Genomic DNA, 57,671 nt, shown 5'->3' on the forward strand with positions numbered 1-57,671 from the left:
GGCAAAGTTTCAAGGTTGAAGGCATTAACCAATACACTACGTACAGCTCTTTCAGGAGATCCATCCTGACTTTCTATTGGATTTGTAAAGTCGTAATAAGCCTGTGCTGCATCCTCTGTGAAATTATCATATCTCCTTTCAAGATCTCTAAAGTCAGCATCAAACCTCCCCACTCGATCACTACTCAGATCGCTTCCCTGTCTTACTTCTTGAAAGCCTGTTTCAGATTCTGCCACGGCAGGTGTTGTGGGTGTTTCACCCCTCATAATCTGCTCCTGCATATGTTGTATTGCTGAAGCACGATCACGCATTAATCGCTGATACAGTGGAGTTATATTAATTACCTGCCATACATAATCCGAACCGTTGAAGGCAGCAGAAACCTGTCCTAATAAATCAGGGTATACATCTTCGTAATGTAACCTCATTGAATAAGCACCAGTACCTCCACGAACCATAACTTCTGGTCCGGACATTGATGCCCGATAAGCTGAACGATTAGCGGTTCTATCTGAATCTGTTCCTCCTAAAAATGTAGAATCATTAATTGCTGCATTTCCACCAGTTAACTCCTCCTCTTCACGAACAGCTCTATCTGTTAACTGACGTCTGGCTTGTTCAGTAGCTTCTCCAACTCTACCTTGAAGATCTTCAAGCGATTCACCCTCACGCAGCTGAACAGGTACAACTTCACCGCCATCCTCACGATTTCTTCCTCCTACCCAAACGTTAACAAATTGCTCACCGTCTTCACGAACCCATGGCACCAACCTGTCAGGTCTCTGAGAATCAGCTGTAGTATCTCTAGTTAATGATGATTGATCAGAAGAATCTGTTGAAGTTTGGCCAGAAGAATTTACTTCCACTCCTAACACTCCACCAAGTTCACGTACCTGATCAGTTGCCCACTCCTGTAAAGTAGGGCTATCTCCATCACCACTATCTTCTGATGTCGGAATTTGCCCAAATACAACTATTGCCGGCAAATAATTTCGGCTATTTAATTCAACATTTGTTGTTTCGGCATAATCTTCCGGAAACGCAACAAATCCTCTTTCATTGATCAAGGTTTGACGTTCTTCAGAAAATCCTGATGAATCAATAGTTCGCCTTTCACTTAGATATTCTCCATCTCTTCTTCCATATTGTTGAAGATCGCCAGATTGTAATCTCCAAATACTATCGGATATTGTAGGTTCCCCCTCTCTGGCACTGTATTGTGCGATTCTTCTACCTGAAAGGTTGAATACATGCAAGCCATATTGAGAAAACACCATCACTGTTCTTACGGCAGAAACATGATTGCTAACAACAATTCCATCTCTTGCCAAACCAGTTATAGTTGTAGCATCTGAACGAATAGGTTCAAAACCACCTGTATCAGCAGGATCACGTATTAATGATCGCTGTATGGAATTATTATTACCACCAGATTGTTGTACAACATGGGTTAACTCATGTGCTAATAAATGCTTACCCTGACTAGTTCCAGGGTTATATTGCCCTTGATTGAAATAAATATTATTCTTATAGGTAAATGCTCTGGCTCCTAATTCCTTGTTCATTTGAACCGCAGAAGAATCTGTATGAATCTTGACACCACTAAAATCAGATCCCATCTTACTTCCTAAGTTCTTCTGAATATCGGAGGTCATTGCACTTCCTCCGGTAGAATTTTGAAGTTTTTGAGTTAGGCCAGGTGAAGCAAAGTTACCAGGTGATTTATATGCTTTTAATTGAATCTGATTTTCTTCTTCCTCACATTTGCTGCATTTAGTTTGAATTTGATTTTTTACCTTATGCTCAGGCATCCTCATGACCTGATCAGCTACTGCATCAGCTTCCTTTTCAAACTCATCGTTCGGTTCACCGATTTTAAGCTTAGTCTGTATTAAATCATCGTCATCATCATCAGCGTTACCAGCCATTTTCATAATCTGTGGCTCTGGTTGCATTTGAATTTGCTCTTCCTCTTCACATTCTTCACATTTCATTTGAAGATCTGGCTCTGGTATGGGGGCATTCATTTTTGGTAATACCTCCTGAGAAGGTTGAATTAAGTTTTGAGATGGTTTGACAGAACCATTTGAAATAGAATTACTTTTCCGGTCATGACCAGAATCCATATCGACTTGATTACTCAAGTTTTTGTTTTGATTATTTTCAGATGTAAATGCCCTCATATAGACTTTCTATGTTAAAAAATGAAGAATACACCCGGAGATTTACTTGGATGAGTATTGGACCATTGATCTGTCTGAATTAAATAATGCTTACCTCTGCTATCATTTTCTAAGCAACAGAGTTCCTCATCTGTACCTACAAAAGCAACTGATTTTCCCGGGTCCCAGTTATAACAATCATAAGCCTGAACTTCCCATTTGGTGAATTCAAAAGCATACCGTTCTATTCCCAATATACTATCTGGAGTCACTTTCATTTCAACAGCGGAGCACAACAAATATCCACCTACGGCTAAACCTAAATCTGTATATGGAAATCCGAATGCATTCCCGGCAGAGGAAAATTGCATATCAAAAGACACTGAAGAGGTAGGCTTAGCTGACATGGCATTTATTCTTTTTTTAGCACCTTCTATAAATTTATCTCTGTGAATACCGAGAGTAACCTGAACACTTAGATTTTTATCAAATAATGAAGATGGCATTACCACTTTAGACCCACTGCCATTTAAAAAGTGTTCAAGGTTATCGGAAGCGTGAGGATATGAGGATCTTTGATCTTTAACATAATCACGGTACTTCTTTTCCAAATTATCCATATCCTTCTTAGTTGGGAAATTTTGCTTGCACTCAGGAGTTACTGTGTTACAAAGCCCTGATGCTTTCTTACATTCATCCGTAACAGGAGAAACATCACATTTGCCCATGCTCTTTCCCTTCTTGATTTTATTTTTGTCTTTTGGTTTGGGTTTAGGCTTTGGCTTCGGTTTTGGTTTTGGTTTAGGTTTGGGCTTCGGTTTTGGGACTGCTTTAAATAGCTCATCAAGCTTTCCTAAAGTAATTCTTCCAGGTTTACCATCAGCTTGTCCATTTGCATCTAATAAGCCATATTTAATCTGAAACTTTTGAACAGTGATGTAGGTTTCATCACCAAAAATACCGTCTGGTTCATCCTTACCTTGATTAGTTGAATTGGGCATTATTAACTTCGCACAATTTTCTTTACTATTAGGACTGAGTGCTGTTTCTAATGGACATAAATCATCAATCAAAGCTTGCTGTAATAATTTTACTGCTTCATTCTTTTCACCATACCTAAGAATCGGGTTATTATCGTATGCCTTTTGAAGTCTTTCATTATTCTTAAATCGGGGAGACTGCAGGTCTTTACTTTTTTCAACTTCGGAAAGAGGCTTCTTTCTAATTACCTCTCTACTTTGATCTTGTTGTACAACATGGGTAAGCTCATGTGCCAATAGATGCTTTCCATCTTTACTATCAGGGTTATATTTGTTTTGATTGAAATAAATGTCTTTTCCATGAGTAAATGCTTGGGCTCCAATTTCCTGATTCATCTGAATAGCATTTTGATCAGTATGAATTTTAACACCGGTAAAATCTGCCCCTATTTTATCACTCATCTCATTAGTTAAATTCTCTGACATGGATTGCCCGGAATTCTTACTACAATTGATTTGGCTACTTAAATCTGTTGAAGTAAAATTCCCTTCTCCCTCAGATTTCATTTGGGTTATGCTATTAGAGGAAGGTTTCATCTGTACATTCTCTTCTTCCTCACACTTAGCACATTTCATTTGAATATCTATATTAGAATTTTCGGGTTTCATTTGAAGCCCTTCGCCAGACGGCATTCTCATTACCCTATCAGCAACCGCATCAGCCTCCTTTTCATATTTATCACCAGCTTGACCAATTTTTAATTTTGGTCTTATTGATGTATTTCCCCTTATGAAAGATGATACGAATGACATATGAAGAATTTAATATTCAATTAGGTACTTAAAGTTATTGGATTGGTAAATAATCTATCACCTATACCTGGAATATCAACCCTGCATCTAATTTCTGCAGATGTTATTCCTCTTTCCTTTAATAAATCTCTTGTAGGAGTGTTAATGTAAACCTCCTCGTAGTTCCCATATTGAAAAGGGTTCCCTCCATCAGCTTTTAGCAAATATCTTCTATTTTGACTATCAGCAATTATCCATCTCATTCTGAAACCGCTATTGGAAGGAACTCCTGATACTCTAAATTTAGTTGATCGAGGGCCATCATTTAGATTAATTGTTCCTGTAGGGTCTTGTTGCAGTGCCAAATTCCCTCCTCTAAAAGAAGTGGCTAATGATGCAGTGTCTGTAGCGTGCAATAGAAAATATACAAAACAAGAATAACTGTCTGCATTATTCATTCTTCGAGAAGTAGACATCCCTGCAGTCCTTGCCCTTTCACTGCAATCAACTGACCCAAGATATCCTTCATCACTTGTGCCATTATATCTATGTGACCCTTCATGGATCAAATTGTCAGCTCTTAAGCGAAGTGATTTATCGGGTCCCCACCAATCCATACATAAATGAATATTGCTTAACACTAATCTCACATACGCTTTATTACCTCCACAAAAATGATCCATCATAAAAGTTCCTGGTTGCTCACATTCAATCGTAGCCCCCGCCAAACCACTTTTAATCTCTTGCAGCTTACTTTTTACAAAATCAGCTGTAGCCTGGGTATCACTTCTAAATGCCATAAACAAAGCATCTTTAGTATTATTTGAAAGTCTAGATGCAGATAGTCTGCTAATGGCAGTTTGTAAATAGCTATCGGCTTCATTGACTGCCGGAATTATTAGATTTGTTAATTGATCATTGGTACAATCTGAATAATCTGTTTTTTGAATACTATCATTCTGTTGTACGGTGTGAACCAATTCATGAGCAAGCAAGCGTTTTCCTTTGGTATTATCCGGGGAGTACTCTCCCTGATTAAAATAAATATCATTTCCATAAGTAAATGCCCGAGCACCTAATTCATTGTTCATTTGAACAGCATTTTGATCGGTATGGATCTTTACCCCACTAAAATCCGCTCCTATCTTACCTCCCATTTCATTCCTAACCTTTTCGGGTAATGAATTGCCTGAATTATTTGAGTTATTTATTCGGGAACTAAGACTGGAGGAAGCTACACCTTGCTTACTCTCAGATTTCATTTGTAGAAATTGGTTACTTATAGGCTTCATCTGAACTTCCTCTTCCTCCTCACACTTGGCACATTTCATTTGAATGTCAGGGTTAACTTTATCTGATTTCATCCGTAACCCTTCTCCAGAAGGCATTCTCATCACCCTATCTGCTATTGCATCAGCCTCCTTTTCGTATTTATCACCTGGCTCACCAATTTTCAGTTTTGGCTGAATATTATTTTTCCTTATGCTCGCGGGATGAAACATATCACATCAATTTATACCGTCCTCCTGTTTTTCCCATACTCTCTTTTTACACCGGCCACAATATCTTGAAGTTGAATTTCATTACTTTGTCTACTTATTGCTTTTAATGAGCATAGCTGAATTACATTGATAATCACCCCGCCAGATATTTCATATTTCTCAGCGATTTCTTCAAGGTCAATTTGTTCAGATAATCGAGCTGATTTTGAAAACCCATTTTTCCAAAGAAGATAACGCTCATCTTTACCAGGTAAAGGAAAATGAATCATTGACTGAAACCTCCTCATAAATGCTTCATCAATATTTGTCTTTAGATTTGAAGCTAATATCACAAGGCCGTTATAATCTTCTATTCTTTGTAGTAAATATGAAACTTGTTGATTGGCGTATCGATCATGTGCATCTTTTGTGCTCGTTCTATTTCCAAAGAGAGCATCAGCTTCATCAAAGAATAATATCCATTCTTTATTTTCGGCACGATCAAACACCTTTGCAAGATTCTTTTCGGTTTCACCTATATATTTGGAAACCATCTGAGAAAGATCGATACGATAGACATCCCGACCTGTTTTCTTTCCTAACAATGCTGCTGTCAGCGTTTTGCCAGTACCTGGAGGCCCATAAAATAAAGTCCTGTAGCCAGGCTTGACCATTTTACCCATATCCCATTGATTTAGTAAAACATGATGATGCTCAATCCAGCTTTCAATTTCTGCTAATTGTTCTTCAGCTTGAGGCGTTAGTACAACATCAGACCACTCCATTCTGGTTGAAAGTAGTTTAGCAGGAAACTCTGAACTAAAACCAGGTTTTCTATCCTCTCCCAGAGTAAATAAATCCAATATTTCCCGAGATATGATTAATGATCCACTTAAAGCGGGTTCTCCTTTAGCCGTTTCCTCTAACCACAAAATACTCTCTTTTGCTAGTAACTGTGAACCGTCAAATACTTTCTGTAATGCAAATCTTTTAGACAAATCATTTCCGGCCAGAATAAACATTGCCGTTTCACCAGTAGGAAGAAACCCTAAATGGGTATTTCCTTTTCTCCCTCCAAATTCAGTATATATTTGATTGGTGTTTTCATTCTTCACCAGAAATATATCGAGAAGCTCTGGCTTTATATGAGGAGTTAAAGACAATATCAGTAAAAACCTTTCTTCAAAACCAAGCTTATGCTTCTTAATAAATTTAGCATATTCTGATTTGCTGTTATTGAATAGGGGAGGATTTATTTCGTAAACACTTTTATATTTACATTCTTGTTTTGAGTTAAGTAATGATCTGGTTTTAAGAATCTCCTTAAACCAATCCAGCTCTTTTTGCAGATCATTTGCATTATATTTTAAGGCTTCATTTACCATTTTACATGTATTACATTTTCATTCCAAGGCAACCTAATCACTGAAATAGGCCAATTCAATCTATCAAGTAAAATATCAATAGCAATTCGCTCAATATGAACCATCCACCCATTAACATCTTTTTTAAGTAACCCCGGGCGGCGTAAGAAGCTTTTTTGCAAACCTGATGGAGATGTATTTTTAAGAACAGGCCAGTTTCGAATTACTGACTGAAGTAAATTGTTACATTCAATGGATTCTTCTTCTGTGGGTTCAAATTCTGTAGAAACAAATTCTGATGGATTCAATCCACATAAAAGTTTAAAGATTACCCATTGATGCTCCTCAGCCTCAATTTCTCCATTTACCAAAAAATGTAACAACTGTACTGCCCTTTCCTGAGATGACCGATCATTAAACTCTCCTTTTTTCATCAATTTCAACTCACTAAAAAACATTGGCAGGTAAGTCCAAAGTAGAACACTTCCTGCATTTGCTAATTCTATTGACTCATCTTCTTGAAGGTTAAACTTGATCGATAAGTAGTTTCCTTCATACTCCTCTGAGATTTTAACTCCCGAATTTCTTCCAACTAGTTGGTTTATGGCGATTTTATTAGAAACCCTAACGTTGTCATCTATAAATTCATTAAAAACCTTTACCAGAGAACTATTGGCGCCAGTTTTTTCAACTAGCATATTTTGGAACTTATGCACTTCAGAAAATGTATACCCAAGTTTCTTAATAACACTAATTACGACTCCTTCTATATCAATTAATACAGAAGAATTAGATGATCTAATGACACAATTGTTTATTACACCATTAAAAAACTCTCTCTTTAAATTGATCCTGTCATCAAGTTTTTGAAAATCTTTTATCAGACCTTGTAAATCATATTCATTATTTGGATCAAATATTTGTATAAGAAGCGTAGTTGGACACACATCTACTATTCTTCTATGACTTTGTTTGTTAACCAGTAAGGAATTCAAGCGTTTTGTAAACCTACTCAAAGATTGGTCATGCAGTTCCCGATAAAGCTGCTCTATTCCTTTACTCACATCAAAATCTAATGTAGAAGACCACCAAGGTAATACACCAAATTCAAGAAAGTAAATAATGGTATCGTAAAGAGAAGTAGAACTTCTTGAAATTGAAGACACACCTTCAGGAAACGTTTGATGATTTGAACTACTGGTTTTATTGACTAATGTCAAACTTTCAGAAGCTACTTTCAAAATTTCTTCTTTAAACTTCTTCACCAATCCTTGTGTTACCCCTCTTCTAAGACTTGATGAAGTAATCTTATCAATATCGATTTCTATTTTATTGATTCGAATAAGTTCATTTTCAGCACATAATTCATCACAAGCTTTTTCAAAAGCAGGTAAGACTGTATCCTTATAGTATGAAGAAAATTCTTTCTGCCAACGTAAACCCTCTTCCTTATCAGATACTTTTAAGTCAATTACTTGTCTGTGGATTATATGATTACTCTGAGTCATTATTTAATATTCAAATACCTTTTCACGCTTTCTCTGTAATCATTATTAACATAACCTTCAGAATTCTTAAGCCAGTTTTGAATGGTTTCTTTAACATTCAACTCTTCATTATCATTAATTAGAGACCCCGTTTCCTTTAAGACATCTTTACTGGTGTCAGTAAGGTTATCCGGTTGTATAAATGCTAACCTTTCGATATAGGCTTTGGTCATGTTTTGCAATGCCTCAGCATGTAATTCTTTCTCCTCTCCACTGCTATTTTCCCAGCCTTTTACCAGCTCATTTCTAATGCTGTTATACTCATTGTTAAGTTTCACAACACTGATATCTTTAGCATCTGAAATTTCCTCGATAATTTCATTGGCTTTAGTTATTGCAGTAACCTCAGTTCCTCCAAGCCTTTCTTTAATCTTTTTAGCTTCAAGTTTATAATCACCCATTCTGGAAGAATAGTAGTCTTCTATTTTCTTAGCTTCCGGAGATTTAGGGTCTATTTCAATAGCCTTGAACATGCGATCATACTTGATATTAATTTTTGAGGAAGCCTTTATTATGAAATTAGCTGACTGTGATTGTTTGTCAGACACATCAATGGATTGTTCTTCAGATAAATAACCATTATAAGAAGCTCTAACTATATATTTGCCTGATGAAACTCCGTCTATAGAGTAAGATCCATCTCTTTTTGTAGTGCCTGCATATTTTGGTTTCCCTTTCCTTAGTTTAAAGGTTTCACTACCGTAAATTTCAATATTCGCCCCTGGGAGAGATATTTCCTTATTTTCATCTGTCACCCCTTTAACAGTACCTTTGATAGATCCTTCCCCGGAATCAGACTCAAAAATGATATTAGCAACTTTATTAGGCTGATTAACATTAACAGAAGTTTCTCTTTTTAGATTTCCGAACTGTGTACTTATTTTAAAAGTACCATAAGGCACTTCAGTAAAAATAAAATCTCCAGTTGCTTTAGTTGTTGCTTTTCTTCCTAATTCATCAATACTTACAACTATTCCCGGAACCGGTCTATTACCATTAGGCGTTCTTTCTAGTACCGTTCCGGTAATAACACCTACGCTAAGCTGTGGTTGTAATTGAAAATCAATAGTATTTTCACCATTTACAATTGATACGCTCTTGCGGTCTACACCAAAACGAGGGTGAATTGCTTCCATCTCAAATGTTGCTGCGGGTGCATTTGGAATTTCATAGATGCCATCATCATTTGTGGTGGCAACTAAATCAGTACCTGATACAGAAACTTTAGCATCGAAAACGTTAAATAGATTTCCACTTGCATCAGCTGCTGTCACCCTTCCTGTTATCGAAGCCTGAGCATCTCTAACAATTGGAATGAAAATGGTAATTTTATCTTTTCCTACTTGTTCATTTCTTGTAACATCTGTTACCTGATACTCGAACTCATCAATTAGAATATAACTTTCAGTTAGTTTCTTTTCCTCCTCTATCAGTTTTGGCTCTACAGTATAATTTAATATCTGACTTAATTTAGTTGGATCGGGATAATATACTTTTTCAGTAAACTCCACATTACCCAATTTAGGGTTTGTTAAAAGAGAAACTTTATAGACAGAAGGATCATAAAGATTATTTAACACTCGTTTTTGCAAAACCCTGTAAGCGTTAAGTTTCTTATCTTCAAAACCAACGACACCACAAATAGGCGTAACCAACGGGTCTAAGGTTAGCGGCGTATGAGGTAAGTTACTACAATCATCACAACAGATAAATGGTAGTGTAAAATCAGCGACAACGGTGCCTTCCATTGCATTTATCACCTTGATCATTTGCTCCGCATCAGGCATTTTAATCTCTAAACCTTGTTCACTATTACCCAATAATGGTTGCTTAGCTAATGTTTCTAGTAATTGAATTGTCTTTTCATCTATTTTACCAAAATCTCTTTGAATTGCCTGATATACTAGAATAAAGGTATCTCCGGGAGCTACTCCTGCCTTATGTTCCATACCCGGGTGATCTTTCTGAAAGTTTGAAAACTCCAATGACTTAGCCAACAGATCTATTCTTTCCTGAAGCGTATCGTATAAGGTTCTGATTGTGATGTATGGATAAATAGCCAGAAATTTGATTACATCAAACAATAAGCACATGATCAACAGAATAATTATCACCCTGACCATCAAGACATTACTAGTAGCTCTTGTACTTAAAAACTTCATCAATTCAATGTATACTCTCATCGCACATTTATACTTTGACAGCCATTCCTCCATTGAAAAGTCCTTAAAATCTACTGGCATAGCCTGAATCAAGCCCAATAAGCAATTATTCAGATCAGAAAACAGTCCGCTGAGGGAAGTATCTTCTGCAGAACGAACAGATACTGAACGCTTAACCTTCGCTCTTTTAGATGCTCCTGCCAGTTTAATTTCAGCTTCAAAAACTTTTTTGCTCAGATTATTAAAATCCAGTTTCTCTTCAGAGATGTTAGCAAAATTCTGCATATCAAAAAGACTACCAGCAAATGAAGAAATATCAGACTTACTTTTTTCCGATGACTTTTTCTTATTTGACATTTCATCAAAAGTGGCACTATACTCCTTTCTATTGAGCACAACCTCTTCAACAGATTTGTTTGCCCTTACCAGGTTGTTTAAAACTAGTAGTAGCTTATTCCTCCAAATAGAATAATCAGGTTGTAAATCGGCAATCAGACAATCAGGAATACTTCCCTTTTCTTGTAATTCACCAAAATGAATTGCCTTAACATCAAACGAAAGGTTCCATTTTGACTTTGCTTCTAATATTTGTGATTTTACCTCCTCTACACTTTTAGCCAGAATGCCTTCTATCCTCAAAAAGTTAAATTGATCCAATTCAAATCCTAAAGGTGTACTTATCGGATGTTCAGGGTCTTTATCGAATTCATGATTATCATAAGATAACTGCTTTGGAAAATCAGACTCATAACACCTTCTATAAACTTCAAAATTCCATGTATTTTCAAGTGTACTTAGATTATCAAATTCACTTTCCTTTTTAGAATCATAGTATATTGGAATGGTTCGTTGTGAGAGTGTTCCTTTCTTTTCACATGAAGGAGTAATTTTTAAAGGCCATTCTACTGGTTTCACTAGTCTATCCAGATCAAAGCTTTCAATTATCAGTACCATCCTTTTATGCAAAAACCGCACTTTTTCAACAAGGTCCTTTTGTCCGCTTATAATTGGAGAGCCAACAAATTCATTTCTGTATTTTAAAGGAATACACACATCTTCTTCAGAGCCACAAGCTTCTCCTAACATTAAATGCTTCGGAAAACGATCCATATCCGGGCAGCATACTGATGATAACTCGAAGGATACATCTCTAAATTCATTATATGCCAATCCAAGATCTTTTACAAAATCGTACAGATACTGAACACCATAAATTGGTTCTTCCATTGCCAGAAAAGCAGAAACGTAATCTATGATTTTAGATATTTTGTCTGTTACCACTGATGAAGTAAATGGATTTTCCCCATAGACTTCAGATAACACCGGCTCATAAATATCATATGTTTGAGATAGCATTGGAAGAAATGAATCAGAAGCTAAGGCACCTAAATACCTAACTCCCATTTCATAATAATTATCAACTTCACTATCCATCAAAGGTCTTTTCCAGAGATAAGGCGGTAATAAATTCTTTTCCGGATAAGATGCATCTGATTTACCCCCTTCAATTAGTGGCCAAACCAAATTTTCAAGTTGATCTTTACTAATTAATAGTTTTCTGAGAGTGAAGATTCTGTCTATACCTAATTCATCACAGCTTTTACCCAGGCATGATTTCAAATCTTTATCAAAGCATTCAAGATACAGGACAACAACTTTATCACTCAGGAAGCTTTCATCAAGATCAGTAACTACCTCCTCTGGTTGAGTCAGTGCTGTTTCTGTTAACAACTCATATAGTTTCAGGTCTTCATGTTCAAACGGAGGGTAGCTAACGGTATCAGGTAAAACATACTCACGATACCTGGTCGTAGGGCAATTTCCTATACCTATTAAAAATCCTTCTGAAGTGACTCCAACCCCTTTTGAAATCGTAAGCGTGGATTTTGAATCTTCTGTTTTGCAGCTTAACTTCATACCACATACTATTCCCATTCCTATCAGGGCTACTCTGGTAAGTCTGTTTTGTTGATCCAGATATTTTATAATTTGATTTAGCTGACCACTTGTTAGTACCTGGCTATCCTCAAATACGGGGTAATTATTGATAATCGTACTCATCACATCATGTGTTAAATGTACCTAAAACTGAGTTGTTTAATATTATTACTCCTTCCAGAGTGTCATCCTCTTCACAGCTATGAAGTTTACCTGTAGGGTACACATTTCTAATTCTGGTAAGAATGTCTATAAATTCTGTTAATGCATTTGAAAGTTTGGCTTTATCTGGTTCGTCCTTGCCAATTTCAACAAGCCATCTTTTATATTTTTCTTCGAACTCACTCATATGCTCACAGCTAATCCAACAAATATTCAACATCACATGAGCCGGAGTTTCAAGTCGGATGGTCTTATTCATATATTTTCGGAAGTCAAGATTAATAAACCTTCCCGGCCAATAAGGCAGAACTACACTGGCGACGAAAGAATAAGGATCTTTCTGCTTACAAGATTCGCAATCCTGATCGAGATGAATTGGCAAAAGGCTATCTTGAACTAACTCTTCAATTCTATCAAAAGTAACTTCAATACTTCCTGCATTATCAATAACTGAACTCACCAAATAGCGCCTGTCATTGATAGAATCTTGAGAATCTTTTATTAGAATTTTATTTCCTTCCTGAAGGTTTAAAGCATCACTATCACTAATTATGATTTTATTGTCCGCAGAAACTACATTATCTATTGATGCCTTTTTGATATATACCAGATCCCCATTTAAATGAGGCGAATCCGGCAGGTCGAAGGCAATTGGTGTTTCATCAATTTTGGTTGAGATAACAGTATCTGTACCATCAAAAGCAATGCTACTTACTTTGTACTGACCATCATTAAAACTACCTCCAGTAATATTAATAATGCTTGTTACTGCCATCTCGCTAGTTATATCTCCTGCCACTTTAATTTGGCTATCTTCTACACTGGCACTTACAATAGGAACTATTTTTTGAAAATACAGATCTCCCTGTGGAATCAATCCTTCCTGAAGAGTCTCGCCCTCAGGAATAATAAAAAGCATTTCGTTAACTCTTGGTCTCAGAAGAACATGTTCAATAACATGCATACCTTCATGGTAAAAGAAAGTGCCTTCGATAAAATCAATCAATTCCTGGATAGCCTCTTCATCGGCCATGCCTTTTATGATAAAGGATGAAGCTGTTATACCTGTAATTTCAAATTGCTTGCTATAAGTAATTTCACCCGGATCTTCGGAGTCTGAGATAGGTTCTTTAATACCAATTAATGTTCCGGCACCTCCAGCCTCTAAAGATAATATGGTATAATCAGCATCGTTACTGGTAGAATTTGTAATACTTATTTTTTCGCCTACCTTAACTAAACCGGTAATATCATTACCTATTTCAATTATCCTGTTGTCGAGATCTAAAGATTCAATGGCAAAACTTTCAGTCCAGGAAAGCATTCCATCATATTCCAGAGGAGCTAAAGCTCCGTCAATTTCTATTTCAACTGTTGCTCCATCTGCAGTTGCTCCAATCACATCATAAGTACCGTCATGATGGGTTGAACCCGATACTTCAACTTGTCCGGAGGTTAAGTTAGCAGCCTCATCAGCAACGGCATCGTTAAAATCATTTGCTATACTTAATCCAATATTTTCTCCATACCTGTCATGAATTGAAAAATGGTATGATCCGGATGAGTCAAAAGTGTAATGCCCTCTACTCGATCCATTATTAATCACATCCCATAGAGCCTGATGCGCATATTCTTCTCCTTTTTCTAAAACTTCGGCTTCAGTGTCTCCAACTTCAGCAGGTCTGGTTATGCTTCCTTCCAATAATGCATTTTCTGAAGTAAAACCAAATGACTTGGAATAAAGAGTATAATTAATTGTAAATGTTGGAGGTTCAGGGTCTACCGGAGTCATATCTGCCACCACTTCGTATTCAAAATAATTTAGAATCGGGCAACTTAGATTTTTTCGGTTTGACTGTGGGTTTGTAAAATATTCTCGCTCTAAAACTTCAACCAGGGTATCAATATCATCCTCTGCTTCATCAGTGCCAGCTACATCATTTGTATATGTTTTAACTGATACTCCCAATTGCTCTTCTTTACATTTAAGATCAAAAACCAGATCCCCATCTTTCTCAAATATTTCAAAATTTTCAGAGTTAACACCACTAATCAAAAGCAATTCAAAAGCTTCTTTAACTTCATTTTCTGTGTCAAAAAGAGCCGTTTCAAGTAAAACATTGGCACTATCGTCTTCAATCTGACCTTTAAACTGTAACCCATCAGGAATTACTTTGAAATTATTGGTAAAAGCCAACTTATCTATCGGCCATGGTTCAATACCCGTTAGTAAAGAAACTCTGTTTTCAAGACCTGAAACATTATCAACATGCCAGTTTTTACACTCATCCATGTAGTTAAACCCCTTTCCTCTGCTTTTACTTAAATCAGGGTAATCATTTAAAAACTTAAGCTTGTCTTCAATTAATTCTTCCGGTGCTTTTGATCCTGAAATTTTATAAGATAAAAGAGCATAGTCTGTAAAAGTTTCTGCAAATCGAGCGAGTAAATGATCCAGAAATTTATTTCTTCTGGTCTCGTATAACTTTTGGTCTTCAACTATTTCCTGAAGTTTTACCACGTGCCCCGACTTATCAACATACAGTGGATCAGCATTAGGAATAATATCAAATAAGGGTTGAGAAAAATAGGTCTTATCAATAAGGTAATTGCCAAATTTATCTTTCTCACCATTCATTGAGAACAAATCCTTAACATGGGAAAGTTGCGATGTATAATTTGCCAATAACTGATCAAAAAAGAGCAGAAACCCTTTCAGCTGTTTTACTTCTGTTTTTTTAATAACCTTTCCGGTATCATCAAGTGCTTCAAGCCCGGGAATACCTTTTGAGCCTACTCCATAAGACTGAGGAAATTCTTCTTGCACACTTATATACGCTTCAAGATCTTTAAACTCCCCCTTTGGAATTGGAATATCCATCTTAGGATAATGTATTTTTTGAGGTCGACTGTTATCTTCTAGCGCTTCAATTATATTTCGAACCTCTATTCTATTTGCGTGATAGGGTAACTGATCTTTAAAGAAAGTTATTTTTGAATCATCCAGATTAAGTCTTGGCACATAGTTTTCTTCCATAGCTAGCTCTAAACACCACTTAACGCTTTTTGATGGAATATTATCTGTGTTATCTAATGCTCTATTAGCAATCTGAATACTATTGACAGCCAAAACTCCCTCCACATCCATAATTATTCTAATCAAATCAGAAACATGAATGCATTTAATTCTTTCAGCCCTGTTTAATTCATCATCATCTATAAATCCATGCTTTAATAGAGGGCCTTCAAATACCTTGTCCACTGTTAAGCAAAGAGTATCATCAATGGTCCCTCTGAAGATATATGCCCCTTCATTAAACTCATTAGTCAGAATATCTTCATAAACCTGAATATCGGTGAATTCCGGATTCTCTTTGTTTTTTCCAATACAGGAGACAGTATATTCTCCATCAAGCTCACCAGCATTCAAAAGTGTTATTATGTCATCCTGATTAATATCTTCTTCTAGTGCCTGATTAATTGTAAAAGTTTTTTTGAAACGTTTTATTTCGCCAACTTCATATTTGATTTGGTTTCTGCATTTATTAAGCATTTCTTCCAAAGTATAGAAGTTTACTTGTGGAGAGAGGAATTTCGAAATTTCATAATAAATATTGGCTTCGACAGTTTCTACATCTGCAGTTGGATCAATCTCAATATCGGTACAAAGTAAGATCTCCTCGACTTTAAGTGCATTGAACTTGTAGTAATCATCACACAGACTTCTGTTTGCATGTAGTGTATCAAAGACCTCACTTACTATTTCATGAATTTTATTTACCTTTTGAACATATAACTGCACCAATCCTTCAATAGGATCATACACAAATTCATTTACCTTATCGATGATTTGAGATAGCCCGTCAATTGCACTGATTGTGCCTCCAATTTCTTTATTCCCAGTTAGAATGACCTCATTCTTATTACTAATGGAGGTATTAAGAGTATAATTATCAGGAAGGTCAAAGATTTTTACTGTTACATTAATTATGTTGGCCTGAACACTGGTTAAGTCCTCCCAATTAACCTCAGCATTATCCCATCTTGGAAATTCTATTTTTATATTGAACCTGACTCCCTGAATATTCGGGTCTGGCAAATGTTCAAAAATGACAAGATCTTTATCAATGGTATTTGAATTCAAATCCCCATAAGTATCGCAAGAATCAAACTCTAACAGCACATCATAAAGCGCATTAACATAATAGCTATCCTGCTCAGGCACTAATGGAACCGGATCAAGCGATAATTTGCTTTTACTATTATTTACAAAAATTTCATGCTCAGCAACCGGTGATCTGCTAATCCATGCATTTTTTACGCCTGCATACTTACAGTCTCCATCAATTTCGTCCACCACTTCTACATCCATCATCAGCTTTCGGTAATCATTTTTAGTTACCGGACAATTTGGCAGGATCTTACCCGCTGTGTAGAAATTCTTTATATCAAAAGTATCTGTTAGCTTCTGAGCCAGAATATCCTTTATATCATAATTAACTCTGAACCCAATATCCGTAATAACATAACTAATAGCCTCTAGCATGGTAATCCCCGGATCATGGGAATTGTAATCCGTCCAGAGCTTACCTGCCAACTCCTGAATATGCTTGATACCTGTTTCACGCAATAGTTCATATTGCATACTTTTTAATTCAGGGGCTTTTTTTGATATGGTTTGAGATTTTTCTATCATTAGCTCAGATCTATAAAATCGGTTTCAGTTGGTTCTTCAATTGAGGTTATTTCCGGGTAGCAAGAGCAATCGTCTGCAGTTGCTATTTGAGCTGTACTTGCTACTTCATTATCAGGGCAGTCACAACAATCGACAGAAGTATCAATCTGTAATATTTCATGTTCATCTGCTGAACCTAAAATTGAAACAGCAGTAGTGGCTATAGCCTCATCAATATCTTTGGTTGGATCATTTTCCGGATCAAGAGGAACAATATGATACATCTTGAAGCAGGAGAGATAATCAACATATGAGCGCTCTTCAATAAAATTGATGATCACAGATTTATGTATTTTACCTCCAAAGGTTATATCTGCAGGACAATGAGACGACCACGGAGAAAGAAATTCTCTTAGTTCTTGTTCTAGTCTGTTTGTATAAAACCCGATCTCACTGCTGAAAAACTTTACTTTAAATGATACTTTAATTTCTTCATAGATTGGATTTTCAACATGAATCAATGCACTCATTGGGTTAAGAGCATCGATGTATTCATTAATGCTATCTAAGGTTGCCAGACTAGTCATTGGTCTTAATGGGTCAACAGCATTTTTATTTTGCACATTCGAAACTACTACCAGAGTTACATGCCCTGGAGCCATTTCTGAATAATTGACTAATGTTCCTTCAAACCTCGTATGATTAATACATTTAACTTTATATACTGAAGGAAACTGTTGCAAAATCATATGTTCATAATCCCATATGGTAATTGCCCTGTTTTTATGCCTTAACCGCTCACTGACCCGGGTATAGTAATCCCTGCTTTCTTCCATTACCTTTCCGCCAAATGATGCATATGGCTGTTCCAGCTTATCAATTGCACTATTAGATTTTAATAGTTTTTTAATCGAGTCTGCAGGTAGCGGAATTCTCAGGTGGTCAGGATCATTATTATTATCTTCAAATTTCACCATTACAGCCTGTGCACGTATATCAATCAGCTTACTTATTGCATCAGATTGTTCGGTAACCGAAGCTTTAAGCCAGAAGTACTCTGAGGGTAAGAGCGTATTATTTTTAGAAGCTTCTTCAGGTATCGCAAACTGAATAATTCCCGATGTTAACAATCCATTTGTACTATCAGAAAGAATCGTTTTTTTATCAAATGGAACCCAATCGTTATTAGATAAAATTGCCCAATCCACCTCTTGAATATCTCGTTGAGGATTGGCGCTTCCTTCAGATACTTGAAATAAAAGAGATAATGATTGTGGGGGAACTAAATCACTAATTCCAATATACAAATTGCCTTCATCATTAAATTGAGGCAATAAATTTACCGTAGATGACTTTTTAATAACTTCTTTCACTCCAAAAGGCTCATGATAGAAGAATTGCTCTGAGTTTTCTAAGCTTGCATTTTCATTATCAAAACTAAAACTAACATTTGATTCATATTCCAATGAAAGCTCTTGTAATGAAGGGGTATATGGAGTGTTGGGTAGTTGGGCCCAAGCGGCTGAACTTTCTTTAGCCAGTTCTATAGCCTGCTTTGCATACGCATTAGGGAACTTTGAATGACCAAAGTCTACACTTTTTAATGTAACTCTTATAAAACCCTTTTGAGTATTTATATCATACTCTTCAAAATCGTTTAACTTTTTATCTCTAGAAATTGCACTCAACTTAGATGCATCTATAGTATTAATTAAGCTATATGATCCGGCAGATGGAAGTCCATTGGCATCACCAACTGCATTTCCATTAGAGTATGTAAATAAATTAGTTTGGTTTCCACTTAGGAGGCTAACCCATGTCTTTTTATCCAATGCTTTAATATCAATTTTAAAGCTGGTATTTTTTCTTGAAGTTGAAGGGACTGGATCGGTAGAGGATGAAGGTATCGAATCATAATTAGTATAATAATTCCCAAATGTCCCTGATGGCAAATCGTTCCATTGAAATTTGACTTTAAGTAATGAAAGCTGCTTTTGAAATACCTCCCAGCTTCCAATATAAAATTTACTACCTACATAAGGTCTGTTACCAAAAGGAACAAAAGGTTTTGAAGGATCAAGAACTGAAAAATCATTTTGAAGAATCAAATCTTTTACTCCGGTGACATGAACATTAATATTTACACTCTGTGGTGTTAATCCTTTTAATAATTTGTAGACAAAAGGATCATGATTTTTTTCATTATTCAACAATACCTGAATAACAGGCCACTGAGTTTTATAGGGTTGAATTAAAGTTTCTTCATCATATGCAACTACGGCAGGCAAATTCTCCTTTAAGGTACGTTTAAGAATTATTTTATTGCCATCAGACTGCGTATCAAGCGCATTTTCAGCTACAGCTTCAAGCCATTCTTCTTCACCACTTAATTTAACTTTGAAATGATCATTTTGTAATGCTCCTGAAAGGCCAATATTTGAAGAAAAAGTCAGTTCAATAGTAATCACTCTTTCGCCTTCTGCCAAAAACAATATTGGTGATGCAAATGCAAAGCCTATTTCAGGTTGTAATCTATCGGCAGTAAAAACACCACCCGCTTCACTGAAAACAGGCTCACCAAATGTCTTCCAACTCAATTCCTCATTCTCAATTTTCGCACCTTCACCATCAGATGAGTTTGCGATGGAAGAAGCATATAATCTGTTATCGTTTTGAAGACCAGGAAGGTCATCATTCAGACGATCATGGATATTAGCAAAAACCGCCTTTAAATCAGTGACCTTAGCTTTATTTATTACTATATCATCGATAACTTCATAAATACGCTCAACACCAGTATCATCTTTACCTGCTTTTAGCTTAGTACCTGCCTTTATCAAATAATCTTTTACATTCTTAGCCAAGTGAAAAATCACTGCTGCTTTATCAGGTACTGCCGGATTTTCTTTTAACTGAAGGACATCACGATAATAAAAATCTAAATGACGTTTGGTTAAGGTATTTAAATCGTCCTGAGCAATTTTAAAGACATATAAAAAACCAAAAAATAAAGCTAAATGAACTTGTGTATCTTTTTGAATTTTAAGCTTATTAAGGTATTGGTCTAAATCAAATTGATCCCATTCTTCATCTGTAATCTGGAAAAATATATCCCAGGTATCTTTCATTACTGTTGCAGTAATGTTGTCATACTCATAGTATTGAATCTCTTCTCCTAACTCATAAACAAACCGGATCAAATCTTTCATACTTCGCTCATCCACATCTACGTAGGAAGGCAATAAAGTTTTAAGCAAGCGCTGTTGCTGACTCACTCCATCCCTAACTAGAGGATTTTTAGAAAGACAGCTCTGTTGGCTATCTCCAGTTTCAGTTTGTGTATTACCCGATGTACAAAAATCACTCATTGTTTAATATTTGTTCCTTCACTTTCATAGAAAGGAATTACCAGATTTGACCTTGTATTGGTTGATATAATTGTATACTCAATGCTTACTTCTAAAAAGCCGTTCAACTCTTCTTGAACAGGAGTAATCTTTTCGACAAAAACACGTGGTTCATTAATTAGAATAGCTTTTTTTAGCTCTTCTGCTACCAGAGTACCTGTTGAAACATCCAGTGGTTCAAAGATTAAATCCCTGACATTAGTTCCATAATTTGGTCTCATTACCCGTTCACCACGAATTGTTGAAAGCAGTATGATCAAACTCTCTTTTATATCTTTTTCAAATTCACTTAATTCAGCTCCCAGATATCCCTTTTTAAATGATACCGGAAATCTCCATCCACGACCTAAAAATTCTTTTCCTTGAGCCATATTAACTTTATTTTAACCTATTAAAACAGTGGGTTCTCCAACCGCTGACATTGCGCCACATCCACAAGTATCTGTTGTTCTTATTGCAGGTTTCCCACCTATTAAGACAGAGGTACTTCCTGAAGAAAATGGCGAAGGCGGATGAGGTCCTGCTGTAGGAGGAGGTATTACACAAACATGCATGTCACCTGCAACTACTGCTGGCATTCCTCCGATAAGTACTGTTGGCTCACCCGGGCCAATAATTGTCCCGCCGTGAGTAGTTGTATCTGTGACTTTTGCTGCTGCAGGCATAATTCCTAACTGCTTTTATTAATTAATTTGAACAAGAGAGCCTTCGATCTTTGCAATCCCACTTGTTTTAAACTCTGCTCCTGAACTTCCTTCGCAAACAACATTTGCAGAGGCAGTAGCATTAATATTTGTGCCTTCTAAATTGATATCTCCGCTTGCGGTAATATTCACATCACCGGCACTTTCTATAGTAATACCAGAAGAATCCATTAGGATGCTATTCCCATTTTCATCTGATACTGTTATTGATCCGGAATCATCATTTAACTCAACTTTATTCTCATTTGGAGTAATGATGGTTATCACTTTTGTATCATCGTTAAAAAGAATTTTCAACTCACTTTTAGTTATAAATCCCTTTTCGCTATTTTCTTCAGTTGCTGTGATTGGCGCAGGCTTTGCACTACTATGAAGCATACCAAGAATTATTGCATATCTCGGGTCATCATTAATAAACCCTACTACTACTTCATCATCAACTTCCGGTCTAAAAAAGGCTCCTCGATTCTCACCGGCATCCAAACTTGATACCCTTGCCCATATACCTTCATTTTCAGCATCAATGATCGGTAGTCGGACTTGCACTCTGTCTTCACCTTCCGGATCATCATGAATAGCAGTAACTACTCCAATATGTAAACCTTGAATAGAAGGCAGCATTGATGCTGAAGGCTTGGCCATTACATTATCATACTTTTCAATCAACCATTCCTGAGAAAGGCCAACTTCAATATCCGTATACCAAGAAGAGTCTAAGCCATAATGGTGTCCAACTGAAGAGACGAAGGCAACACCATTAAATCTATCTCCAAGTCCTCCTAACTGCACGACATCTCCTGGTTTAACTTGAGAATAACCTATGATCCGTAACCTGCCTCTTACCTTTGCTAATCGACTTCTTAAAAATCGGGCATCGGAGAGAGACTGAAGCTCCTCAGGACTTACTCTTCCACCATGCTGTTGGGGTAATGCTTCCAAACCAATGACATCTGATAAATCACTTACCGAAACATTCCCGGTACTATCCAGCATTGGGTCAGCACCTTCAAAAGAAACAATTTCTTGCTGAGCATAGTCCCACGAGTTACTTGTGATGCCCCCAAACTGATCTCTTGCATCCATGCAGGCATCAAACTCTTTTATATTCTGTCCATAGACCAGATCAAGGACCGGTTCAGATGAAAGATCCGGTGATTTGATAATTACAGCACCATCATCAACAAAAACCAATTTACCATTTGCCTCAGCGCGAGTAACCATGAAATCCCAATCTGTACAATAATACTGTACCATTTCAGGATGATTAACCGTCATTGATTCGACATCCGGGTCTACATCATATTCACCTAAAATTTCTTCAATTATATCACTATCGGTAACTTCTTGAAAGTATCGGTTCTTTCTTCCGATAGTCATTTTTATGGCAATATCTTTTAGTTCAATTATTAGTTGAGAGGGTTCATCTTCTCTGGTCTTGATTCCATGTTTTATTAGAATCCCTTTAAAAACTGTCTCGATGTTATCGCGATAACCAATTTTTATTTCGATTTCATTCCCGGGAAGAAATTCATCCTGATTGCTTGATGGAAAATCTTCAGCAGGAATATTTCCATCCTGCAAAGTCAATCTGGCACTGGAAATCTTATTAACTGATTTAGTAACACTGATAGACTCTACTGCAAAATTATCAGGTAATTCCGTTCCATTTGAAAAGATGGAATAAGAAACTACATCAAGAACGGTTTCGTGTATATTTCTTGAAATCATTTCTCTGTTTTATCTAATGGTGGCAAAATCAATTCAGTCCCTGCCGGAATACTCCTGAAATTTGTCAGATTGTTAACCCTCGCTATTTCCAGGTAATATTTTGGGTCACCATAAACTTCTTTAGAAATCATTGGTAGAGTCTCCCCATCTTTTACTATTCTGGCATGAGTTAAATCAGCAGAAAACAACTTATCAAAAGCAGCTTGTAATATTCTTGGCTCATCGCCTTTAAACGTTGCATTTATCGTCGCTCTTAAAGGACGCCCCAAAGAATTAAAGAGGGTATAATCAATTGTAGCATTAACAAGTCGGCAATCAAAGATAAAAGTCCCCCATACAAGAGTGAGCTTTGGAGGTTGATGTTCATTCGGATCTCTTGAATGGGTCAAAGCAAGAAAGAGTTCGATTTGGACATCCACACCATCAAGTGCTTTTGCAGCTTCCCCCTGGATTGAATTAATCGATCCTCCTGTAGCATCAAAAAGAAATTCAAAACTAATTTCATCACCTTCAATTCCTTCAAAAGACAATTCTTCCCCGGCATCACCCGGAACTTGTCTTCTTTGGTATCTTGTTCGAATACTTTTAGAAAACTTTTCGGGATTATACATTACTGGGAAAGGAACCGGTATCCCTTTCATTAATCCATCATCATCTGTAGCAAATGACAGAATTAACATTTTAGCAAGTTTCCCATCAAGTAATCCCATTTATCTTTCGTTTCTTTCGTTAATCATTTTCATCAATTGATCAATCCTGTCTTTTAGTGCCCGCACTTGAGAATTGCTTGCTCCTGAAGACATCATATTATTTCGTTGTGGCTGTTCACGCTCAACTGTAGCCCGAATCACCAACTCTTTAATTTCAATTGGCATATGCGATTATTTATTCACTTCCATTCTTACAAAATATTGAAAAGCCAATTCGATGGTTTCGGCAACAATTTCGTTTCCCTGGGCATTAAAACCGGAAATAGACCATTTAACAGGATAGGCTTTAACAATATTCCATGCTTCGAGTGGCTCGTGATCTGCATTTAATAATGTGACAACAATATCTTTCGGGTCAAAATCAAACGACTCGACTGCATCTCTAAACCACCCTATTAATGAAGATCCTACCAGCATACCTCTTTTCAAAATGAGTTTTTCGTAAGTAACACGATCCGGTAGTCTATGGACAAACCGGTTTTCTCCACCTTCGTTGTAGGTATATTCACCTACCGAAGCATTTAATCCGGAAACCTCCTGAAAATTTATATCCCGGTCGCCAGTTGTAAGGCCGTCTATATCAACCCGAAAATGAAAACTTACCGGTGGATAATAATTGGCCATGGATTAAATATATTCTACTGTTAATCCTTCGTGAGCCAATTCTATTGACTCTACCGCTACTTCATTACCGGTTGAATTCAATGAAGGTCCTTCTACCTTTGTTGGAAAAGCAGCTTTGATTTTCCAAACAGTAATCGGGTCATGTTCTTCATTCAGAAGGCTCACAGTAATATCTCTTCTCTCGATGCTATTCAAAGAAACAGTATTGAGCCACTGAAAGAATTCATTATCTGACTTATACATACCTCTCTTAAGAGTTATGTTAGAAAATTGAGCCATTCCAGGCATTTTTGTAACCTGAGTTTCTTTAGCATTTCCTTCTCTGTAGTCTATAGTCTGAAGTTCTACGGTAAGTCCTGAAACTTCTGTAAATCCAATTCTGGTACCGCCCCATTCCACTTGAAAATGAAATGATGATACTGGATAACTTTCTGCCATGATTATTAAATTTTAGTTGATTTTTTAAATATTATTTATGCTTCCTGAAGCTTATGAGAAAACTTAAGAATGATAAATTCAGCTGGTCTGACTGCTGCCATTCCAATTTCTACATTCATTCTACCTTCCAGAATATCCTGGGAAGTCATTGTTTCGCCAAGTCCGATTTTCACAAAGAAGGCATCTTCAGGTTTTGCTCCTGCTAGTGCGCCATCACGCCATAAACTAGTCAGATAATTCTCAATCATTGCCTTAACCCGAACCCATGTTGTTGCTGAATTAGGTTCAAAAACCACAAATTCAGTTGCTTTTTTAACAGACTCCTCAACGGTGATATATAACCTTCGAACAGGAACATATCTCCATTCATTGTCATTACCAGCGAGAGTTCTTGCCCCCCAAACCAAGATTCCTTTACCAGAAAAAGTTCGGATTACATTGATAGATTTTCCTGTTGAAGCATCAACATTCAGACCTGCTTGTTGTTCATGGGTTACTTTTACAGTTGGTGCAGTTACAGAGTTTAAGCTTACATTGGCCGGAGCTTTCCACACTCCACTGTTTGCATCAACTCTCGCATATACACCTGCAATGGCTCCAGAAGCAGGTAAAGTCATAAATTTCTTTTTGATTTCTGCTTGAAAACCTCTAAAGATCACCTGATCTGCAGTTTCTACTGCTGTAAGCGTACCTGTATGGTTAGTCGGAGCAGGTACCGGTGCAGTACCATTAATTGTTATGTTGTGAGTAATATTTGAATTATCCTTATCAGTGACATAATTAAGTGATGTTTGTAAAGAAGGATAATAAGCTGCACCATATTTTAAATAGTCCATACCCAATTCACCTCTAAAGTCAGTGATACCTGTCGCAGTACCATTATCAAAAACATCACAAATGGTAAATCTATCCTGAAGCTTATTGCACATTGCCAAAGCATCCTTTACAATCGAGCCATATGCTGTTTCATCAGCAAGACTTATTGCATCAGGAAAAACATATAATGTAGGCTCATCAACTTTCTCCGTGGCAGCAATTCCACCAAGTAAACCTACTTTCGGATCAGCAGTTCCAGGAGCAACAGTTCCTCCGGAATAAGCTCCCACTGAAACAATGTAGCATGGACCTCCTCCATTATTAAAGTATAGTTCTAAACTATGATAAAGTTTAAATATACTTGCTGTGGGGTCATCCACAGTGTATGTTCTTGTTGTTAAAACTCCATCAGTATAGATATCATCCAAAGTCAAAGTAAAACTTTGAGGTGGAGCTCCGCCGAATTTATCTATATATTCAAGCAATGATGTAATTCTGGTTGGGGTATTGAGCAACGTCGCATCTTCTGTATACCCGATGAAAGCAGGAATTGCAGTTTCTACACTAGCAATCGATGCAGGTAACGTTGATATTTCTTCTATATAGACCCCCGGGGTTTTTGGTGGTAACATATTGATATTTTTTAAGTTTTATGATTCTTGTAGTTTATGAGAGAATTTCAGAATTATGAACTCAGCTGGCCTCACAGCTGCCACGCCAACTTCAATGATTAATCTGCCTTCCAGAATATCCAAAGCTGTCATAGTCTTACCTAAGCCCACATTAACAAAAAAGGCTTGTTGCGGAGTACTACCTGCTAAAGCACCTGCACTCCAAAGCTGAGTAAGGAAATTCTCAATCATTGCTTTTAACCGTGTCCATGTAGCTTGTGTATTTGGTTCAAAAACAGATGGTTCAGTAGCTTTCTGAATTGACTCTTCCATGAAATTGAAAAATCTTCTTACTGGAACATATCGCCATTCGTTATCATTACCAGCAAGTGTTCTTGCTCCCCAAACCAACGTTCCTTTACCTGCAAAAGGCCTGATAGCATTTATTGATTTCCCTGAAGTAGCATTTACATTTAGTTCTTCCTGCTCAGCATGTGTTACTAATACAGCAGGTTCTTTGACTCCATTGACACTTACATTAGCCGGTGCTTTCCAGACACCTCTGTCTCTGTCAACACGGGCATATATACCTGCCATACTTCCTCCGGGATATAAATCTAAAGTGTATGTAGTATCGAGCTTTTTCTTAATATCATTGTACAGTGTTGTATCTGCAGCAACTCTTTCTAATGTAATTCCTGATAATTCAGCAGCTACACCAGAACCACTATCAGTATATAAAAAGTCAAGTTCTCCGGCTGCACCTGGATTAGTTGCTCGTATTAAAATTGTATTTCCAGACTGATCAATTACTTCATAATTCGCACTGGCAGCATTAGTTATAGCTTCTGCTAATTTTGCAGCAGTTTTATTTTTACTTGTATCCTTGTCAAAATCAGTTCCTTCGGTAAAAGTATCTGTACCTATTTGAAATACATCATTATCAATGTTAGCATTATTAGTAATCACTATCTTACCGAGAGCATTTTGTTCACCCAGAGGGATAACACTTAATGAGAAGTTATGAAATGCCCCACTTCCTGCTCCACCTCTGTTATCGGTTATAACAAGAGCATCTTCATCATAATACCTGACAAGTGTAGTTTTTAATGATGGGTAATACGCCATCCCATATTTTAGATAGCTCATTCCTACATCATTATTTCTAAATGCAGTAGCATCCTGAAGAACAGTATTTGAAGTAACAACAGGCACATCCATTATTGCCACTCTGTCTTGTAGCTTATTACATTGATTAAGTAATGCATTGTTGATATCAGCCCTATCTCCAGCGCTGGTAAACATTACCGCTTCAGGAACAAGCAATATTGTAGGTTCATCTTCTTCTTCCAGTTTATTAATTGCAGCAAGGATTTTTCCTTTATCAAAGCTTCCGTCTTCCTGGTATGAGTCAACAGAAACTATATAACAAGGCCCTCCGCCATTTATAAAGTACATTTGAAGCTGATAATAAAGTAAATACTTGGATAATCCCCCGGCAGGATCAGCAATCGTAATATCTGTAATAGTTGGGTCAACACCATTTACTGTTAGTGTTATGCTTATTGCTTCTGCCTTACTGACTCCAAATTTTTCACGATACTCTAATAATGAAGTAATTCGTACTGGTTTATCAGTAGAGTGTAACTCCGTGTATCCGACAAAAGCCGGGATGGCCGTAGCCACAGGAGCTACAGAAGCTGGTAGGGTAGATATCTCCTCTACATATACTCCCGGAGTTTTATAATTTGCCATAGTATTTTAATGTTTGTTATATAAAAACATAAATTTCCGAAGCTAAATCACCAGCTTCTTCCTTGACTACACCACTATGAAGCGGATTAGGTAAATCACCTAAAACCGGTTTTACTAGTGCATTTTTTTTTAATTGTAGTTTAACCTTTGGTATTTCATAAAAAGGTATTTCGGCATCAGATTTAAAAACAATGGTATCTAAACCATTCACTTTTATATCTGCACTAGGTACGGTCCCCACCACTATGAAATTATTAACAACATAGGCTGTAGTTGGAGAGCCAGCATCGTTGATACTAAATGTATCCAGATTGAAATTATGATTGTTGCTTTTATTTACTACCAGATATTTCCAAAAGGATACCTTTCTGCTAAATTCTATGGCATATTCCTCAACATCATCATAGATATGATCCTGAGCTGTATCATAAATGATGTCAACAATTCCATTGATATCCTTTCCTGCCATATCTTCATCTAAATAGACTTTAACTTCCTGAAGCTTGGTCGTGTCTCCTGAATTCCAGATTTCAATGCGATATTTCCCTTTTGGGCGATCTCTTAAATCTATTTGCTGACTGTATGAATCATTATCTTGTTTAGAAACAGTTATTGTATCCGGAAAAAGATTTCCGTTTACATCCTTACCGATAGAAACCAAAGTATTATTTGTTTCTTCAAAAACCCGAAACAAAACCTGAGTTGGTGATCCCGATAGACTAAAGGAATAGCTAAATAATCTTGATTGAATAAAGTCAATTAACTCAAACTCTAATGGTTCGGGTGTAGCAGGATTTATCGATGCTGCTGATGGGTTATTTTTGAAATATAATATGTTTGACGAAGAATACTTTTTTGCTGGAGATTCATCCAAATCAGTAATATTTAAAAACTGATTTTTATTATTTAGAGACAACTCAAAGGTTAGACGAACATCTTTACCTAAATCTACAAAAGGAGTTGTTTCATCATCTTCAGTTCTATACAAAACTGTTACACCCTTAGAGGTATGCTTAAACAACATTCGTCCCCCTTTTAAGAGTTTAGTTGTTTCTAAAGAAGGAAATATATTCACACCCTGTGCAAGACCATTTTCATAAAAGTCATGCTTTATGCTTAAATTAAATAGACGGGTGTATAATATATTCATAGCTTATTTTCCAGATGAGTTAATTCTAATTTTTTCAATTGGTAAATTAATCTGCTGAACAGCCTGCTCTTGAAATCTAAGAAGTCTTACCTTGTAGAGTACCGAAGGGAGATATTTTGTACCCAGAACACTCCAAAAGTTGTATAACTGCTCAAAAGAGTAAGAATATAATTCAACTATCAATTTTTTCAGGTTAGGGTCCCTGTCAACCATAGCAGGAGAATTTTCTTGTGTAAAGACATTTTTGCTTTGAAAGAATGAAATGACATAAGACAATTGTTTTAAGCCTTCCACATAATCATCTTCTGCAGAATCCTGTTGCTTATCTTGAAAATTGGCTGAAATAAGAATGTAAAGATTCAGTTTAATTTCAGGGTTAATATGCTCAGTTTGACCATCATTGTTTATAATGGTTGTTTTTTGATCTTTAAAAATTCTTTCCTCTTCGATATTAATTAATGACATACCCAATGCCATATCAGGAATCACCACACCACTACTCTCAGTAGCCACGTTTGTGATAAATACCCGGTTTTCATCCGGATCACCAGTTTTTAACTTTAGATAATCATTAAGTTCAGTTGTCAGAAATTGTAGCGCGGTGTGCAGCATAAACCCTTACTCCCAATGTTTTAATTAATTGATTTTCCAAGTTCCAGTCTTTCACAAGGATATTCAATCCCCATTTATGGCTATTTTGGAGAAACCAATTATCACGCCTCTAAAAAATAACATCTAACTAATTAATAATCAATAACATGAAATTAAAGCCAATACACTTTTGAAGCATTCTTAATTAATTCGGCTGTATTCTTTACCTGGAATTTTTCTATCAAATTTTTCCGGTGATTAATGGCGGTATGTTCACTTATATAAAGTTTATGCGCTATTTGTTTAGCTGAATAACCGTGAGCAATAAGCTTTAAAACCTGTAACTCCCGACAAGAAACTTTTTCTGAAGGCGGTTTTTGAAGGTTTAATTGAATAACCTCATTGTCATCACTTCCAGAATTTGACATTTTATAATTTAAATCAGTTTCTTGACTTCCAAAGTGATACCTTTTCGGGTATATTTTCAGGTTTCCAAATACCTTAGCTGGTTTCTTTTCCTCATCAAAATTCAACAATATCAGGTCTACCAGCAATTTGACATAATGCCCATCGCCATGTGTAATTCTAAGGTGACTGGTAAGACAAAGATTTTTATCACTACATGACTGATTCTTTTTAATATCAGTTAACCCTGCAGCATATTGGCTAAGAAGAATAGAATAATCAGAAGGGTGAATAAGAGCAATAAACGCACTTACTCCTCCACTCATCAATTGCTGAGGATCATGACCTAAAATCTTTGTAGAGGAATTACTAATGAATAAAATCTGGCTGGTACTTAAATCACATAAGAAAAATACAACGGATGAAACTTCATCAAATGGACGCAGGTTTTCTCTTGAAAGAAGATCGGAATGAGAAATAAACCGAAGGTTTTCTTCCTGTTCTTTATATAAATACATAGTCGTGTGGTGTTGGTTTCTAACTTTTTACATATTGATTGCCATAAAAAGGGTGCATTAGTGACTAAAACATGTAGTTGTCATTAAAAACCTTCAATCAAGACTTTATACAGAATCTTCTTCCTGATTATTAGCACATCAAATGAATAATTGCTAAACAAATGGAAATAATTGGGCCGATATTTTTTCTTTCTTTATGATAAAATTTGAGCAATAACTTTCCATAAGCCGATGTGGCAGATATGATTTCTAAACCCAAAGATTAATTCGCATAGCTTACTAAAGATACCGATGCCCGGCAATATGAAGCAATACCCAAGCTTGGGTATTGTTAACTAAACCCATTTGTTGCTTAAATCTGAAAACGAAGATTTAAGTAGAATAAAAATCAAAAAAGCCGGTCATACGACCGGCTTTTAAACTGTGCTTACTTAAAACCCTTTTACAGATAAATTAAATTCACTATTGAAAAAACTTCTCTGCACAAAAGGTAAAACCCTAATAAACATAATCACAGCACATTTTTATACACATAAAACACAACTATTACCCTATCTAATTATAAAGAAACCCCTCTTTTCCATGGGATAAAGTCTTCCTGTTGAAGCTCCATTGCCTTGGTTAATTTATTCCCACTGGCTACTTCTATAATCAGGTCGACTAATTCATCACCCATTTCTTCAATAGTCTTCTTTCCCTCAATAACAGGTCCGGTATTAAAATCAATAATATCTGGCATTTTAGCAGCCAGCTTTGTATTACTACTAACTTTGATTACCGGGGTTATCGGATTACCAGTTGGAGTACCCAAACCTGTAGTAAATAATATGATATTAGCACCAGACCCGGCCAACCCAGTTGTAGACTCGACATCATTTCCCGGAGTACATAATAAATTCAGGCCTGGCTTTTTAACATATTCAGTATAATCCAGAACATCTCTAACAGGTGAGTTCCCTCCCTTTTTGGCTGCTCCGGCAGATTTCATTGCATCTGTTATCAATCCATCTTTGATGTTACCCGGAGATGGGTTCATATCAAACCCCGAACCAGAATCAACAGCAGCCTTTTCATAAGTACGCATCAGGTTAATGAATTTATTTACATTTTCATCATCATCCATCCTGTTAATGAGTTCTTGCTCTACACCACATAATTCCGGAAACTCTGAAAGAATTGCCTTACCTCCCAATTCAGAAATTACATCGGAAACACGTCCTAGCGTTGGGTTTGCTGATATACCCGAAAACCCATCTGAACCACCACATTCAAGACCAATTGACAACTTACTTAATGGTGCTGGTTTTCTTTCAACCTTATTAGCCTCCATTAGACCGTCTAATGTCCGCGAAATTGCTGCTTTCAACAATTCCTCTTCCGTACCAACCTCCTGCTGATCAAGAATTATTAGTGGCTTTTCAAAATCAGGATTAACTGCTTTTAAACTATCTTTAAAAAGCTTGATTTGGGCATTTTGGCATCCAAGACTAAGAACAGTAGCACCTGCAACATTCGGATTATTAATATACCCCGACAATAGCCTGCACAAAACTTCAGAGTCTTGTCTGATACCGCCACAGCCTCCTTGATGTGTCAGGAACTTCACTCCATCAATATTTTCGAATACAGGCTTTTCAGATTGAATTTCAGAATATTGCGCATTGCCATTAGAACCATTTTGACCGACAACGAGTTCGTTTAAAAAATTGACATACTTATTTTCCTTTTCATAACCTAAAACTCTATAGAAGGCAGCTTTAAGAATTTCAATGTTCCTGTTCTCACAAAACACTAATGGAAACACCAGCCAATAATTAGCCGTTCCTACCTGACCGTCATTTCGGTGATACCCCATAAATGTACGTCCCTTCCATTTGGTAATATCAGGTGCTTGGTAAGTACTTTTTGAATCTGTTTTCCCTGTATATTCTGAAGCACTATGTTTTATATTATTAACTGTTAGTGCCCCTCCCTCCTTTATTTTTTCTTTTGCCGTTCCTACCAGAACACCATACATTTTGATTTCATTACCTGGCTCCAAATCCGTTAATGCAAACTTGTGTTTTGCCTGCACATTTTCAAGTAAAGTGTAAGACTTGCCATTCACATCAACTTCAGAACCTTTTGAAAGGTCTGTCAGGCAAACAGCAATATTATCTGACTTATTAATTGTAATTGCCTGTAACATGATTTAATTCTTTTATAGTTTTCTGAGCTCCATTTTCAATAATTAATTCTAATGATCTGGTTACAGATTGAACAAGAAGGTCTTTGTTAGTCAGTGAACGACTCCAGAAATCTTCATTCCCCAGAACCATTTTGACAAGGTTTTCAGGAGATGATTCCGGATCAAGTCCACTGTAAAATTCAAGAACATTAGCATCATCATTAAGAAAACTATGCTTACCCTGCATGCCTTCCATATAAAATCTGATTAAGCCGGCAAATCCCAGGCAAAGCAATTCTGGTGCTTCACCAGTCTTATTAATATAGTCTTCAATTACCGGAAGTACTCTGACCTTAAACTTAGACATAGAATTTAACGCAATAGATTTTAGCTCATGACGAATAAATGGGTTTTGAAATCTTTCAATTACATTATTTGCAAACTCTTCTAATTCCTCCCTGGGTAGATCAATAGTTGGAACGATTTCATTAAAAATCACCTTCTTAACAAAATCACCCATAAACTCATCTTCAACAGTTTCTTTAACAGTTTCCAAGCCATACAATAACCCTATCGGAATCATGGTTGTATGTGCACCATTCAGAATTCTCACCTTTCTTGTCCGATATGGTGTAAGGTCTTCTACGAACTTCACATTAAGACCACTTTTACTTGCGGGAAATATATCTTCCAAAGCTTTAGGCCCTTCAATTACCCATAAATGAAAACTTTCTGAAGCAACTACAAGATTATCTTCAAATCCAAGGTCTTGTTGGATCTGTTTTATTTCATCTCTCGGAAACCCTGGCACAATTCGGTCAACCAGTGTATTTCCAAATGAAACTGACTCTTCAATCCACCTTTGAAATTCTACAGGCAGAGACCAAAGGCCGATATAGTTCAATATTGCTGCTCTTAGTTTATCTCCATTTCTATCAATTAATTCACACGGAATTATTGCCAGCGTCTTACTTTCAATTTCATTTAAATGCTGATATCTATAGAATAAAAATTGTGTAAGCTTACCCGGAAAAGTTATTGCCAATTTACCCTTATCAGGTACATCCTCATTTTGAAAAACAATACCTGCTTCAGTAGTATTTGAAATGATCAGCTCCAGTTCTTTTTCAACTGCAAGTTCAAAAAATGCCTTCTGATCATTAAATGGATTTACACATTGTTGAATACAACTTATTAACCTCGATTCATTTACGATATTTCCACCTGATATTCCGCGCATTAAATGATGGTAAAGGCCATCCTGATCATCAAGCATATCGACCATACCGTTTTCGATAGGTTGTACAACAGCTACTCCAGCATTATAACTAATCTCATCATTGAGTTTTTGAATCATCCAATCAGCAAATGCGCGAAGAAAATTTCCTTCACCAAACTGAACAACTTTAACAGGTAGTGTTGCATCCAGATTAGCTGTAGATCTATTTAATTTTTTCATGGTCATTTCATTTTTATTTGAATAAATCAGGCAACCACATACTCAGTTCAGGTACATATGTTACTAACATAAGCACGAGTATCATCACTATATAAAGTGGGATAAGTGGCTTTAGTACCTTTTCAATAGTGGTTTTTGCTACTCCAACCCCAATAAACAAGACTGAACCTACCGGTGGCGTCGCCAGACCAATACATAAGTTCATCACCATGATTATTCCAAAATGGATTGGATCGATACCAATGCTTTTCACGACTGGCAAAAAGATCGGAGTGAAGATCAACACAGCCGGAGTCATATCCATAAATATGCCGACGAACAACAATATCAAATTGATAGTCAGAAGAACAACAAACTTATTTTCACTCAACCCGAGTAACATGTCACTGATAGTTTGAGGAATATCTGCATATGACATCACCCACGACATGCTCATAGAAGTCCCAATCAATAGCATAACAATTGCAGTGGTAGCTACAGAATTAAGGAATATAAGCCGCAGTTTAGAAAGCGATAATTCTTTATATATCAAGGCAAGTATTAAAGTGTATAATACTGCAATACCAGAAGCTTCCGTAGCAGTAAATATTCCTGAAACGATCCCCCCTATAACTACAACTAGTAAAAATAGACTTGGTAATGCATCAAAAAATGTCTTGATCATTTCTTTGAAAGGCACTCGTTCTCCAGTAGGGTAGTTTTTTCTTTTTGCCCAAACACCGGCAGCAACCATAAGTGCCAGACCTGTAATAATTCCGGGGATATATCCTGCGAGAAATAATGCCGCTATAGATGCACCTCCACTTGCTAATGAGTATACAATCAGAACATTTGAAGGCGGGATAACTAATCCTGTTGTGGAAGAAGTAATATTTATCGCAGCACCGAATTCTTTAGAATAACCTTCCTTTTCCATTCTTGGGCCAAGAATACTGCCCATTGCTGAAGCAGCAGCTGCGGCAGAACCTGAAATTGCCCCAAAAAGCATAGCCGCAACGATATTTACGTAAGCTAATCCTCCTGGTAAAGAACCAACCAGCGCCTTTGCAAACCTTATCAATCGATTTGCTATACCTCCCTGATTCATTACCTGACCTGCCAAAATAAAAAACGGAATGGCCAGCAAAGCAAAACTATCGAGTCCAGTAGCCATACGCTGGGCAATGGTGGTAAATGATGGGATCGGAGAAATAGATACAAGCATTGTCACCAAGCTAGCCAGACCAATACTCCATCCTACCGGCACACCAATTGCCAATAGTAACAAAAAAACACAAACTAAAACGAGGATTTCAACTAACATGCTTACCTCCTCTCAGTTCAAGAATTTCTATAAGCTTATAATAAATTACCAGTAATCCGCTTAATGGTAACACCATGTATACCCATGCCAGGGGAATCCCCAATGCAGGACTATTCTGACCAAGAATACTTGTTATATAAACCAGTCGTGTGCCCCCAATAACAAATACAGTGATAGAAAATACTATTATAAGTAGATTAATTACAACTTGTAATTTATCTCTGTTTGGTTTTTCAAGTGAGTCCGGAAAAAGTGTAATTGCAAGATGCATCTTTTGACCAGCGGCATAAGCTGCTCCAAGCACTCCAATCCAAATAAGACAATACCTGGATAATTCTTCAGTTACAGAACTTGGAGAATTCAAAATATACCTGGAAAACACCTGCCATAGTACAGCCAAAAGCATTACTGCCAGCATTCCAATCAAAAAACCGCTTAATAATTTATCTACCTTATTTTTCATTTCTCATGTTTTCTATTTGGGTTATCAGTCCGGCCATTTTTTCATCCTTTTTGTATTCATCATACATCTCGTCAATCCTGTCTTTGAATTCTGATTTTTCAGGATAGATCACTTCTACTCCGGCTGCTTGAACTACTCTCAATGCTTCTTCTTCAGCTTCCATCCACAGCTTACGTTGATACTCAGTGGACTCATCAGCAGCTTCCATTAGCCATTGTTTTTCTTGATCATCCAGAGAATTCCAAACAATTGTAGACATTATCAGAACATCGGGTAACATCGTATGCTCGTCGATTGTATAGAATTTACAAACCTCGTAATGTCTGGAAAATTGAAAACTCGGTGGGTTATTTTCAGCACCATCAACAATACCTTGTTGTAGAGCGGTATAAAGTTCTCCCCATGAAATCGGTGTTGGAGAGCCACCCAATGAACGAACCATATCCATTGCAGAGACGCTTTCCATCACTCTTATTTTCAACCCATTTAAATCAGACGGATTGTTAACTGGTCGAGCTTTAGTATAAAAACTTCTGCTTCCGGCATCATAAAATGTGATCCCCTTAAGCCAAAATTCCTCACTTTCAGAAAGAAGCTCTTGACCAACTTCACCATCAAGTACTCTGAATGCATGGTCTCTGTCTTCGAATAGAAAAGGAAGGCCAAAGATTTTCATTCCCGGAGCAAAATTCTCAAGAGTCCCGGATGAAACTTTAGTCATCCCAAGACTACCGATTTGTAATAACTCGACCAATTCCCTTTCAGAACCAAGTTGCTGACCCGGATAGATTTTAATCGTGAGTTTACCATCGGATTTTTCTTTTAATCGGTCAGCCATATAAACCATCCCTTTGTGTACAGGATGACTCGTGTCCAAAGCATGACCAAGCTTGATCTCTCTTTTGTCGCCAGTCCGGTCACAGCCGAATTGAAAAATGGCAAACGATAAAATCAGGGTTATATTTAGTATAATTTTAGATCTCAAAACCGAAGTATTTTTCTGCATTTGCATAACATATATTTTTCACAATGCTACCTATCCAGTCATAATCAATAGGGAGCTCTCCATTAGTCATATCATTTCCTAACAGATTACATAAAGTTCTTCGAAAATATTCGTGACGTGGATATGAGAGGAAGCTTCTAGAGTCTGTTAACATTCCGACGAACTGGCTTAAAATCCCCATATTAGATAAGGCATTAATCTGCTTTTCCATTCCGTCTTTCTGATCAAGAAACCACCATCCGGAGCCAAATTGCATTTTTCCTGCGACAGTACCATCTTGAAAATTCCCCATCATTGTAGCAAAAATCTCATTATCAGCCGGGTTTAAATTATAAACTATGGTTTTTGCTAAAGAATTTTCTTGATCCAGCCTATTGAAAAATTTTGACATCGCAACTGCATGAGAAAAGTCTCCGATTGAATCTACTCCAACATCAGCTCCTAATGTATCTAAAAGTCGTTGGTTATTGTTTCTGATGGCACCAAGATGAAATTGTTGAGTCCAACCCTTTTCATGATACATTTTACCAAGCTGATTCAAAATATACGATTTATATTGGTTAGCTTCTTCAATTGATACTGGATTTCCATTTAATGCTTTATCAAGGGCCTTACAAACAACAGAATCATCAAAATCTACCGCATCAATATAGTTCAGTCCGTGATCTGACAATTTACATCCTGCGGATTCAAAATAATCAACTCGCTTGCGTAAAGCATCAATAAGATTCTTTACTGAAGAAATTTCTATACCTGAAGCCTGAGATAATTTGGAAATATACGAAAGGAAAAAATCTCTATCATCGATACGAAGTATGTTATCTGGCCTGAAAGTTGGATAAACTTTGACCTCATAACTATCTGCCTTCAGTTTCTGATGATAAGACAAATCGTCAGTTGGATCATCAGTTGTGCAAATGACACGGACATTCATCATTTTAGGAATGCCTCTTGCTGAAAAGTCAGCAGTAGCTAATTTTTCATTACACATTTCATATATCTTCTTAGCAGAGGATTCATTCAAATATTCATCAATTCCGAAGTATCTGTTCAACTCCAGGTGAGTCCAATGAAATAAGGGGTTTCTTACAGTCATCGGTACAGTTTTGGCCCACCACATAAACTTTTCTTCATCAGATGCACCTCCGGTAATATATTTCTCATCCACCCCCATTGTTCTCATGGCTCTCCATTTATAATGATCACCATACAACCAGATCTGCGTAAGATTTTCAAACCTGTGGTCATTCCCCAATTGATCAGGCGGTAGGTGACAATGGTAGTCAATTATTGGTTCGTCTTTTGCAAAATCGTTGTACAACCTTCTGGCATGCTCTGATTGCAATAAAAAATCATCATTTATAATAGTACCCATTTCCTTCTATTTAATTTCCTGAGCAATTTTTACTGCATTGAGCATATCATTTTCCAATGCATCCCAGTTACTGTTTTTTAAATATTCTTTATTAAATAATTGAGACCCCATTCCAACACAATACACTCCTGCATCAAACCATTCGGCAAGACTTTCTTTTGTTGGTTTTACTCCTCCTGTTGGCATGAGGTCAATATGAGGAATCACTGACTTTACAGATTTCACAAAGCCTGAGCCGATGACATTTCCCGGAAAAAGTTTAATTAGATCTGCTCCAAGGCGATTTCCCTTAACCACTTCGGTCAACGTTCCACATCCGGGAGTCCAGGAAATATTACTTTCTTTACAAACTTCAGCTGTTTCTTCATCTAAAATAGGAGCGACAATAAAATCCACTCCGATTTTGATATAATCCAAGGCAGTTTTTGCATCTATAATTGTTCCTATACCTAATGCCATATCAGGGAATTCACTTCGTGAGTTTATCAATTCCTTCATTACACCTAATGCTTCAGGACCACGATTTGTAAATTCAAAAGCTCTTAACCCAGCTTTATATGCAGCCTTCACTACATTTATTGTTACATCTTTATCTGCATGATAAAAAACTGGAACTACTCCGGTTTTATCAATATGTTGTTTTACCAATTCCGAATTCATTATCTGCTAATTTTAGATTTATTTCCTAGAGCAATTGATTCCACCTCACTGAAATCTGAAATGAGAAAATCTCCGGGAATAGAATGTTTTAGTGCCGATGCAGCTACTCCAAGATTTATGATCTGATCAAGTGGTTTTCCAGAGGAAATGCCATGAATTATTGCAGCTGTCATTGCATCGCCAGCACCAACTCTGTCAACAATATTTTTCACCTGAATTCCTGTAGACAAATACCCTTTTTCACCATCAAAGCCATAAAGTGAAATGTAATTTTCCGAAGCATCAACAGTTCTTCTAATAGGTATGAATACCATTTTTAACATTGGAAAGGCATCGAGAATATCTCCAGCCATCCGGTCATAATTTGTACGAATAACTTCCTCATCAATATAATCTATATTCAATCCCAGCATCTTCCTGGTAGCTTCTTCATTTGTTATGATTATATCAGATTTGGCAACCAATTGAGGGCACACTTCGATTGGATCTTTTCCCCATTTCCAAAGATTCCCTCTATAATTCAGGTCAACAGAAACTGTAATTCCCTTATTGGAAACATGTTCTAATGCTTTTTTGGTTGACAAAAAAGAGCTTTCTGTCAATGCTGGAGTGATCCCACTCCAGTGAAACCATGAAATATTCTCATTAATTAATTCCGGCCAATGCCAATTATCCGGATCTTGTATAGAGAAAAGACTTCCCTGCCTGTCATATGTCACTTTTCCTCCTCGTGTTCCGGTACCAGGCTCAAGAAAATAAAGTCCTATTCGGCCATCACCTTTAGATATATTTTTAATATCAACATTCAAACCACTTAACTTATCAGTAACCATCTTTCCCAAATCATTATCAGGAACAGCGCTTATCATTTGCACCTCATTTTTCCATTGTGAAAGGGCAACAGCCACATTAGCTTCAGCTCCTCCAATATTTATTTCAAGGCTGGAAGTTTGACTCAACCTTTTAAACCCCGGAGGGCTAAGGCGAATCAAAATATCTCCGAAAGTGGCAAATCTTAACATATCATCATTTTTATTATTGTTCCTGTCAACCTGGATTGATCTTGTGTGATAAATTTACAAAATATTTTCCGTGTACGTTAACGGTATCACACAAATTTATTATATTAACCGTAAATTGCAAGTAGAAAACTGTGTAAATGAAAAAAAAATTAACAATAAAGGATATTGCCGAGAAGGCTGGAGTATCTATTGGGACAGTTGACAGAGTTTTACATAATCGTGGTGATGTAGCAGCCAAAACCAAAGCAAAAATTTTAAAAATTGCTGAAGAAAACGACTATAAAACCAACATTTTCGCCCGAAATCTCAAGTTAAGTAAAGAATATACTATTGCAACAGTCCTACCTGCCGGAAATCAATATTGGGAACTCCAGCACATTGGCTTTGAACGTGCTTCTATAGAGTTTCAAGATCAGGGTATAAAAATTAAAACATACGAATACAACCCAAAAGATGAAGATGCCTATATAAAGGCATTGACACAAGCTATAGAAGATGAACCCAGTGCTGTAGTACTTGCCCCGGTTTCAAACAAAATCACTCTTGATTTTCTTAGCAAATTAGACGAATCGGGTACTCCCTATGTCTTTGTAGATACCCAGCTTAAGGATTCTTCCCCACTTAGTTTCATCGGACAGGACTCTTTCTTGAGTGGTCAATTAGCAGCTAAACTTTTATGCTATGGACTAGATCAAAAGCCTAAAAACCTGTTTATTTTATATCAGGAAAGTAACCTTCACAATAAATCAATTACTGAAAGAATAAGAGGTTTTGAAACCTATATCAACAAATATAATGATGCAAATATCCAGATATATAAATTAGTTATTGAATCTGAAGATGATTACAGCTCTCTTCTGGAGAAAATTGAAAATGCAGGTGAAGTTCAAATCTTCATCCCAAATTCAAAGGCATATCAAATTGCAGATTTCATCGGTGACAAAAATTTAAATTATCGATTACTCGGATATGATTTAACTGAAAAAAATGCTGATAATGTAAGATCAGGTATTATAGATTTCATCATAAATCCCAGACCTCAACTTCAGGGCTTTCTTAGTGTCCAAACATTATATAAACACTTAATATTAAACCAAAAGGTTCCCGAAGTACAATTTATGCCACTTGACATTGTCACAAAAGAAAACTTAAATTATTACGACTTGTCGAATGCCTGAATTATTACTACATAACGTCCAATTTCATACTAATTTATTGAAAACTGTAATGATTATTGTTACTCTGTTTTCATTAAATACCACTATAACTTTTGCACAAAGGCCCTATACCCCAAATATCTCGGATCCGATGCTCGAAGCATGGCGTTTTGTAGAATTTAATGAATTAGATGGAAAAGGGGTCAGGTGCATCGCATCTTCATCGATCAATAACAACATATGGTTTGGAATCGACTCAGGTATTGTTAGATATGACGGATATGACTGGGAGTACTTTACCGTTAACAATGGGTTTTATAGCGCTCCAGTCCAAAAAATCCTTGTCACAGACAAAAACGAAGTCATAGCTGGCTCTCCTAAAGGCCTATTTAAATATGATAATGGAAAGTGGAGAAAGATTTTTACGCTTGAAGGTGCCGCAAACTTAAGTTTTAATGCAATTAAGGAGTTATCAAGTGGCACAATCGCATGTGCCACAAACATTGGATTGATTATCGTAGCATCAAACAAAATTTATCTGGTTACAAGTCAACTAAACTGGAAAAACCTGAGCAATGACCAGGTAAATTTTAACCATGTAGTTTTGCCTGAAGAACTTCTTCCTTATGGAGTAATGGATAATTTCTCAGATGTATTCGAGTTATCCAATGGTAATTTATGGTTAGCTACAACCTATTTACTTGATGATGAGATTGGTGATGTAATTACTATTTCAGAAGAAGAGATTCTTTCAAAAAAGCTCATAAACTATAACAGGTTAAGTAAGTATTACGACCTTGAATTCGGATATGAGCAAAAAATTTTCAAAGAAGATAATGGCGCTATATGGATTATAAACAAATCTAATCGAATTCCTGCAGCTAGATTTGAAGAAGGAGAATGGGAATATATTTCCTATGGAGAATATTTCGGTGATGATGAATATTCCGAGTCAATTATACAAACTAATGATGGTACAATATGGATAGCTGGTATAGGAAACTTATATAGTTTAAATAAAACCGGCTCCTGGAATAAATACTCATTTCAAACCCTTAATATACCTCAAGGCCATATCGGATTACATACAAACTCCGGTTCTGAATTATGGTTATATGGCAAACAATCTACAGTAAACCTTGTAGACCTTTCATTTGAAAAATGGATGACTATTCAGGATCTGAATTACCAATGTCAATTTAGTAATCAAAAAGAATGGTATTTGAGTTTTAATGGTACAGTCGTAAGTCACCATGATCAACAATGGTCTGAATATGACGCATCATCAAATTTAATACAACACCCGGTAAGTTTGTTTTCAACTTCAGATGATCATTTATGGGCCTTGGGATCTGATAAAAATGTAGCTAGCGTTGGATATCTCCAAGGCGATAAATGGATCAATTTTCATCTGGATTCATTATCATGGGGCGTTGATTATCGTGCCTTTCTTGAAGCAGAAGACGGATCTATCTGGATTGGAGCAAGTCCTGATGTTTATTTGAATATAGGTCAAAGAGGTGGACTGGTTCAAATTATTAATCCATACAGTGATTCTCCACAAATAATATATCATAAAGCCAGAAAGAAAGGTCTTGATCAATTAAATGTATATGGTATTGCTCAATCTGACGATGGAACCATTTGGATTGGAGGATCTTCGCTCTTCTCTTATAATGGTAAAAAATGGACAAAAACTGATAACCCAGGATTAAGAGACTTTGTTAATAATATTAAATTCAATAAGGAAACCGGTCTGATAGTTGGATCTCGCCAGCATGGATTATTTGTGTTTAACAACAATTCATGGCAAAATTTCCACATTGGAAAAGGACTTATCAGTAATAATATCATCGATATAACAACAGCAAAAAGCAGTGATGAAATCTGGGTAGCTACAGATAAAGACTTCAGTTATTTTAATGGAAGCTCATGGATCAACAAGGTGTTTCCGGATGATCTCACATTTACCCACGAAGGAGGGTCAATAAAGCTTACTCCTCAAAATGATGTCTGGATTAGCAGATCTTTAAGAGCATGGAAAAGGAGAGCGTATACGGGAACCAAGCCAAATAACATTGTCAGGGAAAACTACCTCACCCATCGGTACAGACGTGATAAAATAGCACCCGAAACATATATTGTATCATATAACAAAAATGTAGACAAGGCCGGAATCACAACAATATTTTGGTCTGGCAGACATTTTTTTAATAGAGAAAACCTGGAAGACCTTTACTTTTCCTACAAAATTAATGATGGGGAATGGTCACCTTTTTCGCATAACACAAACCACACATTTACCGGACTATCAGATGGTGATTATACCTTTGAGGTACGGGCAATGGACAATGACGGAAATATTGATTCTACTCCGGTTTCTATAACTTTTGAAGTTGCTCCTCCAATTTGGAAACAACTTTGGTTTATCGCTCTGATCCTTACCTTTCTAGTTACTGTTGGTTTCTACCAATATCAAATTATTAAAAAGAGAAAAGACCTTGAACACCTTAACAATTCTTTGACAAGAGCAAATCAAGATCTGGAGATACAAAATGATGAAATAGAATTACAGAAAGATAACCTTCAAAAACTGGTAGAAAAAAATAATGAACTGGCATCAGCCAAACTAAGATTCTTTACCAACATCACTCATGAATTCAGAACGCCACTAAGTCTTATTCTGGGTCCAATTGAACAGCTTATAAATGAAGATTCAAAAGAAAATTCAAAATCCGACTCATACAATCTAATCAAAAAGAATGCCCTCAGACTTCATAGACTAATAAACCAATTGTTAGAAGTCAGACGGATTGAGAGTGGAAACTTACAACTCAACTTGAATAATCAGGATATTATTTCTTTTGCCAGGGAAGTTAAAGACCTTTTTAATAATAAAGCAAAGGGAGATCAAATAAACCTGAATTTTCAAAGTGACTATAAGGAATTGGAAATGAATTTCGATCAGGATAAAATCGAAAAAATCTTATTTAATCTGTTATCTAACGCTTTTAAGCATACATTGAAAGGAGGGACGATATCTCTAAATATGCTCAGGCCAGATAACAACAAGAAGAACTACATAAAAATTGAAGTAAGTGATACTGGCGAAGGAATAGATGAAAGTATAAAAGAACTTATTTTTGACCGCTTTACAGTAGGCAACAGCCTTAATGAAGAAGCAGATGATAGTAGTGGAATAGGCCTGTCATACATTAAAGACTTGATCGAATTTCATAAAGGCACAATTGAAGCCGAAAGCCAAAAAGGTATAGGCACAAAATTTACAGCTTACATACCAACCAATTTAACTATTGAAAAAACTGATGAAATAGTCAATTTCAATATCTCAAAGACAATTGATGCTAAAATTATGGCAACAAAATCCTTGCTTTCGTATCAGGTAGAAAACCTAAAAGAAGATGGAAAAATTGTTCTTATTGTTGAAGATCATAAAGACATGAGGTTTTTCATTGCCAACTTACTAGCACAGGATTATAGAATAATTACTGCGTCTGATGGGTCTGAAGCATTAAAAATCCTTGAAGAAGAATATGTTGACCTAATAGTAAGCGATGTAATGATGCCTGAAATTGATGGTATTACTTTTTGTGAAAAGGTAAAAGCAGATCCTGCCACAAGTCATATACCAGTTATACTTCTTACTGCCCTGGCTGTTGATGAAAAGCGCATTGTAGGATATGAATCCGGCGCTGATAGTTATCTGGTAAAACCATTTAATCCCGAATTATTAAAAGCAAGAGTTAAAAATTTACTTGATGCTCAGGAAGATCTTAAATCGAAATATTCTGAAGACCTACGCTTTAAACCAAAAGATGTAGTAGTAACATCTGTAGATGAGAAATTCATGGATCAGTTAGCTTCATTAATGGAAGAAAACATTAGTGAATCGGGATTTGATGTGGCCAGTTTATGTGAAATGATCGGAATGAGTCATATGCACTTCATCAGAAAGGTAAAACAGCTAACGGGTAAGAAACCACATGATCTGTTAAAATCCTTCCGGTTAAGCAGAGCAAAACAACTGCTAAGTCAAAATAAAATAAATGTTTCTGAGGTAGGATATATGGTAGGATATGATGTTCCAAATTCATTTACAAGAGCCTTTAAAAAAGAATTTGGACTTTCTCCTTCCCAATTTGCCCAGGAAAATTCCCAGGAAATTGACTCTTAGAAAAAGCCCAAATTCAAACCCAAATAAACAAGAACCTATAACCTATTATCTGATGTTTACTTCAAGTGGATTGTTTAACCTTTCCACTTTATCATCTAGATATTTTATAAATTCCTCTTTTGTTTTAATTCCATTATTTTCCTGTTCCCAGGCACCTAATAGGTAATATTTCACTTTATTAGAAGGTTTAAATTCAATCAGATGATCATAAGCACCATCTTTAATTTCACTTACCTCGTTTGTATTATATAGAATAGCCATTCCCAGGTTATCATCTGCAAGGCTCTGTTTACCAAATGTTGCAAGATAGGCCCAGCCATTTGAGCCAACTAATGATTCAATTTTCTCTCCATTTTCATGCTTAACAATACCAGTACAAAAATGATCAATTGGCTTACTGAAAGAAACACTATGGCTGACTGCTCTCTCCCCTGACTTAATATTCATAAAAGATTTTAAGTCAACCTTTGATTCTCCGGTCTCCCAGCCATAATAAAACGTATTGATTCCTGACAACAAATGTTTTTCATTATCAACAAAACAAACAACAGAATCGGTTCTTTGAAAATGGACAACACTATCTTTCAGTAAATATCCGATGGAACCAATACCCAAAGATTTTCCTGCTTTCAGGATATCCATGCCCCAGTCTGAAGGCTCGTGATAAGAATCAAATCCATCTTGACCAACTTCCTGTAGAACCAATGAGTCTACCTTTTTGCCAAAAATGTCAACAGCGTTTCTCCAATCCAGATAAAAACGGTAACCAACCTTTTCACTTTCCAGGCCAGGCCCTTCATATCGGATAAACCAGGAATGATCAGTGTGCTCAGGCGGAACAGACAAATGACTCACATTTTGAAATTTACCACCTTCATACTCTCGGTCATTCCATTCCCCTCCTATTTTATGGGAAATCTCCGCTTGAGTATATTTAGGCACCGAACTTTTAACAAGGCTGTTAAGATCTAAAGTCTTAGTTTCATTCCCTTCCAGATGAATCTTAAAAACCAGTTTATCAGCCTGACCATTATTATCCTCATCAATAACTTCTATAATTTCACCCTCAGTCTTAAATACTCCTTCTTTAAAATTGGAATCCTCACTAATATTAACTTCAATTACTTCTGCACGAGCTTTTTTTATTGGATTGACAACTGTAACAGAATTACCAGACTCACTTTCATTATCTTCCTTTTTTGTTTCACAACTACTTGTCAGAAGTAAAGAAAAAATCACAGCCGAGTAAGTAACAATATCAAATCTCTTCATGACTTATGTATTTTAATTAATCATTACGTATAGCCAGATGATTGTCCTTACCATATTTTGCTTCATACAACAAAGCTGCCATAATAAAAGGACCTACACCTTTGGGGTCATTTTCACGAATAGGTTCATTCACATAATACTCAAAAGAAGCATCACGATAAGGCTCTCCGCCTAATCCTGCAACACCACAGATCTGAGTCAGGCTTATAGTTCCATCATCGTTTTTTTCTATGAAATTGTCCAGAATACCATCATATCCCTTTTGAGCAATTTCAGAATATTCATCTGATAAATACTCATTTTTAACTGACTTCAATAAGAAGTATGTAAACATGCTTGAACATGAAGCTTCAAGGTAATTTCCTTCGCGATCACCAAGATCCAGAACCTGATACCAAACACCAGAATTTTCATCTTGATACTGCTTTATTGATCCTGCCATTTTAGTCAGGACATTAAGTATATTCTGACGCTCAGGATGATCGGCCGGAAAGAAATCAAGGACATCAACTAAAGCCATGGCATACCATCCCATTGCTCTTCCCCAAAAATGTGGAGAAAGACCTGTCTCAGGATCTGCCCATTTTTGCTGATGGCTTTCATCCCAACCATGATAAAATAGGTTCTTTGCAGAATCATATGTATGCTTATCAATCAGTTTGATTTGCAAAGCAACATCATCAAAAAGCTTTGGTTCATTAAACTCCATTGCATATTGAGCTAAAAAGGGAGCTCCCATGTAGAGTCCGTCAAGCCACATTTGATGTGGATATCTTTTCTTGTGCCAAAACCCACCTTCTGAGGTTCTTGGGTGATCCTGCATTTGACTTCTAAGCAACTTAATAGCACTTAGATATTTAGGATCTTGTGTATCATTATATAATTCAATGAGAAATTTACCAGGGTTGATTCGATCAATATTAAAATCGCGACGATCATAGGTCTTGATTGTACCATCAGCATTGATCATTGAGTCTGCATAGGATTTAGCGTAATTATAATATTTTGAATCGCCTGTGTTGTTATAGACTTTGATCATTGCCGAACATATCAGTCCATTGGTATATTCCCATTTTGGTTCCTCTCTGAAATCAATCAATCGGGGATCCGGAGTCCTCTCAATTTCTGAGTCAGCCATTGCCACTGACAATGGTTTTTCATCACTACTCTGAGCTAAGTTATCAGAACTTTCCTTCCTATCTGTTGATTGACCACAGGCAGATAACAGAATTACCAGCAGCCAATATTTATATATCTTCATTATTTCAAATTTTGAGGTAGATAAAATCATTCTTACACCATGCTGCCATGGCAAAAAATGCTTTCCTTTAAATGAAGCGGGCCAAACGTTAAAGCCCGCTTCATAATATCAATAAACCCTTATTTATTGATAGGCAGGATTTTGTTCAAAATTTGGATTCTGATTTAAATCTATAGCACGTTGTGGAATAGGACGGAGTATCTTCAACTCCCCATTACTTCCATTGAAATTTGACTCTTCAATTAATGGATGATACAAAGAAGCTCGCTCAACTAATTTGCCTGTTCTTTTCAAGTCAAACCAACGCTTATATTCACCCATCAGCTCACGAGCTCTTTCGTCAAGGATGTAGTCCAAATCAAATTCTGCAAGAGTAGCATCAGCAACACCAGCTCTTCTTCTTACCTCATTCAATCTTTCAAGTCCGGTACCTGCTGCACCAGCACCGAGGTAAGCCTCAGCAGCTACCAGATATGTTTCAGCCAACCTGGATACAATAAAGTCTCTAGTACTTACACTTCTATTTGAACCATCAGCTGCAAATCTAGATTTAGGGTCATCAAATTTCTTAATAATAATTGTATTATGATTACCTGAAATATCCCCTCCTTCAGGATCATGATCTCCAAAGGAATGGTATTCAACACCAGGATTTGCTATAACATATGCAGTACTATCTATCGAAGTAAACCACGAAGGCTCATAAAAATGTACAACATTAAGTGAACTCTTATCTTCAACATCAAAATAATTGTAATACCTTTCATAGATCTCTGTCATAAAGGTACCTTCCCAACGTTCATCACCTTCTTCAAATAAGGACAATGCATGTCTTGTAGGACACAAATTATATGATTTATAAGGTGCATCACCAGCTACCTCAGAACCTCCTAAGTAAGACCCAAAGAAATTTTGTTGCTGATGACCTAAAGTAGTTGGGCTTGAACTAATTGATTTTTCATCAAATTGAACAGAGAAAATCACCTCTTCATTTAATTCATTACCAGGAGTCCACAACTCTTCAAAAGAAAGATTTAATGTTTGTCCTCCTATAACATTGTCAGCATACTGAGCCGCTTTTGAAAAGTCATCTGATGCAGCAAAGGGCTCATAAGCTCTGGTTAAATGAACCTTAGCTAACAGATTTTCAACAGCCCGTTGATTTACTCGACCTATAAAAGCACCATCACTAACCAGATTATATGCTTCTTCAAGTTCAGAAATAATAAAAGAATAAATTTCTTCTGCAGAATTCCTATCAAATGAAACAACAACCTCATCAAACTTTTCAGTAACTAAGCTAACACCGCCATAAGTTTGAACTAACAGGAAGAATGCATTTGCTCTAATAAACTTTACTTCTCCTAGATACTGACTAATGTTTGAAGTTTGTTCAGTGATATCTGCATAATAAATTGCTGTATTTGCTCTTTGAATAGCCACATAACATTTCTCATACAAAAATTCCACTTCATTTTCAGAACTTGTTAATTGCGTATATTGGCTAAGTCCCGGAGGTTCAGGATTCCGCCCTTCCATATACAAGTCGGTGCCAGCCATAAATAACCAGGGATCCTGACCATAAATTTCACGTAATGAGGAGTAATTCGAATTAATTAGAGCATTATAACCTTCTGAAGTCACATAAAAGTCTTCTGCAGTGACATTTGACTTAATTTCCTCCTCCAGAAAATCCTCACAAGATGTGAGAGATATTGCTGCTATCGATATAACTATAAATAATTTTTTCATGATTTCTAGGATTAAAATTTTACACTAAGCCCCAATTGAGTAGTAACACTACTTACACGCCCTACATTTAAAGATGCCTCAGCCCATTCAGGATCCCATCCTTCATACTCAGTAAATACAAATGGATTAAGTACATTGACATATACTCTCATTTGTTGAAGCCCTAATTTTTCTAATGAATTTTTAGGAAGTGTATACCCTAAAGAAATGTTATTAACTTTCACATAGGAAGCATCTTTATAGTAGCCAACACCATCATTTCTCCAAAATGTCCCCATATTTCTAGGTTGTGGATAATTATTTGATGCTTGGGCAGGTACTCCAACTGTATTTTCAGGAACATACCAGTCAATATCAAGTTTTTGTCTTCCTCTATCGCGAGTATCAGTAAAGTTCGCATGGAAATTACTGTATGCTAAAACTCCTTGTACTGATGAAATAGTGAAGACAAAATCAAAATTTCCTACATTCAACCTTGAGATTAGCCCCCCTGTCCAATCCGGATTATATGAACCCAAAAATACTCGGTCATTATCAGGGTCAATTTTACCATCATTATTTATATCCTTAACTTTGGCCTGACCTTCAGATTGATTATATGATTCTGCTTCATCAGATTCATCTGCCTGCCAGATCCCATTGAATTGGTAATTATAATGTACATCTATTGGCTGACCAATAAACCACCCATTACCAACATCGTCATTTTCAGATTGTCCATATATTGACTCAATTTTATTTGTGTTTTTGGTAAACGTAAAAGTGGTCTCCCATCTTATCTTATCAGTTTCAATGTTAGTTGTTCTTAACATTATTTCAACCCCGGTATTTCTAACTGATGCCGCATTTGCATTGATAACCGGGAATCCTGTTTCTAACGGTAAGCTCTGTTCTACTAATAATTGATCTGATAACCTGTTATACCAATCGATACTACCATTAATCTTATAATTGAGAAGACTAAAATCCAATCCAATATTAACTTCATTGGATTTTTCCCAAGTCAAAACCCTATTTGCAAGTGATGTTGCAACCCATCCTTCAGCTGTATTGCCCCCAAAGTCATAGTATGTTTTCTGGTTAAGGATGTTTAACGTTGAGTATGCATCAACATTGTTGTTACCTGTGGTACCGTAACTAGCTCTTAATTTTAAGTCAGAAATGACTTCAGACGATTGTAAAAAATCTTCTTTACTTAACCTCCATGCAACAGCTGCAGATGGGAAAGATTGCCATTTATTTCCCTCTGATAATAGAGATGATCCATCCCACCGATTAGTTAAGGTGACTAAATATTTATTCTTATAGTCATAATTTAATCTTAGTGCAAATGATGCTAATTGACTTTTAATAAAATAATTATCAAGAAGATAAGTTGATTGCGGCCCTGATCCAACACCATAAAATCCAGTTTCAAATGGTTGGTCTGTAGAAGAAATAGCCGACCCCTCAGTTCTATTTACAAAAATACTTTGTAACGCTAGTAGATTAAATGAGTGATCTCCAAATTCCTTTTTGAAGTTTAATTGATTATCCCAACTATAATTGAAATTTTGAAAGTTCTCCACTGATGATGACGGTAGATCATTATTACTCACACCCGTATTTGTCATCGCTCCATAGGATATTCCCCTTCTCCATGATTCCAGACTTGCCGAAAAGGTTGTTCTAAAGGTTAAAAATTCTAAGATGTCATAGTTTAGATACATATTACCCAATCCATTCCACTGGCGTTGTTCATCATTTGAGTTTTGTATTTCAAGCAATGGATTATAAGTACTGGTTTTATTTATAACAAAATCACCAGTTACCGGATCAGTCAATTTTCCAGGTAAAGGAAACAGCTCTCCAACAATTTCATCATAATTCTCATCAATCGCCCATGGACTCAAAAATGGATTTAATCGAAAAGCTTCACGCATTGCTACCGCACTTCCTCTTTGAATATTATTCAATGAAACAGTCAGGTTAGTTCCTAATTTTAATTTCTTTGTCAATTGTTGATCAATGCTTGACCTTAAAGAATATTTATCCAAGCCTTCTTTGTCTATATTACCTGTTTCAGTTTGGTATCCAAAACCAACAGTATAAGCCGACTTTCCATTTCTATGAGCAATTGATAAATTATAATTAGCCTGTTGACCCTGTTTTAATACTGCATCATACCAATCAAACCCATCAAGATTTTCAAAACGAGTTCTTAACACTGCATTTGACCCTTCGGATGCATAAACATTATAATACTCTTCAGGAGTCATTGTGGCTAGTTTATCAGGATCCGTTGTTGCCAAATAAGCAGAAGCATGATAATATCTCCACTTTTCATAACTCATCATTTCTGGCAACCTCGCAGGATCTTTGAAACCATAAAACGCATCGAAAGAAAATGTAGTTCCTGCTGGAATACTATTTCCTCCTTTTGTCTGAATTATAACAACACCATTTGAACCTCTTGAACCATAAATTGCTGCTGAAGAAGCATCTTTTAAAATATCAATGCTGGCAATATCTTGTGGATTTAGAAAATCAATATTATCAACTATTGCTCCATCTACAACATATAATGGTTCATTTGCATCATCACTATCATCCAAAGTTCCTTTTCCTCTGATAGTTAAGCGAAATCCATCTCCAATTCGTCCTGTGGAATTACTTACCTGAACTCCGGCAACACTTCCTTGTAAAGCTTGAACCGGACTGGTAGTTCCGCGCTCCTGAAGCACCTCCGAATCGATTCCTGTTATCGCTCCAGTTACGTCTTTACGCTTTTGAGTTCCGTAACCAACAACTACCACTTCCTCAAGAGCTGCTATATCTTCTTCCAGATTTACATCAATTGAGGTTCTTCCATTAATAGGAATAACCTTTGATTTATATCCTATAAATGTGAATACAAGATTTTTTGCATCCGACGGTACATTTAATGAATAATTACCGTCTGCATCTGAAACTGTACCGTTATTTGTTCCTTCTACTAAAATAGAAGCTCCCGGTAGTCCGCCTCCATCAGGATCAGTCACCCGGCCGGTAATCTGGGTTTCCTGGGAATATGCAGTAATACTAAAAAGTAACATTACAAACACTCCCACAATTAGCTTCCTACTCAGCAGAGCAAAGCCTGTGTTCTGTAGTTTTATTTTCATGATAATACTTTAGTTGGGTTAGACATTTTTCATAATCAAATAATCGTGAAACACACACAATAAAAATTTGATTACTGAAATATCTGCAAACGGTTTCGGAATCAGTATTCAATTTTTAACATACACTTATCAATTTTTTAACGTACTGATTTACAGGTAATTAAAAGTCAAAATGCTTGTTTTATATAGAGTTTTCCGAAAATTTCCACACACAATTTTTAAAAAATGATCATGATTGATCCCTGGCTATGGACAATCTTAACATATCCTTTTAAAGTACGGATAATTGTTAATTAATTTTCGAAAACTTTGATAAGAAAATTGATTACTAACTGGCTGGTTGGTTCAAACCAAGGGTTGACATGCCAAAAAGAATGGGGAGAATTGTCAAAAGTATGGACTTCAAAATAGATATTTTCCTGCTGCAAAATTTTAATCATATCATCACGGCCAGCATGAAACCGTGGAATTGAACTATTGATATATAATATTGGCGGGGAAGTACTATCTACATGGGTCAATGGTGATGCTAACTCCCAGTTTTCATGAGCCTCAACTTGATTTCCTCCAAGCCATTCCCCGGCTACCTTCCCTTCTTCTGATTCTGGATGAATAAATGCAACAATTCCATCTATATTAACCATGGCATTAACCCTAGTTGAAAATTTTATTTTGGAGTGAGGGCTTTCTAATTTGGAATTATCTGGAGTTACTGCTACCAGGGTGGCTAATTGAGCTCCGGCAGAACAACCTAAAACCGCAATTTTGTTTGTATCAATATTTAAATTACCAGACTCGCTTTTAATCCACTTGATAGCTTCTTTTAAATCATAAACTGCAGCAGGAAAAATTGCCTCCGGACTTAATCTGTATTCCGGAACAACACAGACATATCCTGCCGTTGCCAACCTTTGAGCCATTGGTCTTAAATTTTCTTTTTGACCGGATTTCCAACCACCACCAAATACTATCAAAATAGCGGGTGTTTTTCCTGAAATGTTTTTTGGAGAATAAAAATCTAATTTCAGTGAGCGGGATTGAAATGAATAAACAAGATCTCTCTTTTCAAAAATTGTCTCAGGATTTGATGCACTAACCTGCGTAACCTGAGGATATTTCTTTTTGATCTTTAAATAAGCAGAGTGTATTGTATAAGAAGTGTCTCTGGGGTATTGGTATTCTTGAGAAATCGCAAAAAAACTGAACAAACAAAATAAACAATTGATTAATAAACACTTAACTATTCTATTTACTCCACCAGAATTTATGACTTTCATCTTCTAGAATGTTTTCTTTCGTATACTTAGTTACCTGCTCCTTCGTTAAAAAATATGCCCATTCAACTCTTTCCTCAGTATCTGCTCCTTCACCTGTATTCAAATATTCAGCATAATAAGATAAATGATGTACATCCTTTTTTGACCAATCATGCCATCCTTCAGGATTAATAAACCTTCCTAGAGAACAATTGATATAAGCTGTTTTTGCATAAGAACGCCAAGGTCTTCCAAGGTATACATCAGTCACTTTTTCATCAGCAATTATTTCACATGATAAAAACACAAAGCCAAACTCTGTATTTTCAGGTGTTGAAGCTGCAGTGATATATGAATCTCCAAGGCACTTTATTGTTGAATTTTCAAAAACAACTGTAGCCTCACCAAAAATAAAATCAGTTGTACCTTCAATATAACACTCATTGAAATATTGTTTTGATCCCTCTCCAGCACAATAAAGTGTATCCTGATTTCCTTTGATATCACAATTTTCAACAACCACCCGGTTAGCAATAATAGCCAGGGCTACAGCCTGACCAACAGGACCGGCATCATTAATAATAGTTAGATTTTCCAAGCGACAATCATTTGCTTCAACAATTAATGTTGGAGTATGAAAAGTGCTATTTCGTCCTCTATTAATTTTATTGAAATGATCGTCGTAAATAATGATTGTTTTTTCCTTGTCTTCACCTCTAATCGTCAATTTTGGATTCCATGAGTATACCCTTACTTTTTCACGATAAATACCTTTTTTAACAAAAATCGTAATTCTCTTATCCGGAAATGCTTTAGTATTATCAATCGCAGCCTGAATACTATGAAAATCTCCACTACCATCTGCTGCTACAGAAATGAAATAATCAACCTGCGCTGAGGCTTTTTCAATTAAAACCCCAAAAATTGAAAGCATCAGCAACAGTTTGATTTTCATTTCGGTAAGATTGAATTATTCAATTTCTTTAGTTCTGTAAACACCAATTGCGCTACTGCTTTTGCTCCTTCTGGTTGAAAATGTGTATCATCTGATAATCCATCGGGATAAGCTTCATATTTTCCTTCTGGTATATTCATAAAATAATTTTCAGTCACAAAATCTCTTCCCTTTTTACTAAAAAAATCCATCGATACCCGATTTAAATCAATCAAGGGTACACCAAATTCATCGGCAACTTCCTTGGCGGCGTCAGGATAATCACCATGAACATTTGTTAAATAACCATTTTCCCAAGGATAATTTCTACAAACAGGAGTCAGTACAATTGGAAGCGCCTTCTTTTCTAATGTTTGAGAAATATATAATCTTAAGAACTCCTTATAACCTTCTATATTTACATATCTTTCGGTTTTGTGAGTCGCAGCATCGTTATGACCAAACTGCATAATAACAATATCATTTGCTTTCAAACTTTCATAAACTTTTCGCCATCGAGCTTCTTGAAAAAAAGTTCTGGTGCTTCGTCCACCTCTGGCTCGATTCTCAATTTTTACCTGATTTCCATTGATCAAGTTTGAAAGTAGTTTGATGCTATCTTTGACCATAAAAGGTTCAAAAACCTGTCCCCAGCCAGTCATCGGATACCTTGATTCCATATAACTCTTCCCCGGATTATAGTTATCACTATAGTCGGTCATGGTAGAATCGCCAATCAGAAATATTGTGGTCTCTTCTTCTTGTAATGAATAAGAAGCGAAAATCAATCCTAATAGGATAAGGTTTATCTGTCTAATTAATTTTCCTTTCATCAGTCCTTCAAATATTTAGTCAACTCAGGAACCTTCGACCTAATTTCAGCAACTGCAAGATCTGCAACCCGAAAGGCACCATATGGCGATAAATGCGTGTTATCAATTTCGCCTTCCGGGATTGATTCATATTCCCCCTTTGCTATATGCAGAAATAACTTTTTAGAATTTTCAGGACCATAATTCGCCAGCAAATCTTTCGTCCTCATATTCAAATCAAGCAATGGAACATTCAATTCCTTTGCTACCTGCCGCATCGCCTCCGGGTATTCTCCATGAGTTGGTATTAGTTTGCCATTCTCATCAAATTTTCTTCTTGCAATTGAAGTGGCTAAAACAGGAATTGCTCCCTTACTTCTGGCTTCAATTACAAACTTCTTTAAGTTTGCTTTGTAAGATGAATTTGGCTCGGTATATCTGGAAGAATCCTTTACCTTTTCATCATTATGCCCGAATTGTATAAATACATAATTGCCCACTTCAAGCTTCTCTAAAACCTTATTCCATCTACCCTCATCAATAAAACTTTTTGTACTTCTACCATTAACTGCATGATTTTCAACCCTTACATGATGATCAAAATAGAGTGGAAACACCTGTCCCCAGCCTTTTTCCGGGTTTCCGGTTCCAAATGGCTTGTCAGACATGGTTGAGTCTCCCACCATGTAAATCATGATTTTACTTTCATTCTGTTGAAATAACATTACCATGATAAAGAACAAAAAAACAGTCCCTTTCATACTCAAAAATCAATGAAAATGAATCGCTTTTTTACTTACATTGGTGCCAGTTGACAATTGATCAGCAGATAGTCCACTTGATTTTAAATTGATATTGGAAGACCCTGAGCCTAACACTCTCACTACTTTATTATCTTCCGGGTTTCCTGAAAAATCATCTAGAGATACATTAGAACTATTAAAAATTGTTAGCGCCTTTCCCTTTTTCTGAATAACCTTAACATTCTTCAACTTGATATTATCAGAATCGATCATTGTTATGCCATTTTCAGCTTCGAGCACAGCATTTTCAAGGGAAACATTTTCAAGTTTCATTTCCGGTAGACCCTGGAAAAATGCTCCGGTCTTTGAACTGGTAACCCAGATATTTTTCATATGAATATTTCTATAGGAAGGAGTTTCCTCTGTTACAGGCTCTAGTTCAGAGTCACTTTCTACAGGATCCTGATCTTCTTCAAGAATTGGAGATTGTCCTTCATAAAACATATTGAATTTTATTGCTTCGGTTGGAATATCAATCATGTGAATATCAGAAATATGGATGTTTTCCACGACGCCTCCTCTTCCGCGAGTACTTTTAAATCTCAATCCGACATCAGTCCCAATGAATGTACAATTTGAAACATGAACATTTTTTACTCCGCCTGACATTTCACTACCAACGACAAATCCGCCGTGTCCATGATATACAACATTATTTGTGACAATAACATTTTCAGTGGCCATACCACGCTTACGGCCATCTTCATTTTTACCTGACTTAAAACAAATAGCATCATCCCCAACATCAAATGAGTTATTGTAGATCACAACATTTTTGCATGACTCCAGATCAAGACCATCTCCATTTTGTGAATACCATGGATTTCTTACTGTAAGATTTCGGATTGTTACATCTTCACACATTAATGGATGGAGATTCCATGCCGGAGAATTCTGAAAAGTAGGTCCAT

At 36.3% G+C, this 57,671-nt stretch carries 39 protein-coding genes (2 of these 39 running past the window's edge); 2 read left to right on the forward strand and 37 right to left on the reverse strand.

Features of this window, described 5'->3' with window-relative positions:
- The 28 genes from HH304_RS14770 to HH304_RS14905 all read right to left on the reverse strand — a co-directional run.
- Positions 1-2,183, reverse strand: partial view of an eCIS core domain-containing protein gene (locus HH304_RS14770; RefSeq protein ID WP_271711635.1) — the beginning only. Its footprint begins 4,345 nt before the window's first position; 2,183 of the gene's 6,528 nt are visible here — the first part of the coding sequence; it begins with the start codon at positions 2,181-2,183; its stop codon lies off the left edge, out of view.
- A gap of 14 nt (positions 2,184-2,197) precedes the next feature.
- On the reverse strand, positions 2,198-3,955 hold the full coding sequence (locus tag HH304_RS14775) for an eCIS core domain-containing protein (protein ID WP_169683003.1): 1,758 nt from the start codon (positions 3,953-3,955) through the stop codon (positions 2,198-2,200).
- A gap of 20 nt (positions 3,956-3,975) precedes the next feature.
- On the reverse strand, positions 3,976-5,436 hold the full coding sequence (locus HH304_RS14780; RefSeq protein WP_169683005.1) for an eCIS core domain-containing protein: 1,461 nt from the start codon (positions 5,434-5,436) through the stop codon (positions 3,976-3,978).
- A gap of 11 nt (positions 5,437-5,447) precedes the next feature.
- Positions 5,448-6,800, reverse strand: a complete 1,353-nt coding sequence (locus tag HH304_RS14785) for an ATP-binding protein (protein WP_169683007.1) — start codon at positions 6,798-6,800, stop codon at positions 5,448-5,450.
- Positions 6,794-8,287, reverse strand: coding sequence for a contractile injection system tape measure protein (locus HH304_RS14790; RefSeq protein ID WP_169683009.1), 1,494 nt, complete (start codon positions 8,285-8,287; stop codon positions 6,794-6,796). The genes HH304_RS14785 and HH304_RS14790 overlap by 7 nt, the downstream gene beginning before the upstream one ends.
- Positions 8,287-12,549: an MSCRAMM family protein gene (locus tag HH304_RS14795; RefSeq protein ID WP_169683011.1), complete on the reverse strand. Its 4,263-nt coding sequence runs from the start codon at positions 12,547-12,549 to the stop codon at positions 8,287-8,289. The genes HH304_RS14790 and HH304_RS14795 overlap by 1 nt, the downstream gene beginning before the upstream one ends.
- A gap of 4 nt (positions 12,550-12,553) precedes the next feature.
- Complete coding sequence (locus HH304_RS14800; RefSeq protein WP_169683013.1) at positions 12,554-17,284, reverse strand: hypothetical protein; 4,731 nt, start codon at positions 17,282-17,284, stop codon at positions 12,554-12,556.
- On the reverse strand, positions 17,284-20,631 hold the full coding sequence (locus tag HH304_RS14805) for a baseplate J/gp47 family protein (RefSeq protein WP_169683015.1): 3,348 nt from the start codon (positions 20,629-20,631) through the stop codon (positions 17,284-17,286). The genes HH304_RS14800 and HH304_RS14805 overlap by 1 nt, the downstream gene beginning before the upstream one ends.
- A complete protein-coding gene (locus tag HH304_RS14810; RefSeq protein WP_169683016.1) occupies positions 20,628-21,041 on the reverse strand; it encodes a GPW/gp25 family protein in 414 nt (137 codons plus the stop codon). The genes HH304_RS14805 and HH304_RS14810 overlap by 4 nt, the downstream gene beginning before the upstream one ends.
- Positions 21,042-21,053: 12 nt before the next feature.
- The gene (locus tag HH304_RS14815) at positions 21,054-21,335 is read right to left on the reverse strand and encodes a PAAR domain-containing protein (RefSeq protein ID WP_169683018.1); all 282 of its coding nucleotides are present in this window, start codon (positions 21,333-21,335) and stop codon (positions 21,054-21,056) included.
- Between the two features lie 18 nt (positions 21,336-21,353).
- Positions 21,354-23,102, reverse strand: a complete 1,749-nt coding sequence (vgrG, locus tag HH304_RS14820; protein ID WP_169683020.1) for a type VI secretion system tip protein VgrG — start codon at positions 23,100-23,102, stop codon at positions 21,354-21,356.
- Positions 23,099-23,812, reverse strand: a complete 714-nt coding sequence (locus HH304_RS14825; RefSeq protein ID WP_169683022.1) for a CIS tube protein — start codon at positions 23,810-23,812, stop codon at positions 23,099-23,101. Before HH304_RS14825 ends, vgrG begins: the two co-directional genes overlap by 4 nt.
- Positions 23,813-23,977, reverse strand: coding sequence for a DUF5908 family protein (locus HH304_RS14830; RefSeq protein ID WP_169683024.1), 165 nt, complete (start codon positions 23,975-23,977; stop codon positions 23,813-23,815).
- Between the two features lie 6 nt (positions 23,978-23,983).
- Positions 23,984-24,436: a phage tail protein gene (locus tag HH304_RS14835; RefSeq protein ID WP_169683026.1), complete on the reverse strand. Its 453-nt coding sequence runs from the start codon at positions 24,434-24,436 to the stop codon at positions 23,984-23,986.
- Positions 24,437-24,439: 3 nt separating this feature from the next.
- Positions 24,440-24,874: a phage tail protein gene (locus tag HH304_RS14840; protein ID WP_169683028.1), complete on the reverse strand. Its 435-nt coding sequence runs from the start codon at positions 24,872-24,874 to the stop codon at positions 24,440-24,442.
- Between the two features lie 35 nt (positions 24,875-24,909).
- The gene (locus HH304_RS14845) at positions 24,910-26,322 is read right to left on the reverse strand and encodes a phage tail sheath family protein (RefSeq protein ID WP_169683030.1); all 1,413 of its coding nucleotides are present in this window, start codon (positions 26,320-26,322) and stop codon (positions 24,910-24,912) included.
- Positions 26,323-26,340: 18 nt separating this feature from the next.
- Positions 26,341-28,056, reverse strand: a complete 1,716-nt coding sequence (locus tag HH304_RS14850; protein WP_271711636.1) for a phage tail sheath family protein — start codon at positions 28,054-28,056, stop codon at positions 26,341-26,343.
- Between the two features lie 16 nt (positions 28,057-28,072).
- The gene (locus tag HH304_RS14855) at positions 28,073-29,206 is read right to left on the reverse strand and encodes a hypothetical protein (protein WP_169683032.1); all 1,134 of its coding nucleotides are present in this window, start codon (positions 29,204-29,206) and stop codon (positions 28,073-28,075) included.
- A gap of 3 nt (positions 29,207-29,209) precedes the next feature.
- The gene (locus tag HH304_RS14860; RefSeq protein ID WP_169683034.1) at positions 29,210-29,818 is read right to left on the reverse strand and encodes a DUF4255 domain-containing protein; all 609 of its coding nucleotides are present in this window, start codon (positions 29,816-29,818) and stop codon (positions 29,210-29,212) included.
- Positions 29,819-29,970: 152 nt separating this feature from the next.
- Positions 29,971-30,720: a response regulator transcription factor gene (locus HH304_RS14865; protein WP_271711637.1), complete on the reverse strand. Its 750-nt coding sequence runs from the start codon at positions 30,718-30,720 to the stop codon at positions 29,971-29,973.
- Between the two features lie 559 nt (positions 30,721-31,279).
- Positions 31,280-32,908, reverse strand: a complete 1,629-nt coding sequence (locus tag HH304_RS14870; RefSeq protein ID WP_271711638.1) for a UxaA family hydrolase — start codon at positions 32,906-32,908, stop codon at positions 31,280-31,282.
- Positions 32,886-34,346: a tagaturonate reductase gene (locus tag HH304_RS14875; protein ID WP_169683036.1), complete on the reverse strand. Its 1,461-nt coding sequence runs from the start codon at positions 34,344-34,346 to the stop codon at positions 32,886-32,888. Before HH304_RS14875 ends, HH304_RS14870 begins: the two co-directional genes overlap by 23 nt.
- 13 nt (positions 34,347-34,359) lie before the next feature.
- Positions 34,360-35,649 (reverse strand): TRAP transporter large permease, encoded by a 1,290-nt coding sequence (locus HH304_RS14880; protein WP_169683037.1) that lies wholly within the window; start codon positions 35,647-35,649, stop codon positions 34,360-34,362.
- A complete protein-coding gene (locus tag HH304_RS14885) occupies positions 35,639-36,112 on the reverse strand; it encodes a TRAP transporter small permease (RefSeq protein WP_169683039.1) in 474 nt (157 codons plus the stop codon). The genes HH304_RS14880 and HH304_RS14885 overlap by 11 nt, the downstream gene beginning before the upstream one ends.
- A complete protein-coding gene (locus HH304_RS14890) occupies positions 36,102-37,097 on the reverse strand; it encodes a TRAP transporter substrate-binding protein (RefSeq protein ID WP_271711639.1) in 996 nt (331 codons plus the stop codon). Before HH304_RS14890 ends, HH304_RS14885 begins: the two co-directional genes overlap by 11 nt.
- Positions 37,087-38,493: a glucuronate isomerase gene (uxaC, locus tag HH304_RS14895; protein WP_169683043.1), complete on the reverse strand. Its 1,407-nt coding sequence runs from the start codon at positions 38,491-38,493 to the stop codon at positions 37,087-37,089. The genes HH304_RS14890 and uxaC overlap by 11 nt, the downstream gene beginning before the upstream one ends.
- Positions 38,494-38,499: 6 nt before the next feature.
- Positions 38,500-39,153 (reverse strand): beta/alpha barrel domain-containing protein, encoded by a 654-nt coding sequence (locus HH304_RS14900; protein WP_169683045.1) that lies wholly within the window; start codon positions 39,151-39,153, stop codon positions 38,500-38,502.
- Entirely contained in the window at positions 39,153-40,175 is a 1,023-nt protein-coding gene (locus HH304_RS14905) for a sugar kinase (RefSeq protein ID WP_169683047.1), read from the reverse strand. The genes HH304_RS14900 and HH304_RS14905 overlap by 1 nt, the downstream gene beginning before the upstream one ends.
- 137 nt (positions 40,176-40,312) lie before the next feature.
- Here HH304_RS14905 and HH304_RS14910 point away from each other — a divergent pair, with 137 nt between their 5' ends.
- Positions 40,313-41,353: a substrate-binding domain-containing protein gene (locus tag HH304_RS14910; protein ID WP_169683048.1), complete on the forward strand. Its 1,041-nt coding sequence runs from the start codon at positions 40,313-40,315 to the stop codon at positions 41,351-41,353.
- Positions 41,346-45,527 carry a hybrid sensor histidine kinase/response regulator transcription factor gene (locus HH304_RS14915; RefSeq protein ID WP_169683050.1) on the forward strand — a complete coding sequence of 1,394 codons (4,182 nt, stop codon included), beginning with the start codon at positions 41,346-41,348 and terminating at the stop codon, positions 45,525-45,527. The genes HH304_RS14910 and HH304_RS14915 overlap by 8 nt, the downstream gene beginning before the upstream one ends.
- A gap of 45 nt (positions 45,528-45,572) precedes the next feature.
- On the opposite strand, the gene HH304_RS14920 is transcribed toward HH304_RS14915, so the two are convergent.
- The 9 genes from HH304_RS14920 to HH304_RS14960 form a co-directional block, all read right to left on the reverse strand.
- On the reverse strand, positions 45,573-46,799 hold the full coding sequence (locus HH304_RS14920) for a DUF4861 family protein (RefSeq protein WP_169683052.1): 1,227 nt from the start codon (positions 46,797-46,799) through the stop codon (positions 45,573-45,575).
- A gap of 16 nt (positions 46,800-46,815) precedes the next feature.
- Positions 46,816-48,060, reverse strand: coding sequence for a glycoside hydrolase family 88/105 protein (locus HH304_RS14925; RefSeq protein WP_169683054.1), 1,245 nt, complete (start codon positions 48,058-48,060; stop codon positions 46,816-46,818).
- Positions 48,061-48,183: 123 nt separating this feature from the next.
- On the reverse strand, positions 48,184-49,812 hold the full coding sequence (locus HH304_RS14930; RefSeq protein WP_169683056.1) for a RagB/SusD family nutrient uptake outer membrane protein: 1,629 nt from the start codon (positions 49,810-49,812) through the stop codon (positions 48,184-48,186).
- 11 nt (positions 49,813-49,823) lie between these two features.
- The gene (locus HH304_RS14935; protein WP_169683058.1) at positions 49,824-52,955 is read right to left on the reverse strand and encodes a SusC/RagA family TonB-linked outer membrane protein; all 3,132 of its coding nucleotides are present in this window, start codon (positions 52,953-52,955) and stop codon (positions 49,824-49,826) included.
- Positions 52,956-53,248: 293 nt separating this feature from the next.
- Positions 53,249-54,232 (reverse strand): alpha/beta hydrolase, encoded by a 984-nt coding sequence (locus HH304_RS14940; protein ID WP_169683060.1) that lies wholly within the window; start codon positions 54,230-54,232, stop codon positions 53,249-53,251.
- The gene (locus tag HH304_RS14945) at positions 54,201-55,166 is read right to left on the reverse strand and encodes a pectinesterase family protein (RefSeq protein WP_169683062.1); all 966 of its coding nucleotides are present in this window, start codon (positions 55,164-55,166) and stop codon (positions 54,201-54,203) included. Before HH304_RS14945 ends, HH304_RS14940 begins: the two co-directional genes overlap by 32 nt.
- The gene (locus HH304_RS14950) at positions 55,163-55,978 is read right to left on the reverse strand and encodes a rhamnogalacturonan acetylesterase (RefSeq protein WP_169683065.1); all 816 of its coding nucleotides are present in this window, start codon (positions 55,976-55,978) and stop codon (positions 55,163-55,165) included. The genes HH304_RS14945 and HH304_RS14950 overlap by 4 nt, the downstream gene beginning before the upstream one ends.
- On the reverse strand, positions 55,978-56,652 hold the full coding sequence (locus HH304_RS14955) for a rhamnogalacturonan acetylesterase (protein ID WP_271711640.1): 675 nt from the start codon (positions 56,650-56,652) through the stop codon (positions 55,978-55,980). Before HH304_RS14955 ends, HH304_RS14950 begins: the two co-directional genes overlap by 1 nt.
- 75 nt (positions 56,653-56,727) lie before the next feature.
- Positions 56,728-57,671, reverse strand: the 3' portion of a protein-coding gene (locus HH304_RS14960) for a glycoside hydrolase family 28 protein (RefSeq protein ID WP_271711641.1). Its footprint extends 784 nt past the window's final position; 944 of the gene's 1,728 nt are visible here — the last part of the coding sequence; the start codon falls outside the window, past its right edge — the gene reads right to left on this strand; its stop codon occupies positions 56,728-56,730.

Source organism: Marinigracilibium pacificum, from assembly GCF_012926615.1.
Taxonomy (GTDB): Bacteria; Bacteroidota; Bacteroidia; order Cytophagales; family Cyclobacteriaceae; genus Mangrovivirga; species Mangrovivirga pacifica.

Excerpts from the sequence above, each read along its gene's own strand:
- HH304_RS14835 (WP_169683026.1), bottom strand. The coding sequence starts at position 24,436 with ATGGCCAATTATTATCCACCGGTAAGTTTTCATTTTCGGGTTGATATA.
- HH304_RS14885 (WP_169683039.1), bottom strand. The coding sequence starts at position 36,112 with ATGAAAAATAAGGTAGATAAATTATTAAGCGGTTTTTTGATTGGAATG.
- HH304_RS14880 (WP_169683037.1), bottom strand. The coding sequence starts at position 35,649 with ATGTTAGTTGAAATCCTCGTTTTAGTTTGTGTTTTTTTGTTACTATTG.
- HH304_RS14870 (WP_271711638.1), bottom strand. The coding sequence starts at position 32,908 with ATGTTACAGGCAATTACAATTAATAAGTCAGATAATATTGCTGTTTGC.
- HH304_RS14900 (WP_169683045.1), bottom strand. The coding sequence starts at position 39,153 with ATGAATTCGGAATTGGTAAAACAACATATTGATAAAACCGGAGTAGTT.
- HH304_RS14840 (WP_169683028.1), bottom strand. The coding sequence starts at position 24,874 with ATGGCAGAAAGTTATCCAGTATCATCATTTCATTTTCAAGTGGAATGG.
- HH304_RS14945 (WP_169683062.1), bottom strand. The coding sequence starts at position 55,166 with ATGAAAATCAAACTGTTGCTGATGCTTTCAATTTTTGGGGTTTTAATT.
- HH304_RS14815 (WP_169683018.1), bottom strand. The coding sequence starts at position 21,335 with ATGCCTGCAGCAGCAAAAGTCACAGATACAACTACTCACGGCGGGACA.
- HH304_RS14940 (WP_169683060.1), bottom strand. The coding sequence starts at position 54,232 with ATGAAAGTCATAAATTCTGGTGGAGTAAATAGAATAGTTAAGTGTTTA.
- HH304_RS14910 (WP_169683048.1), top strand. The coding sequence starts at position 40,313 with ATGAAAAAAAAATTAACAATAAAGGATATTGCCGAGAAGGCTGGAGTA.
- HH304_RS14810 (WP_169683016.1), bottom strand. The coding sequence starts at position 21,041 with ATGGCTCAAGGAAAAGAATTTTTAGGTCGTGGATGGAGATTTCCGGTA.
- HH304_RS14805 (WP_169683015.1), bottom strand. The coding sequence starts at position 20,631 with ATGAGTGATTTTTGTACATCGGGTAATACACAAACTGAAACTGGAGAT.
- HH304_RS14920 (WP_169683052.1), bottom strand. The coding sequence starts at position 46,799 with ATGAAGAGATTTGATATTGTTACTTACTCGGCTGTGATTTTTTCTTTA.
- HH304_RS14875 (WP_169683036.1), bottom strand. The coding sequence starts at position 34,346 with ATGAAAAAATTAAATAGATCTACAGCTAATCTGGATGCAACACTACCT.
- HH304_RS14955 (WP_271711640.1), bottom strand. The coding sequence starts at position 56,652 with ATGATTTACATGGTGGGAGACTCAACCATGTCTGACAAGCCATTTGGA.
- HH304_RS14905 (WP_169683047.1), bottom strand. The coding sequence starts at position 40,175 with ATGTTAAGATTTGCCACTTTCGGAGATATTTTGATTCGCCTTAGCCCT.
- HH304_RS14780 (WP_169683005.1), bottom strand. The coding sequence starts at position 5,436 with ATGTTTCATCCCGCGAGCATAAGGAAAAATAATATTCAGCCAAAACTG.
- HH304_RS14825 (WP_169683022.1), bottom strand. The coding sequence starts at position 23,812 with ATGGGATTACTTGATGGGAAACTTGCTAAAATGTTAATTCTGTCATTT.
- HH304_RS14845 (WP_169683030.1), bottom strand. The coding sequence starts at position 26,322 with ATGTTACCACCAAAAACCCCGGGGGTCTATATAGAAGAAATATCAACG.
- HH304_RS14850 (WP_271711636.1), bottom strand. The coding sequence starts at position 28,056 with ATGGCAAATTATAAAACTCCGGGAGTATATGTAGAGGAGATATCTACC.
- HH304_RS14775 (WP_169683003.1), bottom strand. The coding sequence starts at position 3,955 with ATGTCATTCGTATCATCTTTCATAAGGGGAAATACATCAATAAGACCA.
- uxaC (WP_169683043.1), bottom strand. The coding sequence starts at position 38,493 with ATGGGTACTATTATAAATGATGATTTTTTATTGCAATCAGAGCATGCC.
- HH304_RS14830 (WP_169683024.1), bottom strand. The coding sequence starts at position 23,977 with ATGCCAATTGAAATTAAAGAGTTGGTGATTCGGGCTACAGTTGAGCGT.
- HH304_RS14915 (WP_169683050.1), top strand. The coding sequence starts at position 41,346 with ATGCCTGAATTATTACTACATAACGTCCAATTTCATACTAATTTATTG.
- HH304_RS14790 (WP_169683009.1), bottom strand. The coding sequence starts at position 8,287 with ATGACTCAGAGTAATCATATAATCCACAGACAAGTAATTGACTTAAAA.
- HH304_RS14930 (WP_169683056.1), bottom strand. The coding sequence starts at position 49,812 with ATGAAAAAATTATTTATAGTTATATCGATAGCAGCAATATCTCTCACA.
- HH304_RS14795 (WP_169683011.1), bottom strand. The coding sequence starts at position 12,549 with ATGAGTACGATTATCAATAATTACCCCGTATTTGAGGATAGCCAGGTA.
- HH304_RS14935 (WP_169683058.1), bottom strand. The coding sequence starts at position 52,955 with ATGAAAATAAAACTACAGAACACAGGCTTTGCTCTGCTGAGTAGGAAG.
- HH304_RS14855 (WP_169683032.1), bottom strand. The coding sequence starts at position 29,206 with ATGAATATATTATACACCCGTCTATTTAATTTAAGCATAAAGCATGAC.
- HH304_RS14925 (WP_169683054.1), bottom strand. The coding sequence starts at position 48,060 with ATGAAGATATATAAATATTGGCTGCTGGTAATTCTGTTATCTGCCTGT.
- HH304_RS14950 (WP_169683065.1), bottom strand. The coding sequence starts at position 55,978 with ATGAAAGGAAAATTAATTAGACAGATAAACCTTATCCTATTAGGATTG.
- HH304_RS14785 (WP_169683007.1), bottom strand. The coding sequence starts at position 6,800 with ATGGTAAATGAAGCCTTAAAATATAATGCAAATGATCTGCAAAAAGAG.
- HH304_RS14860 (WP_169683034.1), bottom strand. The coding sequence starts at position 29,818 with ATGCTGCACACCGCGCTACAATTTCTGACAACTGAACTTAATGATTAT.
- HH304_RS14865 (WP_271711637.1), bottom strand. The coding sequence starts at position 30,720 with ATGTATTTATATAAAGAACAGGAAGAAAACCTTCGGTTTATTTCTCAT.
- HH304_RS14800 (WP_169683013.1), bottom strand. The coding sequence starts at position 17,284 with ATGATAGAAAAATCTCAAACCATATCAAAAAAAGCCCCTGAATTAAAA.
- vgrG (WP_169683020.1), bottom strand. The coding sequence starts at position 23,102 with ATGATTTCAAGAAATATACACGAAACCGTTCTTGATGTAGTTTCTTAT.